Source organism: Aliidiomarina iranensis, assembly GCF_003987135.1.
Lineage (GTDB): Bacteria > Pseudomonadota > Gammaproteobacteria > Enterobacterales > Alteromonadaceae > Aliidiomarina > Aliidiomarina iranensis.
In genome coordinates, this window is sequence record NZ_PIPJ01000001.1 from 1 (window position 1) to 57,671 (window position 57,671).

The 57,671-nt window shown below is 46.4% G+C and carries 56 protein-coding genes (1 of these 56 running past the window's edge); 18 read left to right on the plus strand and 38 right to left on the minus strand.

The window, feature by feature from the left end; genetic code table 11:
• On the plus strand, nt 1-223 hold a 223-nt coding region (locus CWE08_RS12215; RefSeq protein WP_206750632.1), incomplete at its 5' end, for a hypothetical protein.
• A gap of 341 nt (nt 224-564) precedes the next feature.
• Complete coding sequence (locus CWE08_RS00005; RefSeq protein WP_126764618.1) at nt 565-1,113, plus strand: gamma carbonic anhydrase family protein; 549 nt, start codon at nt 565-567, stop codon at nt 1,111-1,113.
• An 18-nt stretch (nt 1,114-1,131) separates the two neighbouring features.
• On the opposite strand, the gene CWE08_RS00010 is transcribed toward CWE08_RS00005, so the two are convergent.
• Genes CWE08_RS00010 through CWE08_RS00020 form a run of 3 tightly spaced genes read right to left on the minus strand, consistent with a single transcriptional unit; the run spans nt 1,132 to nt 6,503 of the window.
• On the minus strand, nt 1,132-4,308 hold the full coding sequence (locus CWE08_RS00010; RefSeq protein WP_126764619.1) for an error-prone DNA polymerase: 3,177 nt from the start codon (nt 4,306-4,308) through the stop codon (nt 1,132-1,134).
• A complete protein-coding gene (locus CWE08_RS00015; RefSeq protein WP_126764620.1) occupies nt 4,308-5,762 on the minus strand; it encodes a Y-family DNA polymerase in 1,455 nt (484 codons plus the stop codon). The genes CWE08_RS00010 and CWE08_RS00015 overlap by 1 nt, the downstream gene beginning before the upstream one ends.
• Nucleotides 5,763-5,774: 12 nt before the next feature.
• Nucleotides 5,775-6,503, minus strand: coding sequence for an ImuA family protein (locus CWE08_RS00020; RefSeq protein WP_126764621.1), 729 nt, complete (start codon nt 6,501-6,503; stop codon nt 5,775-5,777).
• A 138-nt stretch (nt 6,504-6,641) separates the two neighbouring features.
• On the opposite strand from CWE08_RS00020, the gene CWE08_RS00025 reads away from it, so the two are divergent.
• Entirely contained in the window at nt 6,642-7,541 is a 900-nt protein-coding gene (locus CWE08_RS00025) for an acyltransferase (RefSeq protein ID WP_126764622.1), read from the plus strand.
• Between the two features lie 56 nt (nt 7,542-7,597).
• Here the strand turns inward: CWE08_RS00025 and CWE08_RS00030 are convergent, their stop codons facing one another.
• The 7 genes from CWE08_RS00030 to CWE08_RS00060 form a co-directional block, all read right to left on the minus strand.
• Nucleotides 7,598-8,962: a mechanosensitive ion channel family protein gene (locus CWE08_RS00030; RefSeq protein ID WP_126764623.1), complete on the minus strand. Its 1,365-nt coding sequence runs from the start codon at nt 8,960-8,962 to the stop codon at nt 7,598-7,600.
• Nucleotides 8,963-9,020: 58 nt separating this feature from the next.
• Nucleotides 9,021-9,641: a DsbA family protein gene (locus tag CWE08_RS00035; protein ID WP_126764624.1), complete on the minus strand. Its 621-nt coding sequence runs from the start codon at nt 9,639-9,641 to the stop codon at nt 9,021-9,023.
• Between the two features lie 60 nt (nt 9,642-9,701).
• Nucleotides 9,702-10,685: a serine/threonine protein kinase gene (locus CWE08_RS00040; RefSeq protein ID WP_126764625.1), complete on the minus strand. Its 984-nt coding sequence runs from the start codon at nt 10,683-10,685 to the stop codon at nt 9,702-9,704.
• 26 nt (nt 10,686-10,711) lie between these two features.
• Nucleotides 10,712-12,244 (minus strand): cytochrome c oxidase accessory protein CcoG, encoded by a 1,533-nt coding sequence (gene ccoG / locus CWE08_RS00045; protein ID WP_241973790.1) that lies wholly within the window; start codon nt 12,242-12,244, stop codon nt 10,712-10,714.
• An 81-nt stretch (nt 12,245-12,325) separates the two neighbouring features.
• A complete protein-coding gene (gene mgtE, locus CWE08_RS00050) occupies nt 12,326-13,681 on the minus strand; it encodes a magnesium transporter (protein WP_126764626.1) in 1,356 nt (451 codons plus the stop codon).
• A gap of 437 nt (nt 13,682-14,118) precedes the next feature.
• Entirely contained in the window at nt 14,119-15,165 is a 1,047-nt protein-coding gene (locus CWE08_RS00055) for an FAD:protein FMN transferase (protein ID WP_157981203.1), read from the minus strand.
• Between the two features lie 53 nt (nt 15,166-15,218).
• Nucleotides 15,219-16,016 (minus strand): undecaprenyl-diphosphate phosphatase, encoded by a 798-nt coding sequence (locus CWE08_RS00060; protein ID WP_126764628.1) that lies wholly within the window; start codon nt 16,014-16,016, stop codon nt 15,219-15,221.
• A 126-nt stretch (nt 16,017-16,142) separates the two neighbouring features.
• Between CWE08_RS00060 and CWE08_RS00065 the strand changes: the two genes are divergently transcribed.
• A complete protein-coding gene (locus CWE08_RS00065) occupies nt 16,143-17,033 on the plus strand; it encodes a DUF368 domain-containing protein (RefSeq protein WP_126764629.1) in 891 nt (296 codons plus the stop codon).
• Between the two features lie 151 nt (nt 17,034-17,184).
• Here the strand turns inward: CWE08_RS00065 and CWE08_RS00070 are convergent, their stop codons facing one another.
• Nucleotides 17,185-17,712: a carboxymuconolactone decarboxylase family protein gene (locus tag CWE08_RS00070; RefSeq protein WP_126764630.1), complete on the minus strand. Its 528-nt coding sequence runs from the start codon at nt 17,710-17,712 to the stop codon at nt 17,185-17,187.
• A 96-nt stretch (nt 17,713-17,808) separates the two neighbouring features.
• Complete coding sequence (locus CWE08_RS00075; RefSeq protein WP_126764631.1) at nt 17,809-18,357, minus strand: peroxiredoxin; 549 nt, start codon at nt 18,355-18,357, stop codon at nt 17,809-17,811.
• Nucleotides 18,358-18,577: 220 nt separating this feature from the next.
• On the opposite strand from CWE08_RS00075, the gene CWE08_RS00080 reads away from it, so the two are divergent.
• Genes CWE08_RS00080 through CWE08_RS00090 form a run of 3 tightly spaced genes read left to right on the plus strand, consistent with a single transcriptional unit; the run spans nt 18,578 to nt 22,780 of the window.
• Entirely contained in the window at nt 18,578-19,492 is a 915-nt protein-coding gene (locus tag CWE08_RS00080; protein ID WP_126764632.1) for a hydrogen peroxide-inducible genes activator, read from the plus strand.
• A 24-nt stretch (nt 19,493-19,516) separates the two neighbouring features.
• The gene (locus CWE08_RS00085) at nt 19,517-20,659 is read left to right on the plus strand and encodes a PQQ-dependent sugar dehydrogenase (protein ID WP_126764633.1); all 1,143 of its coding nucleotides are present in this window, start codon (nt 19,517-19,519) and stop codon (nt 20,657-20,659) included.
• A 9-nt stretch (nt 20,660-20,668) separates the two neighbouring features.
• Nucleotides 20,669-22,780 (plus strand): TonB-dependent receptor family protein, encoded by a 2,112-nt coding sequence (locus CWE08_RS00090; RefSeq protein WP_126764634.1) that lies wholly within the window; start codon nt 20,669-20,671, stop codon nt 22,778-22,780.
• Between the two features lie 61 nt (nt 22,781-22,841).
• On the opposite strand, the gene CWE08_RS00095 is transcribed toward CWE08_RS00090, so the two are convergent.
• Entirely contained in the window at nt 22,842-24,218 is a 1,377-nt protein-coding gene (locus CWE08_RS00095; RefSeq protein ID WP_126764635.1) for a sigma-54-dependent transcriptional regulator, read from the minus strand.
• Between the two features lie 2 nt (nt 24,219-24,220).
• On the minus strand, nt 24,221-25,801 hold the full coding sequence (locus tag CWE08_RS00100) for a sensor histidine kinase (RefSeq protein WP_241973791.1): 1,581 nt from the start codon (nt 25,799-25,801) through the stop codon (nt 24,221-24,223).
• A gap of 322 nt (nt 25,802-26,123) precedes the next feature.
• Here CWE08_RS00100 and CWE08_RS00105 point away from each other — a divergent pair, with 322 nt between their 5' ends.
• Together CWE08_RS00105 and CWE08_RS00110 are read left to right on the plus strand one after the other, a co-directional pair.
• Complete coding sequence (locus CWE08_RS00105) at nt 26,124-26,513, plus strand: DUF4168 domain-containing protein (RefSeq protein WP_126764636.1); 390 nt, start codon at nt 26,124-26,126, stop codon at nt 26,511-26,513.
• 220 nt (nt 26,514-26,733) lie between these two features.
• Nucleotides 26,734-28,404, plus strand: coding sequence for a M28 family metallopeptidase (locus tag CWE08_RS00110; RefSeq protein ID WP_126764637.1), 1,671 nt, complete (start codon nt 26,734-26,736; stop codon nt 28,402-28,404).
• 131 nt (nt 28,405-28,535) lie between these two features.
• Here CWE08_RS00110 and CWE08_RS00115 read toward each other — a convergent pair whose 3' ends face one another.
• Nucleotides 28,536-29,579 carry a glycosyltransferase family protein gene (locus tag CWE08_RS00115; protein WP_126764638.1) on the minus strand — a complete coding sequence of 348 codons (1,044 nt, stop codon included), beginning with the start codon at nt 29,577-29,579 and terminating at the stop codon, nt 28,536-28,538.
• Nucleotides 29,580-29,649: 70 nt separating this feature from the next.
• Nucleotides 29,650-30,198 carry a phosphatase PAP2 family protein gene (locus CWE08_RS00120; protein ID WP_126764639.1) on the minus strand — a complete coding sequence of 183 codons (549 nt, stop codon included), beginning with the start codon at nt 30,196-30,198 and terminating at the stop codon, nt 29,650-29,652.
• Between the two features lie 257 nt (nt 30,199-30,455).
• On the opposite strand from CWE08_RS00120, the gene CWE08_RS00125 reads away from it, so the two are divergent.
• Nucleotides 30,456-31,040 (plus strand): glutathione S-transferase family protein, encoded by a 585-nt coding sequence (locus CWE08_RS00125; RefSeq protein ID WP_126764640.1) that lies wholly within the window; start codon nt 30,456-30,458, stop codon nt 31,038-31,040.
• Nucleotides 31,041-31,064: 24 nt separating this feature from the next.
• On the plus strand, nt 31,065-32,018 hold the full coding sequence (locus CWE08_RS00130; protein ID WP_198677042.1) for a DMT family transporter: 954 nt from the start codon (nt 31,065-31,067) through the stop codon (nt 32,016-32,018).
• A gap of 75 nt (nt 32,019-32,093) precedes the next feature.
• Here the strand turns inward: CWE08_RS00130 and CWE08_RS00135 are convergent, their stop codons facing one another.
• Complete coding sequence (locus tag CWE08_RS00135; RefSeq protein ID WP_126764642.1) at nt 32,094-32,402, minus strand: helix-turn-helix transcriptional regulator; 309 nt, start codon at nt 32,400-32,402, stop codon at nt 32,094-32,096.
• A gap of 9 nt (nt 32,403-32,411) precedes the next feature.
• The gene (locus tag CWE08_RS00140) at nt 32,412-32,891 is read right to left on the minus strand and encodes a hypothetical protein (RefSeq protein WP_126764643.1); all 480 of its coding nucleotides are present in this window, start codon (nt 32,889-32,891) and stop codon (nt 32,412-32,414) included.
• A gap of 259 nt (nt 32,892-33,150) precedes the next feature.
• Between CWE08_RS00140 and CWE08_RS00145 the strand changes: the two genes are divergently transcribed.
• From CWE08_RS00145 to CWE08_RS00155, 3 genes are all read left to right on the plus strand, one after another.
• Nucleotides 33,151-34,287 carry an AI-2E family transporter gene (locus CWE08_RS00145; protein ID WP_126764644.1) on the plus strand — a complete coding sequence of 379 codons (1,137 nt, stop codon included), beginning with the start codon at nt 33,151-33,153 and terminating at the stop codon, nt 34,285-34,287.
• 4 nt (nt 34,288-34,291) lie between these two features.
• Nucleotides 34,292-35,239 carry a pirin family protein gene (locus tag CWE08_RS00150; protein WP_126764645.1) on the plus strand — a complete coding sequence of 316 codons (948 nt, stop codon included), beginning with the start codon at nt 34,292-34,294 and terminating at the stop codon, nt 35,237-35,239.
• A 125-nt stretch (nt 35,240-35,364) separates the two neighbouring features.
• Entirely contained in the window at nt 35,365-35,934 is a 570-nt protein-coding gene (locus tag CWE08_RS00155) for an NADPH-dependent FMN reductase (protein ID WP_126764646.1), read from the plus strand.
• Between the two features lies 1 nt (nt 35,935).
• Here the strand turns inward: CWE08_RS00155 and CWE08_RS00160 are convergent, their stop codons facing one another.
• The 3 genes from CWE08_RS00160 to CWE08_RS00170 all read right to left on the minus strand — a co-directional run bounded on the left by CWE08_RS00160 (nt 35,936) and on the right by CWE08_RS00170 (nt 37,191).
• Nucleotides 35,936-36,316 carry a rhodanese-like domain-containing protein gene (locus CWE08_RS00160; protein ID WP_126764647.1) on the minus strand — a complete coding sequence of 127 codons (381 nt, stop codon included), beginning with the start codon at nt 36,314-36,316 and terminating at the stop codon, nt 35,936-35,938.
• Nucleotides 36,317-36,417: 101 nt separating this feature from the next.
• Nucleotides 36,418-36,834 carry a hypothetical protein gene (locus tag CWE08_RS00165; RefSeq protein WP_126764648.1) on the minus strand — a complete coding sequence of 139 codons (417 nt, stop codon included), beginning with the start codon at nt 36,832-36,834 and terminating at the stop codon, nt 36,418-36,420.
• A 105-nt stretch (nt 36,835-36,939) separates the two neighbouring features.
• Nucleotides 36,940-37,191, minus strand: a complete 252-nt coding sequence (locus CWE08_RS00170) for a hypothetical protein (protein ID WP_126764649.1) — start codon at nt 37,189-37,191, stop codon at nt 36,940-36,942.
• Between the two features lie 110 nt (nt 37,192-37,301).
• Here CWE08_RS00170 and yghU point away from each other — a divergent pair, with 110 nt between their 5' ends.
• Nucleotides 37,302-38,171, plus strand: coding sequence for a glutathione-dependent disulfide-bond oxidoreductase (gene yghU / locus CWE08_RS00175; protein ID WP_126764650.1), 870 nt, complete (start codon nt 37,302-37,304; stop codon nt 38,169-38,171).
• A 1-nt stretch (nt 38,172) separates the two neighbouring features.
• Here the strand turns inward: yghU and CWE08_RS00180 are convergent, their stop codons facing one another.
• From CWE08_RS00180 to CWE08_RS00260, 17 genes are all read right to left on the minus strand, one after another.
• Nucleotides 38,173-38,436, minus strand: coding sequence for a hypothetical protein (locus tag CWE08_RS00180; RefSeq protein ID WP_126764651.1), 264 nt, complete (start codon nt 38,434-38,436; stop codon nt 38,173-38,175).
• Between the two features lie 16 nt (nt 38,437-38,452).
• Nucleotides 38,453-40,282, minus strand: coding sequence for a glutamine--fructose-6-phosphate transaminase (isomerizing) (gene glmS, locus CWE08_RS00185; protein WP_126764652.1), 1,830 nt, complete (start codon nt 40,280-40,282; stop codon nt 38,453-38,455).
• Between the two features lie 2 nt (nt 40,283-40,284).
• Nucleotides 40,285-41,676 carry a bifunctional UDP-N-acetylglucosamine diphosphorylase/glucosamine-1-phosphate N-acetyltransferase GlmU gene (gene glmU, locus CWE08_RS00190; RefSeq protein ID WP_126764653.1) on the minus strand — a complete coding sequence of 464 codons (1,392 nt, stop codon included), beginning with the start codon at nt 41,674-41,676 and terminating at the stop codon, nt 40,285-40,287.
• Between the two features lie 188 nt (nt 41,677-41,864).
• Complete coding sequence (locus CWE08_RS00195; RefSeq protein WP_126764654.1) at nt 41,865-42,293, minus strand: F0F1 ATP synthase subunit epsilon; 429 nt, start codon at nt 42,291-42,293, stop codon at nt 41,865-41,867.
• Nucleotides 42,294-42,311: 18 nt separating this feature from the next.
• Entirely contained in the window at nt 42,312-43,697 is a 1,386-nt protein-coding gene (atpD, locus tag CWE08_RS00200) for a F0F1 ATP synthase subunit beta (protein WP_126764655.1), read from the minus strand.
• Nucleotides 43,698-43,739: 42 nt separating this feature from the next.
• A complete protein-coding gene (atpG, locus tag CWE08_RS00205; protein WP_126764656.1) occupies nt 43,740-44,600 on the minus strand; it encodes a F0F1 ATP synthase subunit gamma in 861 nt (286 codons plus the stop codon).
• Between the two features lie 55 nt (nt 44,601-44,655).
• Nucleotides 44,656-46,197, minus strand: a complete 1,542-nt coding sequence (atpA, locus tag CWE08_RS00210) for a F0F1 ATP synthase subunit alpha (RefSeq protein WP_126764657.1) — start codon at nt 46,195-46,197, stop codon at nt 44,656-44,658.
• 14 nt (nt 46,198-46,211) lie between these two features.
• Nucleotides 46,212-46,745, minus strand: a complete 534-nt coding sequence (gene atpH / locus CWE08_RS00215) for a F0F1 ATP synthase subunit delta (RefSeq protein WP_126764658.1) — start codon at nt 46,743-46,745, stop codon at nt 46,212-46,214.
• 17 nt (nt 46,746-46,762) lie between these two features.
• Nucleotides 46,763-47,233, minus strand: coding sequence for a F0F1 ATP synthase subunit B (atpF, locus tag CWE08_RS00220; protein WP_126764659.1), 471 nt, complete (start codon nt 47,231-47,233; stop codon nt 46,763-46,765).
• Between the two features lie 38 nt (nt 47,234-47,271).
• Nucleotides 47,272-47,526 carry a F0F1 ATP synthase subunit C gene (atpE, locus tag CWE08_RS00225; RefSeq protein WP_007419545.1) on the minus strand — a complete coding sequence of 85 codons (255 nt, stop codon included), beginning with the start codon at nt 47,524-47,526 and terminating at the stop codon, nt 47,272-47,274.
• A 98-nt stretch (nt 47,527-47,624) separates the two neighbouring features.
• Complete coding sequence (gene atpB, locus CWE08_RS00230; protein WP_126764660.1) at nt 47,625-48,473, minus strand: F0F1 ATP synthase subunit A; 849 nt, start codon at nt 48,471-48,473, stop codon at nt 47,625-47,627.
• A 15-nt stretch (nt 48,474-48,488) separates the two neighbouring features.
• Nucleotides 48,489-48,887 carry an ATP synthase subunit I gene (locus CWE08_RS00235; protein ID WP_126764661.1) on the minus strand — a complete coding sequence of 133 codons (399 nt, stop codon included), beginning with the start codon at nt 48,885-48,887 and terminating at the stop codon, nt 48,489-48,491.
• Between the two features lie 326 nt (nt 48,888-49,213).
• Entirely contained in the window at nt 49,214-50,098 is an 885-nt protein-coding gene (locus CWE08_RS00240) for a ParB/RepB/Spo0J family partition protein (protein ID WP_126764662.1), read from the minus strand.
• 2 nt (nt 50,099-50,100) lie between these two features.
• A complete protein-coding gene (locus CWE08_RS00245; RefSeq protein ID WP_126764663.1) occupies nt 50,101-50,892 on the minus strand; it encodes a ParA family protein in 792 nt (263 codons plus the stop codon).
• A 22-nt stretch (nt 50,893-50,914) separates the two neighbouring features.
• Nucleotides 50,915-51,574, minus strand: coding sequence for a 16S rRNA (guanine(527)-N(7))-methyltransferase RsmG (gene rsmG, locus CWE08_RS00250; protein ID WP_126764664.1), 660 nt, complete (start codon nt 51,572-51,574; stop codon nt 50,915-50,917).
• A gap of 24 nt (nt 51,575-51,598) precedes the next feature.
• Nucleotides 51,599-53,500 carry a tRNA uridine-5-carboxymethylaminomethyl(34) synthesis enzyme MnmG gene (gene mnmG, locus CWE08_RS00255; RefSeq protein WP_420837064.1) on the minus strand — a complete coding sequence of 634 codons (1,902 nt, stop codon included), beginning with the start codon at nt 53,498-53,500 and terminating at the stop codon, nt 51,599-51,601.
• A 607-nt stretch (nt 53,501-54,107) separates the two neighbouring features.
• Nucleotides 54,108-54,563: a flavodoxin domain-containing protein gene (locus CWE08_RS00260; RefSeq protein WP_126764666.1), complete on the minus strand. Its 456-nt coding sequence runs from the start codon at nt 54,561-54,563 to the stop codon at nt 54,108-54,110.
• 525 nt (nt 54,564-55,088) lie between these two features.
• Between CWE08_RS00260 and CWE08_RS00265 the strand changes: the two genes are divergently transcribed.
• The 3 genes from CWE08_RS00265 to CWE08_RS00275 all read left to right on the plus strand — a co-directional run.
• Entirely contained in the window at nt 55,089-56,567 is a 1,479-nt protein-coding gene (locus tag CWE08_RS00265; protein WP_126764667.1) for a SulP family inorganic anion transporter, read from the plus strand.
• Between the two features lie 18 nt (nt 56,568-56,585).
• Nucleotides 56,586-57,437: a universal stress protein gene (locus tag CWE08_RS00270; RefSeq protein ID WP_126764668.1), complete on the plus strand. Its 852-nt coding sequence runs from the start codon at nt 56,586-56,588 to the stop codon at nt 57,435-57,437.
• A 220-nt stretch (nt 57,438-57,657) separates the two neighbouring features.
• Nucleotides 57,658-57,671: the 5' portion of a hypothetical protein gene (locus tag CWE08_RS00275; RefSeq protein WP_241973792.1), read on the plus strand. It continues 454 nt past the right edge of the window; only the first 14 of its 468 coding nucleotides appear in the window; the start codon lies at nt 57,658-57,660; the stop codon falls past the right edge of the window.

Genomic DNA, 57,671 nt, shown 5'->3' on the forward strand with positions numbered 1-57,671 from the left:
CTCGAAAGCTGAACCTTGGTATAAAAGTAAACTTTCATACCTGCCACCGAAATGGCGTTTGGTTGATGCTTTTCTTGCGCAAGTGCCCACACAGATTACTTGGCTTGATATATTGTTAAAGAACGTTGCTCGGCTCAGTGGAGCTCGTAGCGAGGTGCGCATTCTACACGCCTCATTTTTGCTGTCAACCGCTTTCGAAAAGTTTTTCATTTTCTGTGGCTAATATCGAGCTTTCGGGGTTGTTATTGGAAAGTTAACATCTTGTTATAGGTGCTTAACTTTCTTTTTTGTAAGAAGCGGTTGTTTTCACAACTTTATGCTTTTACTCAATTCCCGTTTTCGTTGGCGCGATTTGCTAAGCGCTTGTCGTGTCTGCCTTCGAAGTGGGGCGAATTATATAGACCTGAACGAATCCGGCAAGTACTTTTTATAAGTTTTCTGCTTTTTTTGTATCAACCGCAGAAAAATCACTCAGGTTGGCGTAAGATCAGCCACATCATGGATGTTTTCTAAACAAGGCATTCTTTTACATATCAGTAAGCGCAGATAATTACAGAGGTACCTATGTCTACACGCACACAGATCGGCCGTTCTTATAAAGGTAAATCACCCAAAATAGGCGAGGGATGCTATGTTGATGCTTCAGCCGTTTTAGTTGGGGATATTGAAATCGGTGCGGATAGCAGTATTTGGCCCTTAGTTGCTGGGCGTGGTGATGTGAACCACATTCGAATTGGTACCCGCACCAATATACAAGATGGCGCTATTTTACATGTTACGCGCACAAGCCCAACTGATCCCGATGGCTATCCTTTGTTAATCGGTGATGATGTTACGGTAGGCCATCAGGTAATGCTGCACGGTTGCCAACTCGGTAATCGTATCTTGGTAGGTATGTCGGCTATCGTAATGGACGGTGTAGTAGTGGAGGATGATGTCATTATTGGTGCCGGTTCTTTAGTACCGCCAGGGAAACGCTTGGAGAGTGGGTTTCTCTATGTTGGTAGCCCAGTGAAAAAGGCACGCCCACTTAATGAAGATGAACAAGCATTCTTAACGAAATCCGCCGAAAACTATGTTTGGCTTAAAAACGAATACCTCGCTGAAGAATAACTGCGGCAAAATTTAGCGCTAATGAAAATCGCGCGATTTCACTTGGGCAATAGGCAGCTGCCCACTGAGATCGCGCATATCACCCGCCACAATATGAATCACATCACCTTCCACTTCCAGAATACCTTTTACTTGCAGGAGCCGAGCTTTCATCCATTGCCGCCGCTGCCGCCGGGCTAAATCTTGCCAAAGCACTATATTAATCGTTCCACTTTCATCTTCTAAGGTTATGAACGTAACACCACTTGCTGTACCTGGGCGCTGGCGATTAGTAACCAAACCAATAACCGTAACTAATTGCCCCGGCCGTAGATTAGGCAACTCAGATGCTTTTCGATGGTTAGGCAATACATCATACTCTTTGAGAATAGCTAACGGATGCCGCCCCAAGGTTAATCCCGTGGTACTGTAATCTTCTTGCATATCGGCTAGTTCACTAGGCGCAGCCAGTGCGTAATCACCGGGTTGCGCCTCAGCGCCCGCAAGCAAAGGGAGCTGCTCACCTAATTTTGTACTATCCCAACGGGTTTGATAGCGATTACCGGAGAGCTCCGCAAAGGCATTCGCACTGGCTAAATGCTCTTGCGCCTGGCCACTCAAGAAATTGGCCTGCGCATAACGTCCAAATTCAGCCATATCTGCAAAACCGGAAGTAGGGCGGTAAGCAACTAAAGTGTCGATTTCCTTTTTAGCTAACCCTTTAATTAAGCGAAAGCCTAAACGAATCGCAGGCTCACCATCCGTTTTTTGCAGCTGATGATCCCAGCAGCTAGCATTAATCGATATCGGTAGTAACTGCACCTGATGCCTACGCGCATCTTGCACCAATTGTGAGGCGGTATAAAACCCCATGGGTTGGCTATTCAGCAGGCCAACATAGAATGCAGCAGGGCAGTGCCGTTTCAGCCACGCTGATACATAAGCTAAAATGGCAAAGCTAGCCGAGTGTGATTCGGGAAAACCATATTCACCGAACCCACAAATTTGCGCGAATAATTGCTCTGCGAATACTTGGCTATAACCTCTTGCGCGCATACCTTTAATCAGCTTTTCTTCAAATGCCATCAGCTTACCCTTGCTCCGCCAACTAGCCATAGCTCGGCGCAGGGCATCGGCTTCACCGCCGGTAAAGCCCGCGGCTACCATTGCGAGCTTGATAACTTGTTCTTGAAAGATAGGCACACCAAGCGTGCGTTGTAGAACACTTTCTACTTCAGGGCTAGGGTAGCTCACCGCTTCTAAACCAGCTCTACGCCGCAAATAGGGATGTACCATATCGCCTTGAATAGGGCCCGGCCGAACAATGGCAATTTGAATCACCAAATCATAAAAGCACTTAGGTTTTAAACGCGGCAGCATATTCATTTGCGCTCGCGATTCAATTTGAAAAACACCTACGGAATCGGCTTTTTGGAGCATTCGATATACTTCCGGATCATCGAGTGGAATACTCGCAAGGGTATATTGCTTTTGATAAAACTCCGGGAGTAAATCTAAGCTTTTTCGAATCGCGGTTAACATGCCCAGCGCCAAAACATCTACTTTTAATAAGCAAAGCGCTTCAATATCATCCTTATCCCATTGAATCACGGTTCTATCTGGCATAGCTGCATTTTCTACCGGTACTAAATCAGAAAGCTCGCCCGCGGCAATCACAAAGCCACCAACATGCTGAGAAAGGTGCCGAGGAAAGCCGAGCAACTCTGTAGTTAGCGCCAGCAAATGCGCACCTTGAGGATGATTCATTACCCCCATGCTTTGTAATTGCTGCCGCCAATCTTCTTCGCTATCGCGCCGATCTAACCGATGTAACAATTGCTGCAATTGCGCTTCCGGGAACCCTAGCGCTTTGCCTACATCGCGCAACCCGCTGCGTAGCCGGTAAGTAATAACGGTTGCCGCCAGTGCTGCTCGATGCCGCCCATACTTCTGATAAATATATTGGATAACCTCTTCGCGGCGCTCATGTTCGAAATCAACATCAATATCGGGCGGTTCATTACGCTCGCGGGAAATAAAGCGCTCAAATAACAAATCAGATTGAGCTGGGTTTACCGCGGTAATACCCAAGCAATAGCAAAGCACTGAATTCGCCGCCGAGCCTCGGCCTTGATGTAAAATGCCTTGTTGCCGCGCAAATATCACCACATCATGGATGGTAAGAAAAAAATGGGCATAGCCAAGCTCAGCTACTAACTCAAGCTCTTTGTTTAATTGCGCTCGTATTTTATCTGGCACACCATTCGGATAACGCCACCGCAGCCCTTGCTGACCTAACTGCCGCAGATAACCATTTGGCGTAAAGCCCTCGGGCACTACCTCGGCGGGGTATTCATAGCGCAGCTCCGATAAACTGAAATGGCATTGCTCACTAATACGCACACTTTCTTTTAACCAAGCGGCGGGGAATATTTTTTCTAGCGAATCAAGATCGCGTAAACAGGCTTCCGCATTGGGTGTTAATTGATCACCAAGCTCGGCCACCGGCTTATGGCTATGAATACTTTGCAGAACATGCAGTAAGGGTAAGCGTTGGCTGTGGTGCATTAATACACCTCCGGTAGCCACAACCGGCCAATCCATGGTTTCACTAAGTTGCCGAAAAGAGCGCATATCTTGGCGATCGTTCGGCTGTAAATAACGCTGGTACATTAACCAACAACGGCTCGAAAAATGCCGCTTCAATTTATCTGCTAACACCAGTTGCGCATGAGAGGCAGAGCCTTCAGCTTGGGGTAAAGAGCCTTCAGCTTGAGGTAAAGAGCCTTCGGCTCGTGATAAAGAGCCATCCGCGAGCGGCTTCCAAAGCAGTAAACAGTGCGTGAGCTCACTTTTCAGTAAATCCTGAGCATGAAACGCATAACTGCCTTTTTCTGCAGCGCGCCTACATTGGCTAATAAACTTACCTAATTCTGCATAGCCTTTGCGGTTTTGCACCAAGAGCACAAAGGTACCAAATGTTGCACAACGAAATTCACTGCCGGCAATTAAATGAAAGTGCTTTGCCATAGCACTATTCGCTGGTAGTGCTTTTGCTGCTTGCCACGCTTTTACCAAGCCCGCGAAAGAGCATTCATCCGTGATCGCGATACTTTGATATCCAAGCTCGGCCGCACGCTCCACTAATTCACCGGGAGCCGAAGCCGCTCGTAAAAAGCTGTAGTGGCTTAAGCAATGTAGCTCTGCATAAGCCATTAACTAAACCACCCATGTAACCACCAACACTCTTGTTGGTAATCATAAAACAGCCAACCCGGTTGGCCACGCTGGTTACGCGCCACCCAGTAATCCCGATACCCAGAACATTGTTCAACACCCGCACTTTGACCATTAGATGAACCCTGCATCGCTTTTGGCGCGCTAAAATGCGCCGCATCATCGGCGGCAAGCTGCCACCATGGTGGTTGATAGCGCTCCGGCCCACGCAATAAACACCATTGCTGTATTTGCACCGGCTTAGGTTTGGGCAGCAACCACAGTGGCCGCCCCGTAATATGTGTTGTTGCCAGTACTGAGCCCGCAGCAGAGCGCTGCCACGCTCTTTCGGGTAGCCAATCGTGGCGATTTTGCACAGCAAATACTCGCGAGTGGCCCAAGCGTAACTGCAACTCGTTTAATAACCGTGGTAAAGATTTTCGCTGTTTCTGCCCACCTTGAAGCAAATCACCGTGCTGCTTACTACGCGGTTGCAGCTGCTTCGCTTGAATGCTTATCTCTAAAACAGCAGCGGGCAGCTTAAGTGATTCCATTTTCAATTGGCAAAATGTAGCTAACTCTGAAGCTAAATAACCACCATGGGCTAAGCCAATTTCTAATATTGTTGGTTCAATATCTCGGTGATAAAAAGTTAGCAATAAATAACGCGTTTCCTGCTGCCGCCCCTCTAAGTAATGCTCTAGCTCTTGCAGTAATCGTTTTAATGGAAAGCGCAAAGCCTGCCAACCAGAGGTTTCGGCAAGTAAGGTTAAACGCTGATAAAACCACAGGGGCGGCTGAAAATAATGCAAGGATTCATGCTGTTCACCTTGAATACGCGCCAGCAAATGCACTAACTCTTTACCTAAACGCTGGCCGGCCAGAGCACGTGGAATAGCTTGTAACGCACCAAGCGTATTTAGCCCCATTCGCACCAACTGTGCCTGCAACTTATCATCGCATGGCAGGTATTGAATAGGTATATCACCAACCGTTGCCACATCTGATTGCGCCAGCATTTTCGCTACTAATGGCGTTTGCCCTAAGCCGTAGTGATAACGAACTTGCCAAGGCGTTAATTGCAGCTGTAATTGATTTTCACTTTGCCGCGTATCCGGATAAAGCTTTTGCATTGGCTTTAAATCTAGCCACAAACCATTCGGTGGATCTAGGCTAATAGCTGCAAAAACCTGATACAGATCAGCGGCTAAATGCTGCAGTAAATGCCGCTGTTGCGCTTCACGGTAACGATACGGAACGAGATCTTCGGCTAACAACCAAGCATCAGAAAGCGAGCTGTCAGGGCGAATTCCCAGATTAGCGGCCACACTATTACATTGCATCACGCGTTGCTGCTGCTCGCAATATAACACCAACGCGCGTTCCGCTAGCTCAGGCTGCAAAGCCAACATACGATCTAGCTGCAGCGAGGGTAACCGCACATATACCCACATATTCAATAACCTTCAGGCACGCTCTGATGGCCAACGCGGAAGAGGCTGGCGAGGTAAACGAATAGGCCAACCACCATGGCGTTTTAACAGCTGCCATTGCACTTGCCCTCGCGGCGCATGGGCCGTAATAGCATGGGCTTTATCGGGCAATAATAAAATCCGTAGGCGGGTGGCATAACTACGGGCTTCTTCATTTTGTATGCCGGTGAGCACAAATACCCAAGCATCGGTTTCCGCGGCAGCCAAATGCAAACGGCGTACCGCAGTAGCACTCAAACTATCGGCCCAGAGCAGTAATACGCCTACTTGCCCGCTATGCAAAATAGTTTCCGCAGCCCACAATGCATCCGCTTCATTTGCCGGTGTTAATACGATATGTTGCGCCTGCTGCGAGCTTGCTACCTTAGCCTGCTGTAACATGCCCGCTATTCCGGGCGCATAAGGTATAGCCGGTGGTGATAACCAAAATACCGGGCGCGCTGCTTTGGCAGCCTCAGCAATAGCCGGTGCTAGCAAACTTAATTCACCACCAAAAACATACTCACACTGCAATTCATGCACGCGCCGGGCGCGCCAACCACCGCCCAAAGCTTGATCTAAAAGTGGCTGGCCGGTAGATACAAAATCGGCCGCAGAGCCCTCACCAAAAGCATTGCGCTCGCCATTAGGCTCACTATTTTTCCATGCGCCCCCCTTCCAAAGCGCACCTTTATCCATTAATTGCTGCAGATTCGCTTGCATAAGAAACACCTCAATCAAAATACTGTACATATATACAGTATATATTAGGCGAATCTATTTTGTTTGCAAGGGGTTCTACTGTTCTGTAAAACTTCAGGTATCATTATAAAAATAAGAATAAACAGGGAACGCTTGATTATGTTGCAATTTTTACCCGCGCCGTTGCGAATTTTAATTAATTTTTTGTGGGGTGCTTTAACAACTACCGTAATCGGCATCATTGTTATTTTGCTCGGGATCTTTAAATTCATTATCCCTATACCTAGTTTTCAGCGGTTTATTTCCAGTGTTGCCAATGGCGCGTTTCGCGTTTGGGCTTATGCTGTATCGGCGATGTTCCGTATTAGTTACCCAGTAAAATGGTACATTGAAGGGGATATCCCAGATGATCGCGATGGCTGGTTTATGATTCTATGCAACCACCAGAGCTGGGTAGATATCGTGGCATTAATGCACCTCTCACGAAAGAACTTACCCATGCCCCGCTTTTTCCTGAAGCAACAACTACTTTGGGTGCCCATTATTGGTATGGGCTGCTGGGTACTAGATATGCCCTTTATGAAGCGCTACAGCAAAGAACAAATCGCTAAAAATCCAGAACTAAAGGGAAAGGATATTGCTACCACTCGCGAGAAATGCGAGAAATTCCGGCACATTCCAACTACGGTGATTAACTTCTGCGAGGGCACCCGTTTTACACCCATAAAGCATCAGCAAAAAGGTAGCCCATACCAGCATTTGCTTACTCCAAAAGCAGGTGGTACTTCATTCACACTACAAGCCATGGGTAACCAATTCCAAGAGGTGTTAGATATCACCTTGGTATATCCGGATCGGCAAACGGATAAATCTATTGTGTTAGATTTACTCGCTGGCCGTTTGCAGAGCGTGTATGTGTATATTGATCGGATCCCAGTAACCGATGATTTGCGCGGTGATTACTTTAACGACCCAGAGTTTCGTGATCATTTCCAAAGCTGGCTCAATAGCCGTTGGGAACTGAAAGATAAGCGTATCGAGGAAGTACTTAATCGCTAACAAAAAAGCCAGCCGCAATGAAACGGCTGGCTTTTTTCTAGGTTAACGATTCACGCTTAGTTTTTGTTTTCAGAGCCATTTCCCGAGCTATTCTCAGAGTCAGCCATTTGCTTTTCTGGTGCCTCTTCACCTAATGAGGTTTCTTTCCCAGGCTCTGCATCTTCTACCCCTTTATTCCCGAACCCTTGCAACGAACGCAAATCTACACCACTTGGGTGCTGATAAACCCGTAGGCCAAATTCAGGCAAAATAGAAAGTAAGTGATCAAACAAATCCGATTGAATACCCTCATACTCTACCCAAGCGGTGGTATTCGTGAAAGCATATACTTGCAGTGGTAAACCATCAGGCCCTGGCGAAAGCTGGCGCACCATGAGTGTCATGTTTTGATGAATCCCTTGGTGGCTTTTCAAGTAATTCAGAACATAAGCCCGAAATGTGCCGATATTGGTAATGCGCCGAGTATTTGCAGGTTCTTTGCCTTCATCTTTTAGTGATTGATTCCATTCATCAATTTCTTTCTGCCTCTCTGGCAAGTAATCACGTAATAAGCGAAAGCGGCTCAAGCGCTCTTTCTCTTCCGAACTTAAAAAGCCAATACTTTGCTGGTCTAACAAAATATTACGCATAATACGCCGACCGCCAGATTCCTGCATACCACGCCAATTCTTAAACGAATCGGTAATAAAACGGCGAGTAGGGATAGTGGTAATGGTTTTATCCCAATTTTGCACCTTTACTGTGTGCAAGGCGATATCAATAACATCACCATCAGCATTCAGCGTGGGCATTTCCACCCAATCACCCACCCGCACTATATCATTCGATGATATTTGCATACTGGCAACGAGCGAAAGTAGCGTATCTTGGAATACTAAAAGCACCACAGCCGCCATAGCGCCCAAGCCCGACAATAAAATAACTGGAGAGCGGTCGATAAGCGTGGCAACAATTAATATTGCTGAAACAGCATAAATAATGATTTTAATAACTTGAACGTAGCCTTTAATCGGCTTCATATGAGAATCAGGGCGGCGCTCGTAAATAGTATTGATCAAGGTAAGGGTAGCGTTGATCGCCAATGCGATGGTAAGGATAATAAACGCATTGGTAACATTACGAACAATGGCAACTACGATCTCGGGAATGCCCGGTACTAAAACAATACCAGCCCACAACACTAGAGCAGGGATAACATTGGCTAAACGTGAAATCACGGTTGATTTGGCCAATGCATTATCTTTTCCAAGCTGTGTTGCTCGTACCGCCTTCATTAACCCACGAACTAAGAGACGCTTAAAAACAGCATTACTCAACCAAGCAACGGTAAACAATACAAACAAACCCGCAGCTAAATATAACTGCGGGTGCTGTTCAAGCCAGGTAATACTCTGATTATAAAAAGCTACCATCTCGTCCATGGATATCACTCCGGCATGTGGCCGTTAAGAACACGAAGGTTAAAAATACAGTGGCTGATTATTCTTTTTCCATCAGGTAACGCGCAAGATTCAAATAGTCTTGGAAAAAGTTAGCAGAATTACTAAACCCACCCGGTAACATTTCATATTGGCGATTAACAATATAAGTTGGCGTACGGCTGATGCTAAATTGCCGTTGCAAAGAGCTCATACGATTACTCAAGCCACGCACTTGCATACTACCAAAAGCTCGATCATAGCGCTCTTCCTCAACCCCTAAATCAAGCATAATCTGCTTCGCTTCCGCTACACTATTCGTAAAATCATTACGCACAAAATGCTTTTGGAACATCCGCTCTTTGAATTGCTCATCAACACCAAGCATAATGGCGGTAGCCCAAATAGCCTGAATGTTATCGCGTATAGCGGCATTCGGAACCACAATGTTCACATGATATTTTTGAAACGCATCACCGAATTCCGCCTTCAACATATCGCTAAAAGGCGCATACTGATAACAGCCATTACAATAAAAAGAGAAGAAATCTACAATTTCTGGATTACGGCTAGGTGTATCACCCACCACGCGGTAATGCACACCTTCTTCAAACTCTTGTGCTTGCGCTGGCACTAAAGCCACAAATACTAATGCAAATAGTGCTACTACTAACTTTTTCATTATGTTTTCCTATGAACTATCAAGCAAATCAAATATCGAGATAATAAAGCTATTATGCCGTTAGTTAAAACTCGGCTGCAAGCTTAGTGGATCATCATCGAACGCAGCTAACTGTTCTTTTAACGCCAATATCTGCTGTTCCCAGTAACGCGGTTCGGCAAACCAGCTAAAGCTACGTTTAAATGCGGGATCACTCCAACGCTCAGCTAACCACGCCATATACTGAATGATTCGAAAAGCGCGCAAAGGTTCAATTAAACGCAGCTGCGCTGGATTAAATTCTGCAAACTCTTCATAACCCTCAATCAGAGTTTCCAACTGAATTTGTTGCTCCATACGTTCACCCGAAAGCATCATCCATAAATCTTGAATCGCCGGGCCTTGCCGACAATCATCAAAATCCACCAACGTAAGGCCATCAGGGCGCCAAAGTAAATTACCAATATGGCAATCACCATGTAACCGAATTTGCTCATGTTCATGCCAAGCAATATTCTGCAAGCGTTGCACAACCGGCTTTAAAATTGCAGCAAAGGATTCGCGTAATGAATCAGGAAGTAAAGGGCAGGTGAGTAAACGCTCTTGATGCGTGGCTAGCATTTTTAAATCAACTAGCGGTGGCCGATGTTTAAACGGCTGTGCTTTGCCAATCATGTGCAAACGGCCTAAATGGCGGCCAAGGTTTTCTAATTGATCGAGCTGCTCTGGCTCGAGAGCGCGGCCACCAATACTTGGGAATAAAGCGAACCGATAGCCTTTATAGTGCAGCAGGCTGGTTGGCATTTTCAACGGGCATACCACTGGAATTTCGGCATCATACAAAGCAAAGGTAAAATCATGCTCTTCTTGTATTTGTTCATCGCTCCAGCGATTGGGCCGGTAAAACTTCACTACATAACGCTTACCATCTTCGGCAACAAATTGATAAACCCGATTCTCATAACTGTTCAGTGCCAGCAAGCCAGAGGTAGGATAGAGGCCAGTGGCCTCTATCGCATCGAGAATGAAATCCGGTGTTAAATCTTGAAAACTAAAAGCGGCCAAAGGCACTCCAGTAGTGGCAGGAACGATTATTGATAAATAAAGTTTGTTTGTACTTCTTTGCTGATACGCGCATCATCAATAGCTTCGATCCGAAAATTTATTTCAACCAAAGGTTGATCTAAAAAGTATGGGTCTACCGCTATTGTAACAGGTATTGTTTCTGTCATTTCCGGCGCCAGCTGAATTTCGTTAATTCCCTGCAATTGCATATCTTCGATGCCTACCGCATTAACCCGATAGGTTTGTACCTGTTGTGATTTATTAATCACACGTAAGGTATATACATTCTCTATCCAGCCTTCTTGGTTTTCTCGATACAGCGCGTTGCGGTCACGAATAACATCAAACTCAAGCGGTACCCGCAATAGAATATCCACAACCAACAAAACGGTGAGCGCAATTAACGCTAAGCCATAGCCTACACTTTTGAAACGGAATATTTTAGTTTGCCCGCCTTCCAAACGGCTTTGTGTGGTGAAACTAATGAGTTTTTTCGGGTAACCCATTTTCTCCATGACATCATCGCAGGCATCAATACAGGCACCGCAGTTAATACATTCATATTGTAGGCCGTTACGAATATCAATACCGGTAGGGCATACCTGAACACACAGGTTGCAATCAATGCAATCGCCTTTGCCAATCGATGCTGGGTCAACCTTACGTTTCCGCGGCCCTCGCGGTTCCCCACGTTCTACATCGTAGGCCACAATATAGGTGTCTTTATCAAACATCGCAGATTGGAAACGCGCATAAGGGCACATGTGCGTACACATGATTTCCCGCATCCAGCCAGCATTGCCATAGGTAGCGAAAGTGAAAAATAAAACACTACCGGTAGCCCAAGCACTCGATTGCAAGAACCAAAAATCAGTGAATAGAGTACGAATGTCGGTGAAATAGCCCACAAATGTCATTGCTGTGAGCAGGGCTACAATAATCCATGAAGTATGCTTTGCGAATTTGCGAACAAACTTATCGCCATCCATCTTGCGCTCATCAAGCTTCATACGCTGGTGGCGGCTGCCTTCAATTTTTCGTTCAAACCACATAAAAATGAAGGTCCATGTGGTTTGTGGGCAGGTAAAGCCGCACCAAACTCGGCCGTACAAAGTGGTGATGAGAAACAGCGCAAACGCCGAAATCATAAAGATCCAAGCTAAAATCGTGAGATCTTGTGGCCACAGTGTCATACCGAAAATGCGGAAGCGCTGATCAATGATATTAAACAGAATCGCCTGTTCACCATTCCAAGTGAGCCATGGTAATACCGCGAACAGGGCCATTAATACAAAACCTAAAACGCGCCGAGTGGTTTCTACTTTACCCTCAGTTTCGCGCACATAAATATGGTTTTTCCCAGGCTTTTTCCCACCGGAGCCAGAATCAGGCTTTTGAATATTTACTTTCTTACGCGGCGGTGCGGGTTGCACCGTAATAGGCTGTGCCTTTGCTTGAGAGGTCAGTGCCGTTGCTTGCGCAGATTGGCCTTGAGTTTGGCTACTATCTGATCGTTTTGAGTTTTCCGAGCGATGATCAACCACGATATATCCTGCCATTTCGTAAAACCAAGGGGAATGGTTGAATTATACGCCCATTCCCCACAAATATCAGGGCATTTCGCTGATCTGGATCAAGGTTTACACGGGTGTGCTGAGCGTTAAAAATGTGGCTGCAATCCCAAAATAAATCAATACCCCGCCGGCATCAGCAATGGTGGTTACTAAAGGCGCACTAGCAACCGCTGGGTCCCAGCCTAAACGCTTTAAGAGAAATGGCAATAAAATGCCCACAATACTGCCCACCAAAACGATACTTACCATGCTCAAAGCTACAATCGGAATGATAACTGGATCAACACGGAAATAAGCCACGGTTGATATCGCTACCGCCATGGTAACCCCTAACCCTACCGATACCATCAGCTCTTTGCCTAACATATACAGCCAATCTTTTTTCTCAACATCGTTTGTAGCCATACCCCGAACAATCAAGGTAGCCGCCTGAGCTCCCGTGTTACCGCCAGAAGCAATTAGCAGCGGCAAGAAGAAAAGCAACGCAATGTTTGTGGCAATAAGATCTTCAAAGTAGATCATGCCCATGCCCGAGAAAATGTTGGCAAACACCAACAATACGAGCCAGTTAATACGGCTACGATAAATCAAAAACGGGCTGGCATCCTTAATCCCGCCCTCTAATTTACCTACCGTTGCCGATTTGTGCATGGTATCGGTATCTTCTTCCTCAACAACGTCCATGGCGTCATCGAAGGTAACCATGCCAATCAGTACATCATCATCAGAAACCACGGGGATGGCGATTAAATCATAGCGGCTGATAATTCGGGCAGCTTCTGATTGCGGCATATCTGGTTTTAGCAGCACCACATCACGTGTCATGATGTCTTCAATTTTTTCGCTGGGTGCCATGGTGATCAGCTGGCGCAGTGATACCACGCCTTGCAACTTATGCTCACGGTCCACAACATAGGTTTGGTAAATTGTTTCTTTCTCAGGCGCACTTTGGCGCAAACGTTTCAACGCATCATCAACAGTACCGGAAACCGGAATCACCGCGTAATCCGAAGTCATTACCGAGCCTACCGTGCCCTCTTCGTAACTGGCCAAACGCAACAAATCTTCGCGTTCTTTTTTCGCCAACCGGCGCATTACCGCATCTTGTAACTTAACATCTAATAAGGCGTATAAATCGGCCCGTTCATCCGAAGACATATCACGAAATAGCTGCGCTAGTACACCAACTTCCATATGGCTGGCAAGCTCTTCCTGATTACTCGGGCGCAGATAACCGAATACTTCAGCCTGCTGCTCGCTTGGCATTTTATCCAGCAACGCCAAGGTACTATACACTTCGAAGTTTTGATCTATATATTCCGCAACGTCAGCCGCAGGTATCTCCGCCAACGCTGCCGTTAACGCTTGCTCATCACCTTGCGCAACAAGATCAATTAGGTGTTCATAACCTTCGTATGTCATGCCCATATCCCCTTGGTTATGAACCCATGGCCAGAGCAAATCACAGTACTGAAAGCACTGTGAAACAGTAATACAATTACATTTTGATTCATGGGCAAACTCCTCTTCCAGCGTACATCGCTGTTGAGAGTATCCTCAAAAGAACACACGGATTGGGGTGGTTGTGCAGAATCTGCTGATTAGCAGGGAATGTGCTGCAACTCTACCTTAAGCGCTCAAGCTCGGCAAAGTCGCAGTAACACTGGATCAGAGCGACTGGGACTTCAACGTACCTGAACGGCTTATTCGTCGTGAACTATCCAAGTGATACTCTCTCCGCATTACGAAAAACGTTATAATTTTAGAAAAGGGGCGCTCTTTGGTCAACCCCACGGCGAAAAAATAAACGAAATCCAAGAACTTATAAGCCTACGCGCCCATGTGTGTTATAGCTATTGCTAATTTAAAGTAGGCCTTTCCATATTTGCTGCATGTTCACGCTCGAAACGCTCTGACATCAAGCTCATGAACTCGCCGTTTTCCCGATAAGTAAAGAGCGCAGCGATATCATAATCATTAGCGAAAGCTAGCCCGCGCTCTTCACCCAGTACCAGCAATACCGTGGCCATAGCATCAGCCTCTGCTGCATTGTCACCCAATACGTTAACAGCCGCTAGCTTATGGGTAATAGGCCGGCCCGTGATTGGGCTAATCGTATGGGAATAACGAATACCTTCATACTCAAAGTAATTCCGATAATCACCAGAACCTAACATGGCGGTATCTCGCAACGGCAAAACAAATTGCACTACCTGCCGATTATCATTCGGCGCTTCAATACCAATGCGCCATGGCTGGCTTTCGTTACGTTGCCCTTGGGCAATCAAATCGCCACCAATATTGATGAGATGATCCGTTAAGCCCAAATTATGTAAGTATTCACTTACTTCATCAACCGCATAGCCCTTTGCTATTCCGGAAAGATCGATAAACACATCACGCAAGCGAGTAACAGTTCTTTGCTCCGCATCAAGTTGCACATATTGGTAGCCCACTTGCTCTAAGCGTTCTTGCAAACGTTCATCAGAAGGAGCTTTGGTAATGCGTGCTTCGGGGCCAAACCCCCACAAGTTCACTAAGCCGCCAACAGTATAATCAAAGGCTCCGGAAGATATTTCAGCCACATCATAACCAAGCGCTAACACATAAAAAAGCTCATCGGGAATGGCAACAGGTTCGCCAACTGGCGCATTATTCACCGCAATTAATACCGAATCATCGCGATAAGTGGACATCTGCCGATCTATCTCATTCAAAACAGCCATCACACCGGCTTCTACTTCAGCTGCATCAAATTCATGCTGAGCGCCAATACTTACCTGAAAAAATGTGCCGAAAATTTGCCCTTCCAATACCTGTGGTTGCGGCTCTGAATTTGGTGTACAACTTGCCAGGGCACTTGTTAGGAAAAGCACAACCACCACGAACGATAACTTTTTCAACATAGCTTTCTCCATAGAACAAGAACCTCAAAATTAACTACAGGTGTTTTCTTTGATTACAGGAAATACCAAAGCAGCAGGCCACCCAACACAATTCGGTAAATCACAAAGGGTTGCATACCAATGCGCTTAATAAAGGCTAGAAAATAATGAATGCATGCATAGGTGCTGATAACCGCTACCACGAAGCCAACTAAGAGAATATCCCAACTCATGTTGCTGCCATTACGCAGCAAATCAAGAGTAAGTAATAGGCCAGCAGCGGCGATAATTGGTATAGAGAGCAAGAAGGAAAAGCGGGCGGCAGATTCACGGTTTAAACCTAGAAAAAGGGCCGCTGTCATTGTAATGCCTGATCGTGATGTACCAGGGATAAGCGCCAGCGCCTGCGCAAAACCAATAATTAATACATCTTTGAGCCCTAAAGAGTATTCATCACGATTTCGGCTACCTTTCCAATCCGCGAGGCCAAGAAAGATACCGAAAATAATAAGAGCAAAGCCCATCACCACTTCGCTACGTAAAATAACTTCGGCCGCGTCTTTCAGCAAAATACCCAATACACCAGCGGGGATAGTGCCGATAATTACCCACCACGCTAATTTGGAATCCTTGGTTTTTTCGCCTCCGGCTAACGTGCTAAACCAATCGCGGGCCATGGAAAACACTTCCTTACGAAAGTAAGTTACAACCGCAACTAATGAGCCGGCATGCAAAATAACATCGAACTCTAAACCTTGATAAACCTCGCCAATCCATTGCCCTGCCAACACCAAATGCGCTTGGCTGGAAACGGGTAAGAACTCGGTAATTCCCTGTACTAATGCAAGCCAAAAGGCAGTAATGTAATCCATCTGGTATTCCGTTTTGCGAGATGCGGCTAAAACACAGTAAAATAACCCTGCGATTGTAACAGAGAAAGACACATAATCACCAATCAGGTACACTTCGCAACCAACATTTCAGTGGAAGAAACATCAATGAAAAATTATTTACAGTGGATGATTAAAGGCATTGCCATGGGAACTGCCGATATCGTGCCTGGCGTTTCTGGCGGTACATTAGCCTTCATTCTCGGTATCTATGAGCGCTTTCTTGGGGCGCTCACATCCTTCAATATGATAGCTGTTCGCTTGCTCTTGCGTGGCAAGTTTAAAAATCTTTGGCAGCACATAGATGGTGCGTTTTTGCTCTGCTTATTTGGCGGTATTCTCTTAGCTATTTTTAGCCTCGCTAATCTGATTGTGTATCTACTGGAATATCAACCTGTTCCCCTCTGGGCGTTTTTTAATGGCTTGATAATCGCCTCACTACCGCTGCTTGTTCGTAATATTAAATGGAATTTATTGCGCAGTATTTTATTTGTTCTCGGCGCGATATTCGCCATGCTGATCACCACGCTAACACCAATGCAAACCAACCCCTCGGCATGGTTATTCTTTGGTGCCGGCTTTATCGCTATTTGCGCCATGATTCTGCCCGGCATTTCCGGTAGCTTTTTACTCTTAATCATGGGTATGTATGCGCCGATTACGGCCGCGGTAAGTAATTTACAGTTCGGTACGCTTGCGCTTTTTGCCCTAGGCTGCGTAACTGGCCTGATGATTTTCTCTCGAATCCTTACCTATGCGTTGAAGCGCGCCCATGATGCCATGTTGGCACTGCTATCGGGTATTGTGCTTGGCGCGCTATTTCGGATTTGGCCATGGCAAATCGATAATGAATTAGTTAGCCCAGCCGCCTACGCTGAACAGTTCGGTTCCCATCAACTCGGTTATGCTGTTCTGGCGTTCGTTATCGGTGCTCTCGTGATTCAAGGCCTGCTGCAACTCGAAAAGCTATTCAAAAACGATACTGAGCAAAAAGCGTAAAAAAAACCCACCATTAAAAAATGGTGGGCTAAAGGTACGGTTTTATGGGGGAACAACCGTGGTTCACTTACACCCCAGGGAAACTCGGGAAGGATAATAACGCCCTGACGTGTCAGATTTATGACACTGCTTGAAAAATATTGGGTATTTTTTAAGCAAGCGCCCGTGCTGTTTTCGCCGCATTCAATACCGACGCTAATTTGATCGATGTTTGAATCGCTTGTGCGGAAATATCATGCTTCAACAACACGCCTACGTGCGAATCGATACACATGCCGCAGCCGTTCAAGGCTGAAACAGCAAGTGAATAAAGTTCGAAATCCGCTTTATCAACACCCGGGTTCGCCATACCATTCATACGCAGGCCCGCCGGAAGTTTTGAAAATTGTTTGTCTGAACAAAGGTGCAAAAATCGATAGTAGATGTTGTTCATCGACATCAAGGTTGCTGCCAATTTGGCCGCACCAAATACGTTCGCTTCTACCTTACCTTCAGCTTCTGCTTCTACCGCTGCAATCAGCTCTTTCTCTTCTAAGCTGTACACTAGCGATAACGCGGTTCCGTAAAATTGATCGGCCGTTAAGCCTGAAGAATCAACATTATTAAATAAGTTTGATAAATTCAGTTTAGTATCTTTACCGTGATCACCAAGCAACTGTTTGTATTCTGCAATACTCATAACAACTCCCACATCTATCATCTTTAAAAAAAGGGGCAGTACCATTACCGCCCCTTCGTAATCCTACCGGCCATCTGCCACTTTCTAAGCGTTAGCTTATAAAGTATCGCCACCTAATGGGCGGTTACATGGACACAGTTCATCAGTTTGTAAGCCATCTAAAATACGAACGATTTCATTTGGGTTACGGCCAACGTTCAACGCGTTTACAGAAACGTGTTGAATTACATTGTGTGGATCTACGATGAAAGTTGCACGAAGTGCTACGCTTTCTTCTTTATCGCGCACACCTAGGCCATCTACTAATTGGCCTGAGGTATCGGCAAATGAATACTGATTCAAGCCGTTTAGGTCTGGGTGCTCACGGCGCCATGCCAATTTTACGAATTCGTTATCTGTGCTGCCACCAAGTACAACTGCATCACGATCTTCAAATTCTTCATTTAGTTTTGCAAACTCAACGATTTCTGTTGGGCATACAAAGGTGAAATCTTTTGGGTAAAAGAAAATAATTTTCCATTTACCTTCAAAGCTATCTTGCGTGATAGTTTCGAAAGCACTTTCGCCGTTTTCTTCTGGCATGTTAAAGCCAGGTTTTGCTGCAACTACTGAAAATTCAGGTAACTTATCGCCGATTGTTAACATTACTACTCCTAACTACTATATTATTCCCACGTTCACAGGCGCGCTGAGAACAAAAAGGGCGCTCCCAAAAGGCGCGAGCTAACGTGGGTACCATAAATGCGGGGCATATGATAAAGACGTGGTAGTATTGATTAAAGCCGAAAAAAACTATTACCATAATCGATTAACGTAATTGGCTTTCGGGGCCAAAATTAGCGCAAAACTTTCTGATGAGGATTAAATGAGCAAACTTCCTAGCCTAAAGAATTTAAGCTACCTATTAGCGCTTCATCAACATCAAAACTTTAATCGTGCAGCGCAAGCTTGTTTTGTTAGCCAATCTACGCTTAGCAGCGGCATTCAAAACCTCGAGGATCAACTTGGCTGCCAGCTTATTGAGCGTGATCACAAATCCTTTTTATTCACCGCCATGGGCGAGGAAATTGTCGATAAATCACGCTTAATTCTTACTCACACAGAAGAGTTAGTGAACTACGCACAAAGCCAAGGTAATGTGATGGAGGGGCCTCTGCGTATTGGCTGCATCCCTACAATCGGGCCATTTTTATTGGGTGTGTTAAGTAAAACCTTGCAACAGAAATACCCAAAGTTAGAGCTGTTTATTCGGGAAGATACTACTCAACAATTAATGAATTATTTACGAGATGGTGAACTAGATGTGCTCATTCTTGCGTTACCTATAGATCTACAGGGCAATCAACAGTGGGTTGTGGGTAAAGATCATTTCAAGATGGCGCTTTCTCCCAACCTCTCAGTGGCGGCGGGTACACCGGTAGCCTATGATAAATTGCCAAACAAAAGTATTTTCCTTCTGGAAAAAGAACATTGCATGAGTGGCCATGCTGTTACGGCCTGCCGCTTAGGCAACAAAGAGAAAATCAATCCGTTTACGGCTTCGAGCTTACATAGCTTGATACAAATGGCGGAGGCTTTAAACGGTGCTACATTCGTTCCACAATTAGCGATTAATGCAGGTATCTTAGATGGTACCGAATTAATCATAACGGATCCGAGTGATGGTGAAGCCTACCGAGAGATTGGATTAGTATTTAGGCCCACCACAAGCCGCCGGCAAACCTTCCGCAAACTCGCGGAAACGCTGGCTGAGCTGTTACCTGAATCCACTTTAAAATAGTGTTCATGCAGGAGATTACCGCAGATGAAATTATCGAGTGTAAGTATCGCCGCGATTATCGCACTGGGCAGTGCTTCTTCTGGAATTGCAAACGCAGAACCCATTCAAACCCGTTGGGCCGATGTGAATGTTGAAACTGTGGCCGATGGCCTAGTTCGCCCATGGGGAATAGCCTTTTTAGGTGATGGCCGCATGTTGGTGAGCGAATTGCCCGGCCGCTTAAGAATTGTAGAAGCGGATGGCACGCTGGGCGAGCCCATTACTGGTTTACCCGAAGTGCGCGTGCGCAATCAAGGCGGCCTACTCGATGTAACTTTGGCCCCTGATTACGCCGAATCAAAACGCATCTATATCAGCTGGTCGGAACCGGAGAGCGAGGGCAGTAACATTACGAGTACTGCAGTTGCGCATGCGCGCCTTGAAGATGGCGCCTTACATGATTTCACCCGCGTGTTCAGTGGTTATCCGAAAGTAGATGGCGGCCGGCACTATGGTGGCCGCATGGTGTTTAGCGCTGATGGCGAGCATCTTTTTATCGGTTTAGGCGACCGTGGCCATCAAATGATGCAATCACAGGAGCTGGATAGCCATACCGGTACACTGATTCGCATTCATCCAGATGGCACGGTGCCCAGTGATAACCCCTATGTAAACCATGAGGATGCGTTACCTGAAATCTATTCCTATGGGCATCGCAATATTCAAGGTATTGATATTCAGCCGGGCACTAATAAAGTGTGGTCGGTAGAACACGGACCACAAGGTGGTGATGAAGTAAATGCGCCCGAGCCGGGCTTGAACTATGGCTGGCCTGTTATCACCTATGGTGAGGAATACGGCGGCGGCGAGCTAGAACAAGCGGTTGGCTTCAAAAATGATGGTATGGAGCAACCAGTTTGGCACTGGACACCCTCTATTGCCGTATCGGGAATGAACTTCTATGAGGGTGATAAATTTCCAGAGTGGCAAGGCAATATACTTGCTGGTGCGCTTCGGGGCCAACAAGTAGTTCGGTTGGAAGTAGATGGCGATCGCATTATTCATCAAGAAGTGATGGATATGGATTATCGTATTCGTGAAGTTCGAGTAGGGCCTGATGGCTACATCTACCTTCTCACTGATGAACGCGAAAATGCTAAAATTTTACGCTTGAGCCCAGCTGAATAAGGTTTTTTCATGTTGTTAACCCGTAGTAAAAACATCAAGCTCGCAGTTATTGCGAGCTTTTTTTTCAATACTTTATTTGTGCCAGCTGGTGCAGCGCAGGAAGCTACCGAGCAAGCGAGTTTGGAAAGCGCAGGGGAATCACCAGAACTCGAAGCGCCTGAGCGTATTGTGGTAACAGCAACGCGCACGGCACGGCCTTGGATTTCTACGCCCGCTTCGGTTGAGCGCGTTGATTTAAGGCAACAAGCCCCCGGTATGCGCACCGATGCGGCAGAATTATTGCAAGGCATTGCTGGCTTACAAGTAGACACGCGTTTTAACTTTGCCCAAGATACGCGTATAACCTTACGTGGCTTCGGTGCTCGCGCCGCTTTTGGCGTGCGTGGTGTGCGTTTGCGCCTTGATGGTATTCCTCTTTCTATGCCCGATGGACAGGCGCAAACCTCTAGTATTTTGCTCGATGAACCACGTTCCGTGGAAGTATTGCGCGGTCCGTTAGCGGCTATTCATGGCAATTCCGCGGGCGGGGTTATCGATTTACAAAGCGAACGCCCCTGGCAAAGTTATGTTTCTGCCAACTTAAGTACTGGTAGTGCAAATCGCGAGCGCCAGCATATTCGTGGTGTGTACGTTGATGAAATACAGAGCTTTAGCGCTGATTACGCTCGCTTTCGCACCGATGGCGATCGCGAACAAAGCAATGTAAAGCGCGATCAATGGGCACTGCGTTGGTATCGCGATATCACCGATGACATCGAGTTGATCGCGCGCATCGATGATAATGATGCGCCGCTATTGCAAGATCCTTCTGCGTTGAGCCCCACACAATGGCGTGAAGATCCAACCCAAACGGCAAGCCAGGCCCTTAGATTTAACACTCGAAAAACCATTCGCCATCAGCAACAATCGCTCACATTACGGCAACTCAATCAGCCTAACTTAACCTGGCAAGCCTCGGTTTGGAACGGCCAGCGTGATATCGAGCAATACCTTGGTTTTCCGGGTTCAGCTATTACCGCCTCGGGTGCGGTGATTGATTTACAGCGCAGCTTTACCGGCGCCAATGCCAGCGCAACGGTTTCACCGCTAGCCAATACACCTTGGCAGCTTACATTGGCTCTTGATCACGAAAAGCAAAAAGATGAACGTTTGGGTTTCGTGAACGATTTTGGTGTTCGTGGCGATTTACGCCGCAATGAAACCGGCCGCGTTGAAAGCACTGACGTATCGGTGATTAGTGATTGGCAATTTGCTGAACAATGGGTTTGGGTAGCTGGCCTGCGCACAAGCCAAATTGATTTTACCGTGAACGATCGCTTTATTGTTGAGGGTAACCCTGATGATAGCGGCGCCGTGGATTATCGGGAAAATGCTTGGAGCAGTGGCTTAAACTACCAATTTAGCGATGATCTCAGCATTTTCGTTGCAACTGGTGAAGGTTTTGAAACGCCAACCCTTACAGAAATGGCCTATCAAAACGAAGGTTCCGGTTTAAATACCGATCTACAGCCCGCACGCATTCGCCAACATGAAGTGGGCATTAAGCTGCAAAAGCAAAATTTACGCTTACAAAGTAGTGTGTTCTTAATTGATAGCCGCAACGATTTGGTGGTGGATCAAAATAATGATGGCCGCACAACTTACCGCAACGCCGCAGAAACCGAGCGCGAAGGCTTTGAGATAAGTGGGCGTTGGGATTTTCATCCAAATGCCTCTTGGCAAGCAAGCTATACTTGGCTAAACGCACGTTATGGCGACATACCGGGCGATTCAGCCAGTGGCCAACGCTTACCGGGCCTTGCCCGCAGTAACCTATTCCAACAGTGGGAATGGCGCCCTTATGGCGATCGCCGAGCGCAGCTTCTGTTGGCACAGCGGTTACGCTCAAGAGTTGCAACCAGCGATGCCAACGATAGCTTCGCACCAAGTTACACACTTTGGGATTTCGCTATTCGTGGGGAGATTGAATATGCTTCTTGGCTACTCGAACCTTGGTTCCGAGTTGAGAACATTACCGATAAAGCCTACGTTGGCTCTGTGGTTGTAAACCAAGGTAATGGCCGCACTTTCGAACCGGCCCCCGGGCGCATTTGGATGGCGGGAGTAACCCTGCGTTATTAATTAGCATCTGGCTAGTAACCGGCCACCTTTGCGGAAATGCTTTAGGAAGCCTAACTTATACTTAGGCTTCTTCTGCTAACCACCGATATAACGTACGGCGTGTGACCCCCAGAATTTCTGCCGCTTTGCGTTTATTGCCACCCGTTTCTCGCAACACATAGCGCACATAATCTTGTTGAACTTCGTTTAAAGATTTTAGCTCTGGGCTACTCTCATGCTCAGCGTTACCATCCTCACTGCGATCCGCCGCGGCAACGGCGGCTGCTAGGTTGTTTTGCACGCGCTCTGGTAAATGGCTTCGCTCTATTACCTCGCCATTACAAAAAGTAACCGCTCGCTCAATCGCGTTGTGCAGTTCGCGCACATTTCCCGGGAATGGGTATTGATACAAACAATCCATGGCCTCTGGGCTAAATACCGGTTGCTGCTCGCTATCAGCGGTAAGTTCGGCCAAAAAGCTTTGCGCCAGCAATTCCCGATCATCGCCTCGCTCGCGCAGCGAAGGTACGGATAACGTTAAAGTTTCTAAGCGGTAGAATAAATCCTCGCGAAATGATCCTTCTTTCACGCGCAGCTCTAAATCACGGTGAGTGGCTGCAATAATGCGCACATCAACTGCAACTTCCCGATCCGTACCCACAGGCCGCATGGTGCCCTCTTGCAACACTCGTAGTAATTTGGCTTGCAGCTCAAGTGGCATTTCACCAATTTCATCGAGCAATAAGGTGCCACCCTCGGCCTCTTTTAATAAACCTGAGCGGGCTTTTTGCGCGCCAGTAAAGGCTCCAGCAGCATGGCCGAAAAACTCCGATTCCATTAATTCCGAAGGTATTCCGGCGCAATTTACCGCAGTAAAAGGGGCTTCGCAGCGTTTGCTTTCGTTGTGAATTGCGCGAGCCACAAGCTCCTTCCCGGTGCCACTTTCACCTAAAATTAATACCGGCGTATCGGCATCTGCTACCTGTTCAATTTGTTGGTACAACACACGCATCACTCGGCTTTTGCCTAACATGCCATGGTAGGTTTCCACTGTTTTATTGGTGCGAATGGAAGCTACCACGGAAGTTAACCGCCGATGCTGCAACAATTTTGCTACCGTATGCAGCAGATACTCCATATCCAGCGGTTTCGTGAGGAAATCATCAGCACCCTGTTTCAGCGCTGCAACCGCTTGATTCACGGTACCAAAGGCGGTAATTAGCAACATTGCTGGCGCATCGGGCATGGCTTTTACTTGCGGGATTAGCGCCATGCCATCGGCTCCAGGTAATCGCAAATCACTAATTACCAAAGCCGGTTGCCAACTCTCAATTTCCGACCACGCAGTTTCAACTGATTCTGCATGGCGAACACTGAACCCTTCACTCTCGAGCTCCTCAACTAGAAGCTCAGCTAAGCCTGGGTCGTCCTCCACAACATAGATTCGTTCACGCGCCATGATTATTCCTCATTTACTACGGCTAAAGGGAGTTGCATTGATACTCGGCAACCTTGAGTGCCATCTATTCGGTTCTCAATGATTAAAATACCCCGGTGTTCACGTACCACGTTATCTACTATAGCTAAGCCTAAACCGGTGCCTTCGCCTTGCCCCTTGGTGGTATAAAAAGGCGTTACCAAAGATTCTGTTGAGGTGCCAGCAGGAAGGCCAGGGCCATCATCGAGCACCTCAATGTGTAACCACTGAGAGCAAGGCGGTTGCTTTTTATCTTCATTCGTTTTGCTTTCGTTCAGTTTATCTTCAGCCATTGGTTCTTCTTGTGCACAAGCCACTTGCGCGCGAACCTCAACATGTTGTTCCGCTACCTGTGCTGCATTGCGCACCAAGTTCACCAAAGCGAGCTCTAAACGGGCCTCATCCGCAATCAACTGCAAACCTCTCGACAAAGGGCTCACCGAAGCCGATAACCGAGGTCCGTTTTCCGGCTGTTCATGGCTTATGTTATCCAGAATTTCTGGTAACAGTTTTTCTATCGCCACCGAAGATGTAAGCGTTTCTTGTTCTGCCGGCGGCCGGCAATAATTTAATAACTGCTGAACAATGCGGGTTAGCCGGCCTACTTGCCCACGAATTGCGGTAAGTTGCCGCTCTGATTCCGCATCTTGATTATTTTTCTGCAACCGCCGAGCACGGCCATCAATGATGGTAAGGGGAGCGCCTAACTCATGGGCAACACCTGAAGCAACGCCACCAATCGCCGCCATTTTTTCTTGATACTGCAGTTTTCGCTGCATTTCTTGCTCATGTAAACGATGAGCTTCGAGCGCTGCTTCGTTCTTTTGCATACTATCGAGCATGCGGTTCAAGCCATGGGCGATAGCGGCAAGCTCACTAGGGCCGTTTTCTGATGCGCGGTAATTTCTCTCACCAGCTTCCACACGGTGCATACTTTCAGTTAACTGATTCACATAGCGGCCCACACCCCGATAATGGCCAAATATAACGATGGTAAAGGTTAACAATGCCATGGCCATCCAAATACCCCACGCCCAAGCACTTAAACGCGCGAACGCGGTATCGAAATCACTAGCCTGCCGGTTAATTTGAATAAAGCCATTGGCTTGGCGTAAATCATCGAATACCGGAATAAAATGGGAGAACATGCGCACGCCTGATATCTGCCGCACACGCTCTTGCTGCTCACCTGTCATTACTAATTCTTGCGCTACGCGGCTTCTCGATAAATCACGCTCAGCAATACCTGCAACCGCAATGCGGTTTCCATTTACATCAAACACGGAAGCGCCGTAAATGCGGCCAATTTCGAATACCGAATCTAGCGCGCGTTGCACGGCTTCTTCATCGTTTGCCGCAAGCGCCTCGCCAACCGGCACGCGAATGGCGCGCCCAAGAAGTTCAAGATCCTCTTTTAGGCGTTCTTGCTCCTGCACATTAATGCGCTCTAAACCAAAGCCAATGCCAACGCCAACGATAACCAAAATCGGCACTACCACATAAATCAGTAGGGCTCGCTGAATCCCGGAAAGCCGCAACACAGCTGATTTTTTAGTCAATGCCATCTGTTCACCTATTTCACCTTTGTGCTTTGCTTATGTGCTTTGCCTTCGTGCTGCGCCGATGTACTGCGCATTTCATTAACCTTGGAAACGAGCTAACGTACTTAAAAGTGCCAATTTTGGCACTCGAAAAAATGCCTCATGTGTCATTAATATACACATCTATGGGTTTAAATTCATCTTCGTAACTTAACCCAACAATGAATAAATCTATTTACTCCAAAATAAACAGTGATTTAGATAAAAATACAAAAAGTTGGCATGGTTTTCGCTTCTTGTTCAAGTGACAACACTTTAAATCACAGAGTTCTTGAAGGAGGACACTATGTTAAAACGTACTTTTGTATTATCAGCAGTTGCAGCCGCCATGTTTTCAATGCCAGCTTTGGCGCAAGATGAAGATGCGCGTGCCTACGCCCAGCAGCAAATGGAAGAAATGGCAAATCAACCCATCACTGATGAGCAACTTGAAATGTTTGTGGTTGCTATCGATCACATTGAGCGCATTAACAACGAGTTTGTTGAAGCTTTAGAAAATGTAGAAACGCAGGAAGAAGCGCAACAGCTACAAATGAATGCTCAACAAGAAATGGTGGCATCTGTTGAAGATTCTGGTTTAACTGTAGAAGAGTACAATGCGATGGCCTATCGCCTACAGAACGACCCAGAAATTCAAGAGAAAGTGGAAGAAATGCGCGAATCTGATGATGCGTAGCGTATACCACTAAAAGCTACTGAGCTAGCGTTGAACTAACGAATCGTGTGTATGCACGAAAGCGCGAGCTAAGGTAGGAGGGCTGCTTCGGCAGCCCTTTTTTTATGCGTTTTCTAGTGCCAATTGTTCCTCTCAATTTTTCTCGATTTAAGCTATCATTGTGTTAACACCACGTTCGTTGTCATTACGCGCTACACAATAAATAGAAGAGGAACCATACATGCGCCATTTAACCCTGTGTGCATCAGCGCTGTTTTTAGTTGCCGCTTGTGCGCCAGCTACAGAAACTGATGTACGGCCTTACCCGCCACAAACCGATGCCGAAGGCTTGGTTGATAGCCATTTCACCGATACCTACCGCAGCCACTTAGAAACGCTCTCCTCAGATGAATTTGAGGGCCGAGCGCCAGGCACGCGCGGTGAAGAGCTTACCATTGAATACATTACCGATATTTTCCGCGAGCTCGGCGTTACATCATTAACCAATGAAGATTACACCCAGGCTGTGCCTCTTGTACGCATTGCCCCGAGCCGAGTAACAGATATGGCGCTAAGCCACAATGGCGAAGAAAGCAGCCTTGAATACCGCACCGAAATGATGGGCTGGACTAACCGCGTAGTTGATTCCATAAACGTTGAGAACAGCGAAATGGTATTCGTAGGTTACGGCATTGTTGCGCCAGAGTTTGGTTGGAACGATTATGAAGGCCTCGATGTTGCAGGCAAAACCGTGGTGATGTTTGTGAACGACCCGGGGTACGCCACGCAAGATCCAGCGGTGTTTAATGGCAACGCCATGACATACTACGGCCGTTGGACATATAAATTCGAAGAAGCGGCACGCCAAGGTGCTACCGGCGCTATTGTTATTCATGAAGATGGCCCCGCAGGTTATGGCTGGGGCGTGATCGCGGGCGGTTCACCGGTTCGCTTTACCATGAAAACTGAAAATCGCAACATGCACCGAGCTGAGCTTGAAGGTTGGGTAAACGCCGATGCGGCAGAAAAACTATTTGCCAATGCGGGCATGAGCCTAGAAGAAGCCCATGAGCTTGCATTGAGCAGTGATTTTACACCTGTATCATTGAATACCGAAGTTTCTATGATCGTAGAAAACGAATTCTCTGATCTCGATACCTACAACATTGTGGGTATGATTGAAGGTAGCAAATACCCAGAAGAGCACATTATTTATATGGCGCACTGGGACCACATGGGTGTTGATCCAATCAGCGGTGAAATCTTCAACGGCGCGCAAGATAACGCCACTGGTACCGCCGGTTTACTTGCGATGGCAGAAAAATTCGCCGCCGGCGAACAACCTGAGCGTTCCATTGTATTTGCCTTCGTAGGCGCAGAGGAGCGAGGCTTATTGGGTTCGGCTTGGTATGGTGAAAATCCATTGCTACCACTCGAAAAAACCGTAGCCGGTATCAATATCGATATGCTGTATGCCCACGGCCCGGTAAAAGATTTTGTGGTTGTAGGCTGGAATAATTCCGATATGCAAAATTTTGCTGAGCCGCACGTGATTGCGCAAAATCGTTATTTAGCACCCGAAGGCAACCCTGAGGCTGGCATTTTCTACCGCTCAGATCACTTCAGCTTAGCCAAACAAGGCGTGCCGGTATTGTATGCCAAAGGTGGTGTTGATCACTTCTTCGAAGGCCCTGAATACGGCCAACGTGAAGTCAGTGATTTCCTCGCCAACCGCTATCACAAAGTAGCCGATAAGTTTAACCCAGAATGGGATTTACGCGGCATCCACCAAGATCTGTGGGTGTTCTTTCGGGTTGGCAATGATTTGGCGAATAGCCGAGTGTGGCCACAATGGGCTGAAGGCAATGAATTTGAGGCCTTACGTTTAGAGAGCGAAGCGCAGCGTAACTAAAGGTTCGCGATTTCACTTCATTCGCCAAAACAAATATGCCGGAGCAGCTCAAGTTGCTCCGGCTTTTTATTTATAGTTGAAGTTTCATTCCGAACGGTTCACTGCGAGCGCTGGAAAAATCCCAAATCTAATCAGGCCGATAGCGCAATGCGTTGGCTATTTTGCCAGAGGCGTTCGTGCAAGATGGTTACCGGTTCTTTGGCGCCATTAGCAAACCAAGTAGCAAGCGCTGGGCCAACATCTGGCCAATCCATGCGCATCGCCAATGCATTTTCTAGCCAACTTTCTACGTAATTCGCATTCAGTGATTCCATTACCGATGCGAGTTGTCGGTGCTCCAAACAATAGGCATTGGCGAGCTGTTCAAATTGCCCGGAGAGTGGTTTTACTAGCAGTTTTTTACCGTAAGCAAGTGCCTCGCTACTGGTTTCAAAGCCCGCATTGGCAATCACACCTTCGGCACGAGCAAAGGATTCAGCAAAGCCTTTTCGAGAGGGCGCGTAACACTGAATATGGCCAAGATCAGAGCGTTTCGCTTCCGGGTGATAAACTGAAAACTGATATTCTGGAAAATCTTGCAGCAATGCGATTACTTGATCGAGTGGTTCAAATGGCAAGTACACCAAAATTTCTCGCGCCAGCGTAGGTTCTACGTTCGGTGCATGGTGAATCAATGGTGGTAACACATGGGTACCAATATCTTCCCAATGCATGCCTACAACCGTATCGCAGGGTGCAAACTGGCGCATCATTGCCCGCTGCAGAATATTTGTAGGCAACGCCGAAGTTTGCTTGAAGAAAGCGTATTGGCGGCCAAGGCCAATGCAACGCACACCTTGGCGGCGAGCAGCCCACGCGGTAACCGGTTCAAAATCGGTAACCACCAAATCGTAGCTACTTAAATCAAGATCGCGTACATCTTGCCAAAACTGGCCCCATGGGTTCTGGCTCAAGGTATCCAGCACCGAAATTCGGCCTTCACGCACCTGAAAACTTAATCCTTGGCGCCATTGGAAATCACCAAATGCATCCATATCGAAAAGTTTTTCCCGCGCCCGGCCTGATACCAGATAATTCACTTCAACTTCAGGGTGCGCAGAAAATGCTTCCGATAATGCATGGCACCGGCTGATATGGCCGTTTCCTGTACCTTGAACGCCAACTAAAATTTTCATATCGGTATCTCTGTTGATTTTTACTACAATTGCAAATGGTTCGTGTAGCCAAAAATGTGCTTCAGCGGCATCAAACTAACCAGCCATTTGCCGCAACTAAAGTGAAGGATGCAAGGCCTGTTCCTAATGCTGCACCCGCCAAAATATCGGTAGGATAATGAACCCCTAGCGCTATTCTCGATAGGCCAATTAAGCCTGCCCAAGCAAATACAAGTAAAGAGAGGCTTGGCATCAGAGTTGCACACAAGCTTGCAAACATAAACGCAGCGGTTGTGTGCCCTGAGGGGAAACTAAATTTATCGCTGGCCTTAATCAGTGATGTAAATTTCGCTGAGCGCTCGTAAGGCCGTGTTCTACGAAGTGTATTCTTAAGCAACCAATAAACCGGTAACTCAATTAAAAAGCCAAGTAATAGCAGGGTTAGCAAGGCACCGGCATCGGCATCACCAATGGCAAAGGCCAAGAGGCAGAAAATTAGGTAGCCATAGCCATCGCCACTTTTAGAAATCCAGCGAGCTAAAGAGCCACCCGATGGACGCCGCAAATGCCGGCTAAGCCAGAAGAACGAAATCTCATCAACGCGCTGTAGTTGCATAGGCAGTTGCATAAGCCATTTCATTAGCTTTCCTCATTTACGAACTTCTGTAATGAACGTGCTGCAAGTTTAGGGGCTAGTAATGACACTTTTGTTACAGCGGGGTGATGATTCGGTTAATTATTCAACGTTTTGCAAATCAGAAATACTTGCTGAAAAGGATTGGGAAGTGGCATGATGCATGCCTTATGTTACTGGGCTGTTACTGGGCTATTACTGTGCTTGAGCTCAGCCACTAAACAACTAAAATGCGAGCAAAACATCGGCAAAAGGACACCTCCATGAGCACGGCACCACAATCACAAATGCAATTATTTGGCAGCTTTACCTCACCTTTCGTGCGTCATCTTAGAATCGTTTTAGCCGATTCCGGCCTCGATTATGAGTTTATCGAAACCGATTACGCTCAAAGTGCTGCGCAATCACCGGCACAGCGTGTGCCCTTTTTACAAGACGACCAGATACAACTTACCGATTCCACGTCTATTCTTAAGCACTTACGCGAAAAAGCCGGGCAATCTTTCTTTGCTGATACCGCAAACCTAGAGCTCTACTGCTTAGCCAATACCTGCTTAGATACCGCCATTAACTTGTTCTTACTTGAGCGCGAGGGGTTAAATAGCGATTCGAATGCATATTTACAACGGCAAGCCGCGCGCATTCAAAGCACATTAAAAGCCTTGGAAGCACGCATATGGCCCTCAGACATGCAATGGTATGATGGTCAGATTCGTTTAGCCTGCTTCATAGATTGGGCAATTTATCGGAACCGCTTAGATTTTTCCGCTTACCCGAAGTTGCTCGCCTTCTTAGCGCAAGCGCAGAAACAACCTTCGTTTGTGGCCACCGCACCGCCGGCAGCTTAAAGAAACGGAGTAATAGTGACAAATTTGCAAGCCGATAAGAAGGCACTAGGTTACGCACTTGCAGCGGTGTTGCTGTGGTCTACCGTGGCCAGCGCCTTTAAAATCACCCTGCAATACCTTACGCCGCTGCAAATGGTGGCGGCAGCCAGCTGTGTTTCATTTGTGTTTTTGTTTGCCGTTATGCTCTACCAAGGGCGATTAGAACAAATAGTGCCGGAATTTAAGCGCCATAAGCTTTACTACCTCTGTTTAGGCCTGCTTAACCCGTTGGTGTATTACCTTGTGCTGTTTCAGGCTTATACTTTATTACCAGCCTCGCAAGCACAGCCTTTAAACTACACCTGGGCCATTGCTCTCACATTAATGGCCGCAGTGTTCCTTGGGCAGAAAATACGCAAACGTGATTGGATAGCCTGCGCTTTTGGCTATTTTGGGGTGCTCATTATCGCTACTCAAGGTAATGTGTTAGCGCTAGAGTTCACCAGCGGGATGGGTGTAGCCCTTGCCCTTATCTCCACATTTTTGTGGGCCGGATACTGGATTCTCAATACCCGCCACCAAACCGATGCCGTGCTAACGCTGCTGATCTGCTTTTTGGTTTCGCTGCCATTCTCTCTAGGCGCCAGCTTTATTTTTACCGATTGGCGTGGCATTCCTTGGCAGGGCTGGGCGGCGGTAACTTACGTGGGGCTGTTCGAAATGGGCCTTACCTTTGTGTTGTGGTTAAAGGCCATGAAACTTGCCACCAACACGGCGAAAATAAGTAACCTTATCTTTATTTCGCCCTTTATCTCGCTCATGTTACTGGCGTTCATTATTGGCGAAACTATCTATCCCGCTACGATTTTCGGTTTGCTACTGATTATCTTTGGCTTGCTGGTACAGCAATGGCAGCGGCGAACAACCGTGGCTGGTGAGCCACGCCCGCGTATAGGTTCAGGTGTGTTTGCGAAACGTGGTTTGCGTAACCGTAAATAAAAAACCCCGAAAAAAACGCGAATCCCGTGCGCTTTCCTCCGGGGGTAAGCCGCAAAAGCCAGCATATGCCTTGTTTTAAGTGAGAAACGAAAACAGCAAAGTAAATACAACGCCGGCAAAAAAACCTACGATCAACGCACCACCGATCAGGCGAATCGGCATTACGCGCTTATCGCTGTTTGCGTTCGCTGTTTTTTGTAATACCTCTGTGCGCTCGAGTTCTAACACCGCACACAATGCATTACAGGTTTCTAACGAACCTTGGCCTTGGCTTTCAATGCGCTGAATCGTGCGTAAACTCAAAGCACTCACATCACCAAGCTGTTGCTGGGTCCAGCCTTTTGCAAGCCTCGCCTCTCGAATTTTGGAAGCATCGATATTCATATCGCCCCCTTAAGAAAACAATGAGAAAGCAAACTTGCTCCCTAGGAAGCCAACAATGAAGCCACCGATTAGCCACGGCAATAAGCCAATACCAAATTTCCGCCAGCTGAAAGGTTCCTTCGCATCGCCAATCATATTAATTTCATCTTCATCAATCAGCTCTTTACCCCGGTATAATTCCGCAATATAAATGCCTTTAAAGGCTTCGCTCCAATTGCGAACACCCACACGAACTCGATAGGTTTCACCCTCAAGATGAAATGCATGCTCACTAATCTTCCGCCAAGATCGATTACTCGAAACTAAGGCTTCGTTAACATATATCTCTTCTTTACCGGAAAAGCTGGAAAACCATACTCTTACTTGTTGGCCGTTTACATCAAAGTAAAAGTTGCCACCTTTGAACATTTTTAATGAGCTCTCTGGCATATTGCGATTACCTTCTTGTTGATTCTCTGATTTATTCTCTGGTTGCTTTATCGTGTTCATTATTGGCTCCGTAAATTCAGCATTAGGTTGTTTGTGGTGCTCATCACCATGCACCCATTACACCCGCAAATCGCTAAAAATACGCCGACAAAACCCTGCCAGGCAGTAAACTGACATACGCCACGTAACCGCCAATCCCCCCTCTGAAGCCGTATTATGGCATAGTACAGTTGCTACCGAAGTTATTCATGCTCTCAAGTTATGAATGCTCTATAGTTATCGATAGAGAAAGTTACCGCCAAAGGAACGGAGTTATTCCATGAAAAAGCAAGAACGCAACCTCACCGACCTCGCCACACCGATTTATGGCCTCTTTATCCTAGCCATTTTATACACTTTTTATCTGGCTCATGAGGTGGTTTTGCCGATGGTGCTCGCCATGCTGGTTACATTGCTTTTATCGCCAGTTGTGGAATCACTTTTAAAGCGCTTCGGCATCCCGAAAGCTATTTCAGCTTTGGTGTTACTGTTAACCCTGATCGGCGGCTTAGTTGGGGTAGGTGCCGCCATGAGTGGCCCGTTATTAGAATGGGCAGAACGTGCGCCCTCCACAGTATCCCAGCTTTTTGTGGGGGAAAGCGAAGTACAACAACGAATAGAGCGAATCACCAGTACAGCCGAGCAGTTAGAAAAGCAGCTTAACGAAGAGATGGGCGAGGAAGAGCAAGGAACAACGCAAACTGTGGTGTTGCAAACCGAGTCATGGCGGAGCCAGCTAGCCGAAGGGGCTTATCAAACAGCAGCTGGCGTATTGTTGGCTTTGGCACTCACCTATTTTCTACTGGTTAGCGGCGATCGAATGTTGTTGAATCTCGCAGCCCAACTTTCACGCGAAAAACGCCTTATCATGATGCGTATTGTTCGGAATGGGCAAGAACACGTAGCTCGGTATTTAGGGGTAATCACACTTACGAATATAGCACTCGGTACCGCGATTGGTTTAATTGCATGGGCTGTCGGCCTACCTACTCCGGTAATATGGGGTGTGGTAGTGGGCCTCACACGATTTATTCCTTATCTAGGCGTTATGATTGCATTTGGTTTGCTTACTATTGTTTCGGTGGCGAGCTTCGATGAACTATGGATGATAGCCATTGTACCTGCGAGCTTTATGGTGCTTACCAGCCTTGTGGGCTTCTTTTTAGAGCCTTATATCCATGGCATGCGATTGGCTGTGAATCCGGTTATTATTTTTGTTGCTATATTCTTCTGGGGTTGGCTGTGGGGCCCAGTAGGTGTTTTTATTGCTGTACCTCTAATGACAGTTATTATGGTTATTGCAAGTCATATCCCGAGTATGCAGGGCGTATACAAAGTACTTTCAAAAGCCGAGCAGTTATCACCGCATCATCGCGATAATCAAAACGAAGAGCAAAGCGCAGAACAAAAGGATTAGTACCATGAGTAATCAACATGATCCTGGCAAAAGTTACATCGCCAGCGGCGTAACCAACTGCAACAAGCGTATCCAAGCCCGCATATCAGAGGTAGGTGGCATTCCGGTTGCTCGCGCTTTGCCCACCAAGGAACAACGGATGATAGGGCCTTGGTGTTTTCTTGATCATGCGGGGCCTGTGCGATTTGCGGCCGATAGCGAAGGCATGCAAGTAGGCCCACATCCACACACCTGCCTGCAAACCTTCACTTGGATGCTGGCAGGAACCGTGCTGCATCGCGATAGTTTAGGTTCGGAACAACTGATTAAACCGGGCCAAGTTAATTTAATGACCGCCGGGCACGGCATTTGCCACACCGAATCTTCTCAGTTTACCGAAGGAGCCGAAAAAGCGCTTCACGCTGCCCAGCTATGGATTGCTTTACCCGAAGATAAAGCCGACATCGCCCCACGCTTCGATCACTATACTCAGCTTCCAAAGTTCACCGAGAAATCGGTGTCTGGCACCGTGTTGATTGGCACTTACGCCGAGCATGAAGCGCCCACCTTACATTTTTCGCCTATCGTGGGTGTCGATTTTGAGTTTCCACAACCTGAAAGCATTGAGCTAAATCTTGAGAACGCCTTCGAATACGGCGTGCTGGCGCTTGAAGGCGGGTTTGAACTGGGTGGTGAACACTATGCACAAGATGAGCTCGCCGTGCTTTGTTCGCGCGAGCATAAAGATGGTACCCACAATGTTACACTGAAAGCCGAGCAGGGCTCGCGTATTCTGCTGATTGGTGGTAAACCTTTTCAGCAAAACGTTACCATTTGGTGGAACTATGTAGGCCACAGTAAAGCATATATAAGTGCAGCACAGCGCGATTGGTACACACAACGCGAGCGCTTTGGTGCGATTGCAAATCCTAACGCAGCTCGCATACTCGGTCCAGAGGTACCATGGCGTTGAGCATTAATTATGAAAATGAACAATAACGGCAATGGCCGCGTAGATCCCTGCAGCTGTTCCAGAGTTTTATTTAGAACGATAAATTCAGAGCAACAAATTCAGAGCAACAATAAACGGAGTAATCAATGGCCTCTAATCAACCCAAAAAGCTTTTAGCGTTCGCCGGAAGCCTAAGAAAAGATTCGCTCAACAGAAAACTAATTGCCTACGTGGCAAAAGAAGCCGAAGCGGCTGGCGCGGAAGTAACCGTGCTCGATTTGAACGATTTCCCGTTACCTATTTTTAATGAAGACATTGAAACTGAGGGCATGCCCGCCAAGGTGCGCGAGCTGCAATCGATTCTTGCCCGCCATGATGGCCTATTAATTAGCACCCCTGAATACAACGGTGCCGTGCCTGCGCTGGTGAAAAATACGCTCGATTGGCTAACGCGCAAGCAAGCCAATGGCGATTCTGGTATTGAGTTAATCAAAGGAAAAGTAGTGGGTATCGTTTCTGCCTCACCAGGTGCTTTAGGTGGCTTGCGTTCCTTGTTGCTCCTGCGGGATCAGCTGGCAAAACTGAGTATGTGGGTAGCGCCAGCGCAATTTGCGTTGGGCCAAGCTGATCAAGCTTTTGATGAACAAGGTGCGCTAAAAGATGGCAACCAAGTTAAACAAATTAAAGCGGTTGTGCAGCAAGTGATTGATTTTTAGTTTAACCAAACTCTGGCAAATCCGGTTTCACAGTGGGTTTGCCAGCTTCTATCCAAGCATCTAAACCACCACTAATTGAGTGCACTTGCAAATAACCCATTTCTTTTAACGCCACAGCGGCCAAAGCACCACGGCCGCTGGTTTTGCAATACACCACCACGCGCTTATCACGATCTTGCAACTCAGGCATACCACTCAATTTAAACTCAAGCATACCGCGGGGTATATTCACCGCACCGGCAATGTGGCCGGCACGGAATTCATCCGGCTCGCGTACATCGATCAGAACATCTGATTTTTGAATTTCATTTGGCGCATCGTTAACCGAAACTTCATTAATTTTCGCCTTCGCTTCTGCCACTAAATCCATTGCGTTTTTCATTGCTTCACCTCATTTCTTTTCGTAACTCATAACTTTTCTTAACCAAAGCACACTCAAAGCATAACGCACTCATTTATATTAGCAACTAATAATGGACGTACTTAACGCACGATTTCGAGCTCCGGTATCGTGTTCTTAAACCAAGCGCGTACTGCCGGAAGCTGCTCAATAGGAAAGTAATAGCTGGCGCTAATTTTGTTTGTATATGGAAATGAAATAATGCCATAGCGCTCATCATATTCATCAATGGCTACTTTTTTAACCATACTGATAGCAACTTGTTCCATTCCTACTCGCAGCCGATCCTCGTGGCGCGCAAGTAAGCCCAACATATCTTTGGTTTTATCGGCTGGTATTTTGCTGCTCAAAGATTCCGGGAATAATAGGAAGATGATCAGCGTCCACATACCGATATAGCGAAACATTTCTCTACCGAGCAAAAGGTAGGTAAGCATAACTAAGGATATGAGTAATAGAGCGCGGTAACGGCGGGGGAATCTTTTTATGCGGCTAATCATAATGCTTTACCTCAATCACAAACTACGTAAAACAGCCTCGCTGTGGATTTCGTGGGCTATTAAACTTTGCAAACGGCGATTTTTCCACAAATTTTTCAAAATTAACTACTTATGGGTTACTTTTCCGCCAATCATCTTAAATGCTGGCGCGCCCCGAATCATGGTTTCGCGAGCAAATTCTTGTTGGCAGTTCGGGCAATGGCATGGGGTGGTGGTGAAATCTTCGGTAATACGCTCGACAAAACATTTGATAAGCGCACCTTTGCCACCCTTGCGGTACTTAAACAATTTGGTTTTGCAGTTCGCGCAAAAGATATCTACAGCGCGAGCCGGTAATTTTTTTCGTGGTTTTGCCATATCAACACAACTAAATTCCAGAGAAGGCACGTAATAGGGTATGTTACCCAGCAAAGTATGCTTTATAGTACTTAATTAACAGTAATAGATTAACACAAGCGAGGTTCACTATGCCGAATAAGCCCTACACGCCGCCGAAAGTATGGCAATGGAACCAAGAAAGTGGTGGAAAATTCGCTAATATTAATCGCCCAATAGCCGGTGCTACCCATGAAAAAGCGCTACCCGAGGGTAAGCATCCGTTTCAGCTATACTCACTGGCTACGCCGAACGGCGTGAAAGTAACCATCCTCCTTGAAGAGTTGCTCGAAGCGGGCTTTAAGGAAGCTGAATACGATGCTTGGTTGGTGAACATTATGGAAGGCGAGCAATTTAGCTCGGGCTTTGTTGAAGTAAACCCAAACTCGAAAATTCCAGCGCTACTTGATACCACCACAACGCCACCAACGCGTTTATTTGAATCGGGTTCTATATTGCTTTATTTGGCCGAGAAGTTCGGTAAGTTTATTCCAGCGGCCCCTGCACAACGCACTGAATGTATGAATTGGTTATTCTGGCAAATGGGCAGTGCCCCTATATTAGGTGGCGGTTTTGGCCATTTTTACGCCTACGCCCCAGAGAAATTTGAATATCCTATCGATCGCTACACCATGGAAATTAAGCGCCAGCTCGATGTGCTTGATAAGCAACTCGCCAATAACCGCTTTATCGCTGGTAACGAATACACCATCGCCGATATGGCAATTTGGCCTTGGTATGGCGCCTTGGTAAAAAACGAGGTGTATGAGGCGGCTGAGTTTATCGAAGCGCACACCTACAAAAATGTGCTCCGCTGGACCGATGAAATTGCGGCGCGCCCCGCCGTTAAACGTGGGCGCATGGTAAACCGCGCTTGGGGTGAGCCTCATGAACAGCTACACGAGCGCCACGATACCAGTGATTTTGAACTGCGCACAGAAGATAAATTGGAAAACAAATAGGTTAACGCTTTATGTTCACATCACCGTTCAGTACCGAATTAAGAGCGGTGATCGCGAAAAATAGAAACATTAAGATAAAGGCGCTGCCGTGCAGCAGTAATTTTATTCCCAGTGCGGCAAAGTTAACATCGATAATAAGCCAGTTAACCAGCTTCAAAACGCCGAGCACGAGAAAATACGAGGGTAGATAAAAGAACACCCCGAAAAATAACACCAGAACAACCGCAAGGGCTGCTAGAAATAGCAGCCCTTTTAAATATTTCATCAATTATTGAACCACTTTATTCAACTGTAACGCTCTTTGCCAAATTCCGCGGCTGATCCACATCGGTGCCTTTGATAATGGCAACGTAGTAGCTCAATAGCTGGAGCGGCAAGGTGTATACGATGGGCGCTACGATGGCATCGACGTGATCAAGGTTGATTACGCGCATGGTTTCATCACTTTTGAAATGCGCATCTTTGTCGGCGAATACATACATTATACCGCCACGTGCCCGTACTTCTTCCACGTTAGATTTTAGCTTTTCGAGTAGCTCGTTATTTGGCGCTACCACAATTACCGGCATCTCCGCATCAATCAACGCTAACGGGCCATGCTTCAACTCACCTGCGGCGTATGCTTCGGCGTGAATGTAGCTAATTTCTTTTAGCTTTAACGCGCCCTCCATTGCGATTGGGTATTGATCGCCACGGCCAAGGAACAAGCTATGGTCTTTGTCGGCAAATTCTTCGGCTAGTTCTTCAATTTCGGCCGTGATTTTCAACGCTTGCTCAAGCTTGGTGGGTAATGTTGCCAACGCATGGGCAATGCGGGCTTCTACCGCTTTATCCATACCGTTGTAGCGGCCCAAGGCAGCTACCAGCATAAGTAGGCCCACAAGCTGCGTGGTGAACGCCTTGGTGGACGCCACGCCTATCTCTGCACCGGCGCGGGTTTGAAACGCTAAATCAGATTCGCGCACCATCGATGATGTGGCCACATTACAAATAGTTAAGCTGGAGCGGTAGCCGAGTGTTTTCGCTAGGCGCAATGCTGCCAAGGTATCGGCGGTTTCGCCCGATTGCGAAATAGTAAGCAACAAGCTACCCGGGAATACGTGCGATTTGCGGTAACGGAACTCAGAAGCAATTTCTACGTTACAGGAAACGCCGGCATATTCCTCTAACCAATAACGAGCAACCATACCTGCGTGGTAGCTGGTACCACACGCAATAATTTGCACGTGGCGTATATCTTGGAATATCTCAGCTGCATTTTCGCCAAAAGCTTCAACCATAACCTGATCAGCGGTAACGCGGCCTTCCAAGGTATTGCGCACTGAAATTGGCTGCTCATGAATTTCTTTTAGCATGTAGTGGCGATATTCGCCTTTACCACCGGCATCGTATTGCAGATCGGAGGTAACCTGCTCACGCTCAACGGGTTCTCCAGCACTATCAAAAATACGCACTGAATCGCGATCAATAGCGGCTACATCGCCCTCTTCAAGATAGATAAAGTTCCGTGTTACTGGCAATAGCGCAAGTTGATCCGAGGCAATAAAGTTTTCACCGATGCCGAGGCCGATTACCAGTGGGCTACCGGAACGTGCTACCACTAGCTCGCCGGGATTACGCTTATCCATAATCACCGTACCATAAGCGCCATCGAGCTGTTTTGCCGTGGCTTGTAGCGCGGTAAGCAAACTAACACCTTGCTCAAGCTCATGATGCATCAAATGGCAAATCACTTCGGTATCGGTTTGCGAGGTGAATACATAGCCCAGACCTTGCAGTTTTTTCCGCAGCTCTTCGTGGTTTTCAATAATGCCGTTATGCACTACGGCTAAGGTGCCGTTCGAGAAGTGTGGATGCGCATTCGCTTCGGTAACGCCACCATGGGTGGCCCAACGGGTGTGGGCAATACCGCTAGAGCCATTGATACCGGTTTCCTCGAGTGCATCAGCAAGGGCTTGTACTTTGCCCACACGGCGCACTTGATGCAGGCCACTATCGTTCAACAAGGCCATACCTGCTGAATCATAACCGCGATACTCTAAGCGGCGTAAACCTTCCAGTAAAATGCCCGCAACGCGGCGCTCAGCGGTTGCTCCAACGATTCCACACATACTTATTCTGCTCCCTTTTTAGTTGGCCGTTGCCAACCTGATATATTTCTTTGTTTTGCCCGGCCAACGGCCAGCTCACCATCGGCTACATTGTTCGTTACCACCGAGCCGGCTCCTGTAGTGGCATTTTCACCGATACGCACCGGTGCTACTAAGGAGCTATTTGAACCAATAAAGGCACCTGCACCAATTTCTGTTTTATGTTTGTTCGCGCCATCGTAGTTACAGGTGATGGTGCCCGCACCAATATTCGCACCTGCGCCTATTTGCGTATCACCTAGATAAGTTAAGTGCCCGGCTTTTGCACCAGCACCGAACTCGGTATTTTTTACTTCTACAAAGTTACCCACTGCGGCGGCGTTACCCAGCTTAGTACCCGGGCGTAAGCGTGCAAAGGGGCCAACTTGTGCATTTTCACCCACACTAGCCCCCTCTAAAACAGAGTTTGCTTTAATGCGCGCACCAGCAGCAATTTGGCTATCGCGAATCACACAATTCGGTTCGATTACGGCGCCATCACCAATGCTCACATTACCCTCAAGCACAACATTGATGTCAATCACCACATCTTCACCTACACTCACTTCGCCACGCACATCAATGCGGGCCGGGTCGAGTAGGGTTGCACCGGCAATCATTAATTCTTCTGCTTTGCGTTGCTGGTAAGCGCGTTCGAGGGCGGCTAGTTGCACTCGATTATTTGCGCCTTCAACTTCGGCTATTTCGGCTGGTTGGCTACTGGCAATGCTCACGCCTTCGGCCGCTGCCATAGCCACGATATCGGTAAGGTAATATTCGCCTTGAACGTTATTGTTATTGAGTTGATTAAGCCAACGTTTCAATGCTTTTCCATCGGCCGCCATCATGCCGGTGTTTACTTCGGTAATTTTACGCTCTTGCGCGCTCGCATCTTTATGCTCAACAATGCCGGTAATCACACCTTGCTGATCGCGTACAATACGGCCGTAGCCGGTTGGGTCTGGTAGGGTAACCGTTAATAATGCCAGTGCGTTATTCGCTTTTGCCGCAAGCAAATTTTGTAGTGTTTCTGGGCGAGTAAGAGGCACATCACCGTATAAAATCAATACCGTGTCGTTGTCGCTAATATTTGGAATCGTTTGTTGCACCGCGTGCCCGGTGCCTAGCTGCTCAGCCTGCTCCACCCAAGTTACGCCATGCTGCTCGGAAAATTCCGCCAAGTGCGCTTGCAGCTGTTCGGCGCCGTGGCCATATACCAGCTGTAACTGCTTGGCACCTACTAGCAACGCAGTATCGAGCACATGCTGCACCATCGGCTTTTGCGCCACCGGGTGCAGTACTTTGGGTAAATTTGAACGCATTCTTGTGCCTTTTCCGGCAGCAAGAACAACAACATTTAAAACAGGTGAGGGCATATGCCATTCCTTGCAATCATTAAATCGGTTTACATCAATGTAACACCTAGTTTATCAGTGTTTCTTGAGCTTCGAAACGGTGAATTTGCGTGCTTACCGGAAGCTTTGCAATTTATCTAACAATAGCAACAAAAAAACCCAGCACATTGGCTGGGTTTTGGTTAAGTTGAACGCCTTTGCGAACCTGTTTATTTGCCTTTGCGTTTCCGCAGTTGTTGCAATACTCGCAACTGGGCAATTGCACGAGATAGTTCGGCAGCTGCTTCAGCATAAGATAAATCTGGAGAAGAGTGAGCCAGAGCTTCGCGTGCTTCTTTGATCGCTTTCTCTGTTGCTGCTTCATCCAAATCGCCGCCACGCACTGCTGTATCAGATAATACAGTAATGGTTTCTGGCTGAACTTCCATTACACCGCCAGCGATGTAAAAAAGCTCTTCTTCACCTTCTTCTGTAACTACGCGAACCATGCCAGGTTTCAAGGCGGTCAGCAATGGAGTGTGGCCGGGTAAAATACCAAGCTCACCCTCACTACCTGTCACCTGGATAGAGCGAATATTGCCGGAGAACAAACGATCTTCAGCGCTTACTACGTCCAGATGTACTGTGGATACCGCCATTACAAACCTCCCGTTCGATTACATTTTGTTGGCTTTCTCGACTGCTTCGTCGATAGTACCAACCATGTAGAACGCCTGCTCTGGCAAGCTATCGTAATCGCCATTCAGGATGCCTTTAAATCCAGCAATGGTATCTTTCAACGATACGTATTTACCTGGCGCACCGGTAAATACTTCCGCTACGAAGAACGGCTGTGATAAGAAACGCTGGATTTTACGAGCACGGGCAACAACGCGTTTATCTTCTTCAGATAATTCGTCCATACCCAAGATTGCAATGATGTCTTTCAATTCTTTATAACGCTGAAGAACTGATTGCACACCACGTGCCGTATCATAGTGCTCATGGCCAATTACTTGTGGATCTAGCTGGCGTGATGTTGAATCCAATGGATCAACCGCAGGGTAGATACCTAACGATGCGATATCACGCGACAATACAACCGTTGCATCTAAGTGAGCGAAGGTAGTAGCTGGTGATGGATCCGTTAAATCATCCGCAGGTACGTATACCGCTTGGATTGATGTAATTGAACCGTTCTTAGTAGAGGTAATACGCTCTTGCAATACACCCATCTCTTCAGCAAGTGTAGGCTGGTAACCTACTGCTGATGGCATACGGCCTAGAAGTGCTGATACTTCGGTACCGGCTAGGGTATAACGATAGATGTTATCTACGAAGAATAGAACATCACGGCCTTCATCACGGAATTTCTCGGCGATGGTTAAGCCCGTTAGTGCTACCCGTAAACGGTTTCCAGGAGGCTCGTTCATCTGGCCGTAAACCAACGCTACTTTATCAAGTACGTTAGAATCCTTCATCTCGTGGTAGAAATCGTTACCTTCACGAGTACGCTCACCAACACCGGCGAATACTGAGTAACCGCTGTGCTCGATTGCGATGTTCCGGATGAGCTCCATCATGTTTACGGTTTTACCAACACCCGCACCACCGAACAAACCTACTTTACCACCCTTAGCGAATGGGCAAATTAGATCGATTACTTTGATACCGGTTTCAAGCAATTCGATTGAGCTTGATTGGTCTTCGTAAGAAGGTGCTTCACGGTGAATAGACATACGCTCTTCTTCACCGATATCACCCGCTTCATCGATAGGCTCACCAAGAACGTTCATAATACGCCCTAGAGTAGCCTTACCAACTGGAACCAAAATTGATTCACCTGTATTTTCAACATTCAGCCCACGACGTAAACCGTCGGTAGTACCGAGTGCAATCGTACGAACAACACCACCACCAAGCTGTTGCTGAACTTCCAGGGTTAACCCTTTCAGATCGCCTTCAGCGATGCGTAGCGCGTCGTAGATCTTTGGAACGCTAGTTTGTGGAAATTCGATATCCACAACTGCGCCAATGATTTGGACGACCTTACCTTGACTCATGACTTATCCTCTAACTCTGCAAAATCTTTCTGACCTGTTGCCTTAAACAGCACCGGCACCCGAAACAATTTCGGAAATCTCTTGAGTGATCGCCGCTTGACGCGCTTTGTTGTATACCAACTGAAGCTCATCAATAAGATCACCCGCGTTATCCGTAGCCGCTTTCATCGCGACCATTCGAGCTGCCTGCTCACTGGCGAGGTTTTCCACAACGCCCTGATACACCTGGCTTTCAATAAACCGACGCAACAACGTGTCAAGAATAGACTTGGCATCCGGTTCATACAGATAATCCCATGCGTGTTCGCGCTTGGCAGTTTCTGATTTTGGCAACGGCAATAATTGGTTGATCACTGGCTCTTGGGTCATGGTGTTTACAAACTTGTTGTACACCAAGTAGATTCGGTCTAACTCGCCTTCTTCGAAGGCTTTAATCATAACCGAAACTGTACCAATCACATCAGCTACCTTTGGCCGATCGCCAAGGCCTGATGATTGCGACAGGATGCTTCCTGATAACCGTTTAAAAAAGCCTGACGCTTTACTGCCCACTGCAGCGAAGCTGACTTCAACATCTTTTTCTTGCCATTCTTGAACATCACGAACTACTTTTCGGAATTCGTTACTGTTCAAACCGCCACACAATCCACGGTCGGTAGAAACGATGATGTAACCAACGCGCTTAACCTCTCGATCTTCCAACCACGTATGGCGGTACTCGAGGTTACCTTGGGCAATATGGCCGATCACTTTGCGAATGGACTCAGCATACGGACGGCTCAATGCCATCTGTTCCTGCGCCCGTTTCATCTTCGACGCAGCGACCATTTCCATTGCGCTGGTGATCTTCTGAGTATTATTGATACTCCCGATCTGAGTTTTAATCTCTTTACCAACGGCCATGATTAATCTCCCGCGTTACAACGACTGAAGGCCGCAGTTACCTGCGGCCTATAACTTACCAACTCTGAGTTGATTTGAACTTCTCGAGGCCTGCTTTTAGCTCAGCTTCGATATCGCCGTTGTAGTCGCCTGTTTCATTAATTTTCGCCATAAGTTCTGCATGCTCACTGTTGAAGTAAGAAAGCAGTGCTTTTTCAAAGTCTTGAATCTTGTCGATTGCAACACCTTTCAAGAAGCCTTTTTCAGCTGCGAAGATAGATACACCCATATCCGCAACACTCATTGGCGCGTATTGATCTTGTTTCATTAACTCGGTTACCGCTTGGCCGTGCTCTAACTGCGAGCGCGTAGCTTCATCGAGATCAGATGCGAACTGAGCAAATGCTGCCAATTCACGATACTGAGCCAATGCTAAACGGATACCACCACCAAGTTTCTTGATGATCTTAGTTTGTGCTGCACCACCTACCCGAGATACTGAGATACCTGCGTTAACCGCTGGGCGAATACCCGCGTTAAACAAATCAGTTTCAAGGAAGATCTGACCATCAGTAATCGAGATTACGTTGGTTGGTACGAACGCAGAAACGTCACCCGCTTGGGTTTCAATGATTGGCAACGCAGTTAGTGAACCGGTTTTGCCTTTCACTTCACCATTGGTGAATTTCTCAACGTAATCAGCGTTTACGCGAGCAGCACGCTCTAGTAAGCGCGAGTGCAAATAGAAAACGTCACCAGGGAATGCTTCACGGCCTGGCGGACGGCGTAGCAACAATGAAATCTGACGATAAGCAACTGCTTGCTTAGAAAGATCGTCATATACGATAAGCGCATCTTCACCGCGATCGCGGAAGTATTCACCCATCGTACAACCAGCGTAAGCTGATAAGTATTGTAGCGCCGCAGATTCTGAAGCAGATGCTGCAACAATAATCGTGTGCTCGAGTGCATCGTGTTCTTCTAATTTACGAACTACGTTCGCAATAGTAGACGCTTTCTGACCGATAGCTACATACACACATTTAATGCCAGTGCCTTTCTGGTTGATAATGGCATCAACTGCCATTGCTGTTTTACCAGTTTGGCGATCGCCGATTACTAGCTCACGCTGGCCACGGCCGATTGGAATCATAGCATCGATTGATTTGTAACCAGTTTGTACTGGTTGATCAACTGATTGACGTTCGATAACGCCCGGTGCAATTTTCTCTACTGGCTCATAGCCATCAGCATCAATTGAACCTTTACCGTCGATTGGCATACCTAGGGTATTTACTACGCGGCCTAAAAGGGCGCGGCCAACCGGAACTTCTAAAATACGGCCAGTTGAATTAACTTTAGTGCCTTCTTGCAGATCCCCGTAAGGACCCATAACTACCGCACCTACTGAGTCGCGCTCAAGGTTCAATGCGATAGCAAAACGATTGCCAGGTAGCTCGATCATCTCACCTTGCATACAATCAGCTAATCCAGTTACCCGGATAATGCCGTCTGTTACTGCGGTGATAGTACCTTCATTACGAGCTTCACTAACAACTTCGAACTTCTCAATTCGTTTCTTGATCAGTTCAGCAATTTCATTTGAATTCAGTTGCATGCTCTCGTCCCCGATTATGATTGCAGTGATTGTGCAAGCCGTGAAAGCTTGCTTTTCAGTGTTCCGTCGATAACCAGATCACCGGCTTGAATCAACAGACCGCCCACGACAGACGGGTCTACACTGCAATTGAGCTTAATTTTGCGTGTGAGACGTTTTTCCAACGTTGCACTTAGCTTTTCTTGTTCTGCATCGCTCAAAGCAACCGCAGAAGTAACTTCCACGGTTATTTCTTTTTCATGCTCTGCGCGTAATTCGGCAAACAACCGAAGTACTTCAGGAAGCGCCGCTAAGCGTTCGTTATCTGCCATAACCTTAATGAGGTTTTGGCCGTTCTCATTGAGCTGTTCACCACAAACACCAACAAATACTTTGGTAACATGTTCGCGGCTGTTAGCACTTTTCAGAAAAGTGCGGATGTCCTCTTGAGTTGCCACCTCAGCAGCAAACTGCAACATTTCGTGCCAGTTCTGAATCGCGCCCTGCTCAACAGCAAAATTAAAAGCTGCTTTAGCATAGGGGCGAGCAACCGTAGTAAATTCGGACATGTGCTCAACCCCCTTGATTACAATTCAGCGACAAGTTTTTCAACAATGTCGCTTTGCTTCTGTGCGTCAATTTCTCGTTCAAGAATTTTCTCAGCACCAGCAATCGCTAGGATTGATAGCTGCTTACGAAGTTCTTCACGAACACGATTGCGCTCAGTTTCCACTTCTGTGTGACCAGAGGCGATAATCTTCTCACGCTCGGCATGACCACGTTGAGTTTCTTCTTCAACCAATTTTGTTGCCCGTTTCTTGGCTTGGTCGATGATGGCAGCCGCTTCAATTTTGGCTGCATTTAGCTCTTCGTTGGCTTGTGCACGAGCTTTCTCAAGGTCTTTTTCCGCGAGATCTGATGCTTCTAAACCGCTAGCAATTTTCTGCTGGCGTTCTTCGATAGCTGAAATCAATGGTGGCCATACGAACTTCATACAGAAAAGTACGAAAACCACGAACGCGATCAAAAGGCCTAGTAGAGTTGCGTTGATATCCACAACGGATCTCCTCTATGTTGGTGACCGTCGATGCTCAATTAACCCAGTAAACCAACAAATGGGTTTGCAAATACGAAGAACAGAGACACACCAACGCCGATCATAGAGATCGCATCGATAAGACCTGCCAAAATAAACATCTTCGTTTGTAATTGAGAAGCCATTTCAGGCTGACGCGCTGTTGCTTCTAGGAATTTACCACCCATGATAGCGAAGCCAATCGCTGTACCAAGAGCTGCTAAACCGATGATGATAGCTACGGCTAAGATTGTAAACGAAACTACAGTTTCCATTGTTTTCTCCAGTTTTTCAGATAGTTAAAGTTAAAAGTAAAGTTAAAATAAAAGTGTAAAAAACTCTGTTTTAAATGGGCCTTAGTAAGGCCCTAATTTTAGTGCTTCTCGCTTGCCATACTCAGATACACGATAGTGAGCATCATGAAGATAAACGCTTGCAAGACGATAACCAAAATATGGAATACAGCCCATGCGAAGTGCAGTGGCAACTGCCACAGGCCAATCATTGCGATTAGAATAAATATCAGCTCACCGGCATAAAGGTTACCGAACAAACGCAATGACAACGAAATTGGTTTTGCAATCAAGGTTACTAATTCAAGAACCAAGTTAAATGGAATCAAAGCCCAATGGTTAAACGGATTTAAAGTTAGTTCTTTAATGAAACCACCTAAACCTTTGTGTTTAACGGAGTAGAAGATAATGAGTAAAAATACACCAATAGCGAGTGCCAATGTGGTGTTTAAATCGGTAGTTGGCGCAGCTTTCATGTAGCTCCATGGGTGATCCATAGCGCGCTCGAAAATACCTGCATCTTCACCAACATAGCCTTTGGATGAACTGCTGGCGAAGGTTAAGCCAACTAAACCTGCAAGAATTGGTACAAAATCTACTGGAATTAGCTTCATGGCATTCATTAAGAATACCCAAACGAAAATAGTGAGTGCTAAAGGTGCAATTAAACGGCTTTTCGCATGAAACGTTTCTTTTACTGAGTTATCAACGAATTCAACAACCATTTCGATAAAGCACTGAAGCTTGCCTGGTACACCTGAAGTGGCTTTTTTGCCAACGTACGCAAAAAGGCTAATAAAGAAGATACCTAGAACAATCGCAATACCTAGAGAATCTACGTTGAAGGTCCAAAACCCGGAGCCTACTTGTAGAGGATCTAAATGGTGCGAAATGTACTCGGTTGGAGTCATATTTCCGTTTGCAGCCATGATTAATAACCCAATTTAGTTAGATTTAAAGTGTAAAATCGGTGCTAGCCAGTGCGTTAACGTGATGGCGATAAAAACGGCAAAAAGAGGAAACCAAGGGCCGTTAAGAAAAACAAATGCCAACACAAATAAAATTAACGTAAGTGCCATTTTGGCAGCTTCACCAGCATAAAAATTATTCACCACTTGGGGTGCTGCGCGAGCGCCTCCGTGTCGGAACGCGATCGCGGCAAATGCGATATTTGGGATTAGGCCAATCATGGCGCCAGCGAATGCTGTGGGCAGTGCCTGAGTTCCCATTATAAAACCAAAACCGGCGATTATTATGGCGGCAATTATTGCCTGCAACTGTAATAATCGAACCGCTAATCGGCGGCCACCATGCATCATGCTTCTGCTATTACGGCTGGCCATTCACTATTACCTGTTATTCGAGATATTTTATCGTTATTTGCTTTATTTGCGGCCACAGCAATGGCGAAATGTAATTCCAATGTTACAACAGCGCCGAAATCGTGCATTTTTCCTACAAAAAAAGCATTTAAACCGATACCCGATAAATGCTGCGCAGATTATAAAGTTTTCGGATGAAATTGCAACTTAACCGGATGGTTCTCATCAATACGCATATCACAAATGATTATTACAAATGTTAAACTAACCCAAAGTATGAATAAAAATTTCTAGTTAAATCCAAAATCTAGCGCACAAAAAGTAAAATAGGCTAGGTTCAACTTTTACTATTTTATATGCGCCAAAATACCATCAAGTTCATCAAGGCTTGAATAGTTAATCACTAATTTACCCTTGCCCTTACGGTTATGGCTAATGGCCACTTTTGCACCTAAACGCTCACTTAATGAGTTTTCCAGTTGTTGCACATCTGCATCAGGTTTCTTTTCTTCCTGTTTACTCGGGTTCAAAGCGCGATTAATCAACCGCTCAGATTCCCGCACTGTCATAGCTTTGGCGCTAATGATACGCGCTAGTTCACTTTGCAGTTCACCCTCAACACCAAGTAAAACTTTGGCATGGCCAAGTTCAATATCACCGCGTTCTAAGAGGATTTTTACATCGCTGTTTAATTGCATAAGGCGAAGTAAATTCGCAACCGTAGTGCGTGATTTGCCTACGGCATCGGCAACATTCTGCTGGGTAAGCTCAAATTCTTCCTGCAATCGATGCAATGCCATGGCTTCTTCCATTGCATTTAAATCTTCCCGCTGAATGTTTTCAATTAAAGCAATGGCAACGGCTGCTTCATCGGGCACATCTTTAATGATGCAGGGTACGGTATCAAGCTGTGCTATTTGGGCAGCGCGCCAGCGGCGTTCACCGGCAATAATTTCATAACTATTCTCAGCTAAAGGCCGAACCACAATGGGTTGAATAATGCCCTGCGCTTTTACTGAATTGGCTAAATCTTCAAGGGCTTCGGGCGCCATATCTTTACGCGGCTGATATTTTCCAGGGCGGAGAAATTCAACTGGCAATTTCCGCAGCTCACCTTTTTCTAAATTTAACTGCGTTTCTTCGGTTTGCGCTTGATGCCTTGCTGCGGCATTCGCGCTATTCGTAAGTAGGGCATCTAAGCCGCGTCCTAATCCACGTTTCTTTGCTGACATGGTTATGCTTCCTTCTGCGCGTTCGCGGCCAATTCAGCACGGCGAATTACTTCACCGGCCAGTGCTAAATAGGCTTTTGAGCCAGTAGATGATTTATCGTAGTACATAATCGGAGTGCCAAAACTAGGCGCTTCGGCTAAACGCACATTTCTTGGAATTACGGTACGATAAACTTTATCGCCGAAATGGCTTTTGAGTTGTTCCGATACATCAATGGAAAGGCGAATATGCGAGGTATACATGGTGCGCAACAGGCCTTCGATATAGAGCCCAGGATTCACCACCGATGCGAGTTGTTCAATGGTATCGATAAGCGCGGTTAAACCCTCTAACGCATAATATTCGCATTGCATTGGCACTAACACTGAATCGGCGGCGGCCATTGCGTTAACCGTAAGTAAATTCAGTGAGGGAGGGCAATCGATAAAAATAAAATCGTAATAATCGCGAACTGGCTCTAGCGCCCGGCGCAAGCGTGTTTCACGAGCAAATACTTCCATTAATTTGATTTCGGCTGCGGTTAAATCACCATTGGCAGCCAGCAAGTGATAACCACCGCTGGTTTCGGTTTGAATTACGTTCGCAGCTGCTTTTTCATCGACTAATAGATCGTACATGGTGGCCGGCACATCGTATTTATCAACACCGCTTGCCATAGTGGCATTACCTTGCGGATCAAGATCGATAAGCAATACTTTTCGCCGAGTAGCCGCCATTGATGCCGCTAAGTTCACAGCTGTGGTGGTTTTGCCCACACCACCTTTTTGATTAGCAATTGCAATAACTTTACCCACGAATCTTCCTCGGCTTATTTTATTATTCTTGGCGAATATCAACTACGTGGCGTGCGGCATCTAACTCTGGAACGAACAACTGATGAATGCCATGAATGCTATAGGGTGCCGCAACCGTTGATAATTCTTCTTCTGTAGGTTGGCCTTTCAGGGCGATAAAACGACCCGAAGCTGAAGGCAAATGATGACACCAGCTCAACATATCTGCAAGTGATGCAAATGCGCGGCTTAAAACCGTATCAAAACCACCAATTTCCTGCGGCGCTTGGTAATCTTGAACGCGAGCAAGCACAGGGGTTACGTTGGTTAATTTTAACTCATGCACAACTTGGCGAATGAAAGTAATACGTTTTCCAAGGCTATCAAGCAATACAAATTGTTTATCTGGATTACAAATCGCTAACGGTAAACCCGGCAAACCGGGGCCGGTGCCCACATCAATCACCATTTTACCGTGCAAATATGGGCTTACCACCACACTATCGAGAATATGCCGGATTAGCATCTCAGCCGGATCACGAACTGAAGTAAGATTATACGCTTTGTTCCATTTGTGCAGCATGGCTAAAAGCTGCATCAATTGCTGTTCTTGCTCGGAAGTAACACTTAATTCTGTAGTGGCTAGTAATTCGTGTAAACGCTTGGCTAAGTGGGTTTCCGGAAACGGGGCTGCCTTACTCATGAATGTGCAATCCTTGTACTTGGCTTACGCAGATTTGCGCAATAACCCCTGTTTTTTCAAATGAACCAGTAGCATCGAAACCGCCGCCGGCGTAATTCCGGAAATACGCATGGCTTGGCCAATGGTTTCTGGGCGATGCTCAGTAAGCTTCGCAATTACTTCATTAGAAAGGCCTGAAATCGTACTGTAATCGAATTCCGGTGGTAATTTCGTGTTTTCATGGCGCAAGGTTTTAGCAATTTCATCTTCTTGGCGCTTAATGTAACCGGCGTATTTCACCTGAATCTCAACCTGATCAGCCGCCAGTGGATCGGTTAATCCCGGGCCTAAACTTGGAATACTCGTTAGCGCCTGATAAGTAACTTCAGGGCGGCGCAATAATTCTTCTAAGCTCGCTTCTTTGCTAATCGGTGTTTTCAATAATGGATTCACCGCATCAACCGCAACATGATCTTTGTGCAACCAGGTTGAGCGTAAGCGTTGTTTCTCAAGCTCTACCGATTCTAATTTAGTGTTGAATAATTCCCAGCGGTGATCATCCACCAACCCGAGTTCTCGGCCTTTCGCCGTTAAGCGCAGATCGGCATTATCTTCACGCAGCAATAATCGATATTCGGCACGGGAAGTAAACATACGATAGGGTTCTTTCGTGCCTAAGGTGGCCAAATCATCGATTAGCACGCCTGTATAAGCTTCATCACGGCGCGGACACCAAGAATCTTTACCATCTACTGCCAGTGCTGCGTTAACACCCGCAATCAAGCCTTGGGCTGCTGCTTCTTCATAACCCGTTGTGCCGTTAATTTGGCCGGCAAAATATAAACCTTGGATGTATTTCGTTTCCAATGATTGTTTGAGATCCCGTGGATCAAAGAAATCATATTCAATGGCATAACCGGGCCGGGTAATATGCGCATTTTCAAACCCACGAATGGAGCGAACCAAAGCTTGCTGAACATCGAATGGTAAACTGGTGGAAATACCGTTTGGATATAGCTCGTTAGTATTCAAACCTTCCGGCTCAACAAAAATTTGATGGGAATTTTTATCAGCAAAACGCACCACCTTATCTTCAATTGAAGGGCAATAACGTGGCCCAATTCCTTCGATTACGCCCGAATACATGGGCGAACGATCTAATCCGCTTTTGATTATATCGTGGGTTTCTAAATTGGTATGGGTGATGTAACAACTAATTTGCTTGGGGTGATCATCGCGGCTACCAATATAAGAAATTACTGGCCGTGGATCATCACCAGGCTGTTCTTGCATAACCGAAAAATCAACGGTTTTTGCATCGATGCGTGGTGGTGTGCCGGTTTTTAAACGATCAACACGTAGGGGCAATTCACGTAAGCGTTTTGCTAATGCATTCGAGGGTGGATCACCTGCTCGGCCACCACTGTAATTCGATAACCCAATGTGAATTTGGCCACCTAAAAATGTTCCAGTGGTTAATACCACAGTTTTTGCATGAAACTTAAGCCCCATTTGGGTAACAACACCAGTAACTTTCGGGCCTAAACCAGTTTCAGTAACGATGAGATCGTCAGCAGCTTGTTGGAATATTTGCAAGTTTGGTTGTTCTTCTAAGGCGTGGCGAATATAGGCTTTGTAGAGCGCGCGGTCGGCTTGAGCGCGTGTAGCTCGTACAGCGGGCCCCTTAGAACCATTTAGTGTTCGAAATTGAATACCAGCATGATCAGCTGCTCGGCCCATAATACCGCCAAGAGCATCAATTTCTTTTACTAAGTGGCCTTTCCCAATGCCACCAATAGCCGGGTTACACGACATTTGACCAAGCGTATCAATGTTATGGGTGATGAGCAGTGTACGTTTTTGCATTCGAGCTGCAGCAAGGGCTGCCTCGGTTCCTGCGTGTCCACCACCAATAACGATTACATCGTAATGCGCTTCTGTTGCCATGTAGATCTTAACCTCGGATCAAAAAATTAGTGTGTGATTTCAATAACGATCGTGAATCGCGATCATTAAAAGGATCACTAAGCCGAATAGTGTAGCACTTTTAACGGTTTGGAAAAATGCTTTTAGAGGGTGTCTTTACGTAGTTTTTGGTTTGAAAAAATGTTTGGGTGTGAATTGAAATTCACTTGGCTTACTAGCGAACGAGGGGTGTTTGCAATTTGATATTTTTCGGTCTTTAGGTAAGGCCTGTTTGGTAATATATAGATCTATATTCTTTTAGATCTTTTTTATTATTCTTATTATTAGCTCAGTGAAATTCTGTGGGTATCCTTGTTTATTACATAGAGATCATGATCTTAGGATAAATGGTTTTGTGTGCATAAACAGCGATCTAATCTGAGGGTAACCAGTGGGATAAATCAAGGCTTATACACAATGGAAGTTATCCCCAGATCTATCCCCGGATCCGATCACAAGAAAGATCATAGGTTATCCCCAGCTTTTGAAAATTTTGTATAACCATTCGCATATGTTGTGGATATGATCTGAGTAATATTTTAATTTGCTTTATACATGTTGCTTAGGAGCGTGGATAAAAAATTAAAACTTATTCACTGATCGAAGAAATCCATTGATCAAGCCACTGCACCGCACTGCCTTCTGGATCAAGCTCGTTGAACATATCGATCTGTAAAGTGGGCGCGATCAAACGCGCATTTAATTCTAAAATAAGTGCTTCGGCATCATCGCCTGCTTTACAAAAGGTATCGTAGCTTGAATCTCCCACGGCAATAATGGCAGCTTTAACATGGGCTAAGTTTGGTTGCTTGCTGGCAAGCGCCTCCATAAAATCAAGAATACTCTCGGCATATTCGCCAGCACCATGGGTAGCGATACAGAACAGCCAATAACTCGGTGTTGTGCTATCGGCCATCACTTCTGAATACACTGGCTCATCGTGAAGTGTTGCTGAGTGGCCTAGTGCTGTTAGCTGCTCGTTTAGCGCATCCGCTAGATATTCGGTATTGCCGGATGTTGTACCAATAAGAATATGAAAGTGCATAAATAACCCTTTGCTATGAGCGCTGTATTTAAATGAATAGCAGTAATATATTTAGGAGAAAAACACTCATCTGTAAAAAAGTGTTCGGTAAAGAGAATGTTCGTTGAAAAATCACGGTTAAAGCTTAGAACTCAACAAAATATTCATATAAAAGTGCTTGAATACTAGCCAATTTCTACTTATCATGCCGCCTCTTTTTACTCCTACTCTTGGAGATAATGGCTCAAAATCGCTGATTTTTGTTCCGTTGATAACAAGTTATAGCGATTTATTTACAGCTAGAGCCTAAAACACCTGTTTTTTTAAATAAAAGAACTTGGCGGTACCTAAAATGAAGCGGAAACGCCGCTTTTGATAGGGCTAGCGCCGAGTACGTTGTTGTATGAAAAAACAACAACTACACTATTTGTGTCTATCCATTGGCTTTTTTACTAGCGTAAATTAGGCATTGCGATGTAAAGGGCATGGGAACAACCGGCAATGCTAAGCATTGGCTTTATTCTACATTGGGTATAGGAAAAAAACATGCGTCAAACATGGCAAAAAGAATGGTTTGGTAACATTCGGGGCGATATTTTAGCCGGTTTAGTGGTTGCACTTGCATTGATTCCAGAAGCCATTGCTTTTTCGATTATTGCCGGTGTAGATCCAAAAGTAGGTTTATATGCGTCTTTCTGTATCTGCGTAATTATGGCGTTTATCGGTGGCCGGCCGGGGCAGATATCCGCAGCTACCGGGGCTATGGCCTTACTTATGGTTACGTTAGTTCGTGATCATGGCCTTGAGTATCTATTAATTGCCACCCTCCTTACTGGCCTAATTCAATTAATATTTGGCGTACTGAAGCTTGGTAGTTTAATGCGCTTTGTATCGCGCTCGGTAGTAACGGGTTTCGTGAACGCGCTTGCTATCTTGATTTTTATGGCACAGCTACCTGAGTTAACGAACGTTACTTGGCACGTATATGCACTTACCGCAGCGGCACTGGTGATTATCTATGGCTTACCTTATATCACCAAAGCTGTGCCATCGCCCCTTATCGCCATAGTGCTGATAACGGCTTTTGTGATGTACATGGGCATCGATATTCGCACTGTGGGCGATATGGGTGAACTACCCGATAGCTTACCCGTATTTCTGTGGCCAAATGTTCCGTTGAATTTAGAAACCTTAATGATTGTGTTGCCCTATGCGTTTCCGCTCGCCATCGTTGGTTTGTTGGAATCCATGATGACGCAAACCATAGTAGATGATTTAACCGATACTAAATCAGATCGAAATAAAGAATGCCGTGGCCAGGGTATTGCCAATATCGGTGCCGGTTTAATGGGCGGTATGGCAGGTTGCGCAATGATCGGGCAATCAGTAATTAACATTAAATCTGGGGGGCGTGGCCGGTTATCGATGTTTGTAGCCGGGGTTGCCTTGATTTTAATGGTAGTGTTCTTATCTGATTGGGTTCGGCAAATACCAATGGCCGCCCTTGTTGGTGTCATGATCATGGTATCCATTGGTACCTTTAGCTGGTCATCGATCAAAGATATGAAAGAGCACCCGTTGAGCACTAACATTGTTATGGTGGCTACGGTGATTGTAGTGGTGGCTACTCATAATTTAGCTCTAGGTGTGTTTGTTGGCGTATTACTCGCGGCCTTGTTTTTCGCCGCAAAAGTTGGCAACTATATGTACATTGCTTCTACGATTTCCAAAGATGGCAATCACCGAACTTATTCAGTTGTGGGGCAGGTGTTTTTTAGTTCCTCAGAGAAGTTTGTCGATTCCTTTGATTTCCAAGAATCGCTTGATAAGGTAACGATTGATTTAGAACGAGCGCATTTTTGGGATATCACTGCGGTAGCGGCCCTTGATAAGGTTGTTTTGAAATTCCGCCGTGAAGGTGCGGAGGTTATCGTAGAAGGTATGAATAAAGCCACCGCAACCGTGGTGGATAAATTTGGTGTATCTGATAAACCCGATGCCATCGACCGCTTAATGGGCCATTAAGAACACGAGGATAATGAAATGACAACACATACAGTTGCTTGTATTGATGGCTCGGCCCTTAGCGATACCGTTGCGGATTATGCGGCTTGGTCGGCGAAGCGCTTAAATAACTCGTTGGTACTTTTAAATGTTCTTGATGATGTACGTAGCTCTGATGAAGCTGATTTTAGTGGCAACATTGGTATGGACGAGCGCCAGCGTTTACTTGCAGAAATTACTGAGTTAGAAGAAAAGCGCGCGAAACTATCACGCCAGCAGGGCCATGCGTTTCTTGATGCGGCGCAAGAGCATCTTGCAGGCATGGACATTGAGCCTTTATTACGCCAACGCCATGGTGATTTGGTTGATACCTTAGTGGATATTGAAGATGAGATTCGCTTATTAGTGATTGGCCGCCAAGGCAAGCGTGGTAATGGTATTGGCCAGCACATTGGCCATCAGGTTGAACGGGTTATTCGCGCCTTGCATCGCCCTACTTGGGTGGTAACCGGAAAATTCCAGGAACCAAAACAGATTATGATTGCTTACGACCACAGCACAACGGCCAAAAAAGCGGTTGAAATGGTGGCAGGTAGCCCATTGTTTAAGGGAATCCCGGTTCATGTGGTAATGGTTGCGGCACAAACGCATGATCATCAAGCACAGCTTGATAGTGCTGCTGCGAAACTGAGCGCTGAAGGCTTTTCGGTAACAACAGCGCTTGTTGCTGGTGATGTGGAAGATAGCCTGCTGCAGTATGCCGATGAACACAGTATGGATGTAATTGTGATGGGCGCTTACGGGCATTCACGAATTCGGGAATTTTTCGTAGGTAGCCATACGAATAAGTTATTGAGTAGCACTAAGGTGCCATTGTTGTTGCTGCGCTAGGCGTTATTTACGCCATAAGTAAAAGCAACATGGAAAGCGTGTGAGAGGAAAGGCCGTTGCAGTAATGTGCAGCGGCTTTTTTTTGCTTTAGTTGTTGAGGCCAAATATATTTACTTCGAATACCTTGAGTTCTTTTCTGTTGAACTTTGTTAGTGTGAACCCAGTTAGCTTGAATAAACGCACCTTAAATCTTTTACAGAAACTTAACGGGAAAAATTGAGTGGAAACACCCCT

Bases quoted from the DNA above. Each gene is read 5' to 3' on its own strand.
- CWE08_RS00160 (WP_126764647.1), bottom strand. From the start codon at position 36,316: ATGAAAAACGCAATGGATTTAGTGGCAGAAGCGAAGGCGAAAATTAAT.
- CWE08_RS00165 (WP_126764648.1), bottom strand. From the start codon at position 36,834: ATGATTAGCCGCATAAAAAGATTCCCCCGCCGTTACCGCGCTCTATTA.
- CWE08_RS00235 (WP_126764661.1), bottom strand. From the start codon at position 48,887: ATGGCCAGCCGTAATAGCAGAAGCATGATGCATGGTGGCCGCCGATTA.
- CWE08_RS00020 (WP_126764621.1), bottom strand. From the start codon at position 6,503: ATGCAAGCGAATCTGCAGCAATTAATGGATAAAGGTGCGCTTTGGAAG.
- CWE08_RS00120 (WP_126764639.1), bottom strand. From the start codon at position 30,198: ATGAAATGGCTTATGCAACTGCCTATGCAACTACAGCGCGTTGATGAG.
- CWE08_RS00075 (WP_126764631.1), bottom strand. From the start codon at position 18,357: ATGTTAACAATCGGCGATAAGTTACCTGAATTTTCAGTAGTTGCAGCA.
- CWE08_RS00080 (WP_126764632.1), top strand. From the start codon at position 18,578: ATGAGCAAACTTCCTAGCCTAAAGAATTTAAGCTACCTATTAGCGCTT.
- atpE (WP_007419545.1), bottom strand. From the start codon at position 47,526: ATGGAAACTGTAGTTTCGTTTACAATCTTAGCCGTAGCTATCATCATC.
- CWE08_RS00055 (WP_157981203.1), bottom strand. From the start codon at position 15,165: ATGTTGAAAAAGTTATCGTTCGTGGTGGTTGTGCTTTTCCTAACAAGT.
- CWE08_RS00135 (WP_126764642.1), bottom strand. From the start codon at position 32,402: ATGAATATCGATGCTTCCAAAATTCGAGAGGCGAGGCTTGCAAAAGGC.
- CWE08_RS00170 (WP_126764649.1), bottom strand. From the start codon at position 37,191: ATGGCAAAACCACGAAAAAAATTACCGGCTCGCGCTGTAGATATCTTT.
- CWE08_RS00095 (WP_126764635.1), bottom strand. From the start codon at position 24,218: ATGGCGCGTGAACGAATCTATGTTGTGGAGGACGACCCAGGCTTAGCT.
- CWE08_RS00100 (WP_241973791.1), bottom strand. From the start codon at position 25,801: ATGGCATTGACTAAAAAATCAGCTGTGTTGCGGCTTTCCGGGATTCAG.
- glmU (WP_126764653.1), bottom strand. From the start codon at position 41,676: ATGCCCTCACCTGTTTTAAATGTTGTTGTTCTTGCTGCCGGAAAAGGC.
- CWE08_RS00270 (WP_126764668.1), top strand. From the start codon at position 56,586: ATGACAACACATACAGTTGCTTGTATTGATGGCTCGGCCCTTAGCGAT.
- CWE08_RS00060 (WP_126764628.1), bottom strand. From the start codon at position 16,016: ATGGATTACATTACTGCCTTTTGGCTTGCATTAGTACAGGGAATTACC.
- CWE08_RS00005 (WP_126764618.1), top strand. From the start codon at position 565: ATGTCTACACGCACACAGATCGGCCGTTCTTATAAAGGTAAATCACCC.
- CWE08_RS00155 (WP_126764646.1), top strand. From the start codon at position 35,365: ATGGCCTCTAATCAACCCAAAAAGCTTTTAGCGTTCGCCGGAAGCCTA.
- CWE08_RS00125 (WP_126764640.1), top strand. From the start codon at position 30,456: ATGAGCACGGCACCACAATCACAAATGCAATTATTTGGCAGCTTTACC.
- atpA (WP_126764657.1), bottom strand. From the start codon at position 46,197: ATGCAACTGAATTCAAATGAAATTGCTGAACTGATCAAGAAACGAATT.
- CWE08_RS00115 (WP_126764638.1), bottom strand. From the start codon at position 29,579: ATGAAAATTTTAGTTGGCGTTCAAGGTACAGGAAACGGCCATATCAGC.
- CWE08_RS00110 (WP_126764637.1), top strand. From the start codon at position 26,734: ATGCGCCATTTAACCCTGTGTGCATCAGCGCTGTTTTTAGTTGCCGCT.
- atpB (WP_126764660.1), bottom strand. From the start codon at position 48,473: ATGGCTGCAAACGGAAATATGACTCCAACCGAGTACATTTCGCACCAT.
- CWE08_RS00090 (WP_126764634.1), top strand. From the start codon at position 20,669: ATGTTGTTAACCCGTAGTAAAAACATCAAGCTCGCAGTTATTGCGAGC.
- CWE08_RS00025 (WP_126764622.1), top strand. From the start codon at position 6,642: ATGTTGCAATTTTTACCCGCGCCGTTGCGAATTTTAATTAATTTTTTG.
- CWE08_RS00030 (WP_126764623.1), bottom strand. From the start codon at position 8,962: ATGGACGAGATGGTAGCTTTTTATAATCAGAGTATTACCTGGCTTGAA.
- mnmG (WP_420837064.1), bottom strand. From the start codon at position 53,500: ATGGCAACAGAAGCGCATTACGATGTAATCGTTATTGGTGGTGGACAC.
- yghU (WP_126764650.1), top strand. From the start codon at position 37,302: ATGCCGAATAAGCCCTACACGCCGCCGAAAGTATGGCAATGGAACCAA.
- CWE08_RS00065 (WP_126764629.1), top strand. From the start codon at position 16,143: ATGAAAAATTATTTACAGTGGATGATTAAAGGCATTGCCATGGGAACT.
- CWE08_RS00265 (WP_126764667.1), top strand. From the start codon at position 55,089: ATGCGTCAAACATGGCAAAAAGAATGGTTTGGTAACATTCGGGGCGAT.
- atpG (WP_126764656.1), bottom strand. From the start codon at position 44,600: ATGGCCGTTGGTAAAGAGATTAAAACTCAGATCGGGAGTATCAATAAT.
- glmS (WP_126764652.1), bottom strand. From the start codon at position 40,282: ATGTGTGGAATCGTTGGAGCAACCGCTGAGCGCCGCGTTGCGGGCATT.
- CWE08_RS00010 (WP_126764619.1), bottom strand. From the start codon at position 4,308: ATGGCTTATGCAGAGCTACATTGCTTAAGCCACTACAGCTTTTTACGA.
- mgtE (WP_126764626.1), bottom strand. From the start codon at position 13,681: ATGACATACGAAGGTTATGAACACCTAATTGATCTTGTTGCGCAAGGT.
- rsmG (WP_126764664.1), bottom strand. From the start codon at position 51,574: ATGAGTAAGGCAGCCCCGTTTCCGGAAACCCACTTAGCCAAGCGTTTA.
- CWE08_RS00180 (WP_126764651.1), bottom strand. From the start codon at position 38,436: ATGAAATATTTAAAAGGGCTGCTATTTCTAGCAGCCCTTGCGGTTGTT.
- CWE08_RS00015 (WP_126764620.1), bottom strand. From the start codon at position 5,762: ATGTGGGTATATGTGCGGTTACCCTCGCTGCAGCTAGATCGTATGTTG.
- CWE08_RS00035 (WP_126764624.1), bottom strand. From the start codon at position 9,641: ATGAAAAAGTTAGTAGTAGCACTATTTGCATTAGTATTTGTGGCTTTA.
- atpH (WP_126764658.1), bottom strand. From the start codon at position 46,745: ATGTCCGAATTTACTACGGTTGCTCGCCCCTATGCTAAAGCAGCTTTT.
- atpD (WP_126764655.1), bottom strand. From the start codon at position 43,697: ATGAGTCAAGGTAAGGTCGTCCAAATCATTGGCGCAGTTGTGGATATC.
- ccoG (WP_241973790.1), bottom strand. From the start codon at position 12,244: ATGGCAGGATATATCGTGGTTGATCATCGCTCGGAAAACTCAAAACGA.
- CWE08_RS00260 (WP_126764666.1), bottom strand. From the start codon at position 54,563: ATGCACTTTCATATTCTTATTGGTACAACATCCGGCAATACCGAATAT.
- CWE08_RS00070 (WP_126764630.1), bottom strand. From the start codon at position 17,712: ATGAGTATTGCAGAATACAAACAGTTGCTTGGTGATCACGGTAAAGAT.
- CWE08_RS00085 (WP_126764633.1), top strand. From the start codon at position 19,517: ATGAAATTATCGAGTGTAAGTATCGCCGCGATTATCGCACTGGGCAGT.
- CWE08_RS00105 (WP_126764636.1), top strand. From the start codon at position 26,124: ATGTTAAAACGTACTTTTGTATTATCAGCAGTTGCAGCCGCCATGTTT.
- CWE08_RS00140 (WP_126764643.1), bottom strand. From the start codon at position 32,891: ATGAACACGATAAAGCAACCAGAGAATAAATCAGAGAATCAACAAGAA.
- CWE08_RS00195 (WP_126764654.1), bottom strand. From the start codon at position 42,293: ATGGCGGTATCCACAGTACATCTGGACGTAGTAAGCGCTGAAGATCGT.
- CWE08_RS00150 (WP_126764645.1), top strand. From the start codon at position 34,292: ATGAGTAATCAACATGATCCTGGCAAAAGTTACATCGCCAGCGGCGTA.
- CWE08_RS00145 (WP_126764644.1), top strand. From the start codon at position 33,151: ATGAAAAAGCAAGAACGCAACCTCACCGACCTCGCCACACCGATTTAT.
- CWE08_RS00240 (WP_126764662.1), bottom strand. From the start codon at position 50,098: ATGTCAGCAAAGAAACGTGGATTAGGACGCGGCTTAGATGCCCTACTT.